Origin of the sequence: Nonomuraea sp. NPDC052265 (genome assembly GCF_044547985.1) — a bacterium.
In the GTDB taxonomy this organism is placed as follows: Bacteria; Actinomycetota; Actinomycetes; order Streptosporangiales; family Streptosporangiaceae; genus Nonomuraea.
This window is the reverse complement of record NZ_JBIUBJ010000013.1, coordinates 173015-228255: the sequence shown is the minus strand read 5'-3', so window position 1 is coordinate 228255 and position 55241 is coordinate 173015. Positions and strand designations below refer to the sequence as shown.

At 70.6% G+C, this 55241-nt stretch carries 57 protein-coding genes and 3 pseudogenes (2 of these 60 running past the window's edge); 33 read left to right on the top strand and 27 right to left on the bottom strand.

Annotated features, from left to right (window positions below; genetic code table 11):
- Positions 1-956: pseudogene (locus ACIHAD_RS32515) on the top strand (IS30 family transposase); it begins 236 nt to the left of the window's first position.
- Positions 957-1056: 100 nt separating this feature from the next.
- Positions 1057-1272, top strand: a complete 216-nt coding sequence (locus ACIHAD_RS32510; RefSeq protein ID WP_397358541.1) for an integrase core domain-containing protein — start codon at positions 1057-1059, stop codon at positions 1270-1272.
- Between the two features lie 35 nt (positions 1273-1307).
- Here the strand turns inward: ACIHAD_RS32510 and ACIHAD_RS32505 are convergent, their stop codons facing one another.
- Positions 1308-1892 carry a TetR/AcrR family transcriptional regulator gene (locus tag ACIHAD_RS32505; RefSeq protein WP_397358515.1) on the bottom strand — a complete coding sequence of 195 codons (585 nt, stop codon included), beginning with the start codon at positions 1890-1892 and terminating at the stop codon, positions 1308-1310.
- A gap of 140 nt (positions 1893-2032) precedes the next feature.
- Here ACIHAD_RS32505 and ACIHAD_RS32500 point away from each other — a divergent pair, with 140 nt between their 5' ends.
- Both ACIHAD_RS32500 and ACIHAD_RS32495 read left to right on the top strand, forming a co-directional pair.
- Positions 2033-2857 carry an SDR family NAD(P)-dependent oxidoreductase gene (locus ACIHAD_RS32500; protein WP_397358514.1) on the top strand — a complete coding sequence of 275 codons (825 nt, stop codon included), beginning with the start codon at positions 2033-2035 and terminating at the stop codon, positions 2855-2857.
- Positions 2854-3246: a hypothetical protein gene (locus tag ACIHAD_RS32495; RefSeq protein WP_397358513.1), complete on the top strand. Its 393-nt coding sequence runs from the start codon at positions 2854-2856 to the stop codon at positions 3244-3246. Before ACIHAD_RS32500 ends, ACIHAD_RS32495 begins: the two co-directional genes overlap by 4 nt.
- On the opposite strand, the pseudogene ACIHAD_RS32490 reads toward ACIHAD_RS32495, so the two are convergent.
- A pseudogene (locus tag ACIHAD_RS32490) lies at positions 3238-3558 on the bottom strand (AAA family ATPase); the annotation flags it as partial. The gene ACIHAD_RS32495 and the pseudogene ACIHAD_RS32490 sit on opposite strands and share 9 nt — an antisense overlap.
- Positions 3559-3937: 379 nt before the next feature.
- Positions 3938-4555, bottom strand: a complete 618-nt coding sequence (locus ACIHAD_RS32485) for a hypothetical protein (protein WP_397358512.1) — start codon at positions 4553-4555, stop codon at positions 3938-3940.
- A gap of 55 nt (positions 4556-4610) precedes the next feature.
- Here ACIHAD_RS32485 and ACIHAD_RS32480 point away from each other — a divergent pair, with 55 nt between their 5' ends.
- The 4 genes and pseudogenes from ACIHAD_RS32480 (at position 4611) to ACIHAD_RS32465 (ending at position 7313) form a co-directional block, all read left to right on the top strand.
- Positions 4611-4991 carry an ArsR/SmtB family transcription factor gene (locus ACIHAD_RS32480; RefSeq protein WP_397358511.1) on the top strand — a complete coding sequence of 127 codons (381 nt, stop codon included), beginning with the start codon at positions 4611-4613 and terminating at the stop codon, positions 4989-4991.
- Positions 4992-5493: 502 nt separating this feature from the next.
- Positions 5494-5679 carry a hypothetical protein gene (locus tag ACIHAD_RS32475; protein WP_397358510.1) on the top strand — a complete coding sequence of 62 codons (186 nt, stop codon included), beginning with the start codon at positions 5494-5496 and terminating at the stop codon, positions 5677-5679.
- 856 nt (positions 5680-6535) lie between these two features.
- Positions 6536-6907, top strand: a pseudogene (locus ACIHAD_RS32470) (response regulator transcription factor); the annotation flags it as partial.
- Positions 6908-7118: 211 nt separating this feature from the next.
- Positions 7119-7313 carry a hypothetical protein gene (locus ACIHAD_RS32465; RefSeq protein WP_397358509.1) on the top strand — a complete coding sequence of 65 codons (195 nt, stop codon included), beginning with the start codon at positions 7119-7121 and terminating at the stop codon, positions 7311-7313.
- A gap of 330 nt (positions 7314-7643) precedes the next feature.
- Here ACIHAD_RS32465 and ACIHAD_RS32460 read toward each other — a convergent pair whose 3' ends face one another.
- The 12 genes from ACIHAD_RS32460 to ACIHAD_RS32405 all read right to left on the bottom strand — a co-directional run bounded on the left by ACIHAD_RS32460 (position 7644) and on the right by ACIHAD_RS32405 (position 19347).
- Positions 7644-8435, bottom strand: coding sequence for an enoyl-CoA hydratase/isomerase family protein (locus ACIHAD_RS32460; RefSeq protein ID WP_397358508.1), 792 nt, complete (start codon positions 8433-8435; stop codon positions 7644-7646).
- The gene (locus ACIHAD_RS32455) at positions 8432-9607 is read right to left on the bottom strand and encodes a CaiB/BaiF CoA transferase family protein (RefSeq protein ID WP_397358507.1); all 1176 of its coding nucleotides are present in this window, start codon (positions 9605-9607) and stop codon (positions 8432-8434) included. The genes ACIHAD_RS32460 and ACIHAD_RS32455 overlap by 4 nt, the downstream gene beginning before the upstream one ends.
- Positions 9608-9627: 20 nt before the next feature.
- Positions 9628-10953, bottom strand: coding sequence for an MFS transporter (locus ACIHAD_RS32450; protein ID WP_397358506.1), 1326 nt, complete (start codon positions 10951-10953; stop codon positions 9628-9630).
- A complete protein-coding gene (locus ACIHAD_RS32445) occupies positions 10940-12427 on the bottom strand; it encodes a class I adenylate-forming enzyme family protein (RefSeq protein WP_397358505.1) in 1488 nt (495 codons plus the stop codon). The genes ACIHAD_RS32450 and ACIHAD_RS32445 overlap by 14 nt, the downstream gene beginning before the upstream one ends.
- Positions 12424-13539, bottom strand: a complete 1116-nt coding sequence (locus ACIHAD_RS32440) for an extracellular solute-binding protein (protein WP_397358504.1) — start codon at positions 13537-13539, stop codon at positions 12424-12426. The genes ACIHAD_RS32445 and ACIHAD_RS32440 overlap by 4 nt, the downstream gene beginning before the upstream one ends.
- 36 nt (positions 13540-13575) lie before the next feature.
- The gene (locus ACIHAD_RS32435) at positions 13576-14592 is read right to left on the bottom strand and encodes a LacI family DNA-binding transcriptional regulator (RefSeq protein WP_397358502.1); all 1017 of its coding nucleotides are present in this window, start codon (positions 14590-14592) and stop codon (positions 13576-13578) included.
- Positions 14589-15065 (bottom strand): MaoC family dehydratase, encoded by a 477-nt coding sequence (locus tag ACIHAD_RS32430; protein WP_397358501.1) that lies wholly within the window; start codon positions 15063-15065, stop codon positions 14589-14591. Before ACIHAD_RS32430 ends, ACIHAD_RS32435 begins: the two co-directional genes overlap by 4 nt.
- A 72-nt stretch (positions 15066-15137) precedes the next feature.
- Positions 15138-15395, bottom strand: coding sequence for a hypothetical protein (locus tag ACIHAD_RS32425; RefSeq protein WP_397358500.1), 258 nt, complete (start codon positions 15393-15395; stop codon positions 15138-15140).
- 207 nt (positions 15396-15602) lie between these two features.
- Complete coding sequence (locus ACIHAD_RS32420) at positions 15603-16049, bottom strand: sensor histidine kinase (RefSeq protein WP_397358499.1); 447 nt, start codon at positions 16047-16049, stop codon at positions 15603-15605.
- Between the two features lie 317 nt (positions 16050-16366).
- Positions 16367-17398: a hypothetical protein gene (locus tag ACIHAD_RS32415; RefSeq protein WP_397358498.1), complete on the bottom strand. Its 1032-nt coding sequence runs from the start codon at positions 17396-17398 to the stop codon at positions 16367-16369.
- A gap of 204 nt (positions 17399-17602) precedes the next feature.
- Positions 17603-17863, bottom strand: a complete 261-nt coding sequence (locus ACIHAD_RS32410) for a transposase (RefSeq protein WP_397358497.1) — start codon at positions 17861-17863, stop codon at positions 17603-17605.
- A 236-nt stretch (positions 17864-18099) separates the two neighbouring features.
- Complete coding sequence (locus ACIHAD_RS32405; protein ID WP_397358496.1) at positions 18100-19347, bottom strand: esterase/lipase family protein; 1248 nt, start codon at positions 19345-19347, stop codon at positions 18100-18102.
- A 609-nt stretch (positions 19348-19956) separates the two neighbouring features.
- On the opposite strand from ACIHAD_RS32405, the gene ACIHAD_RS32400 reads away from it, so the two are divergent.
- The 4 genes from ACIHAD_RS32400 to ACIHAD_RS32385 are packed head-to-tail and all read left to right on the top strand — an operon-like array spanning position 19957 to position 23360.
- A complete protein-coding gene (locus ACIHAD_RS32400; protein WP_397358495.1) occupies positions 19957-20862 on the top strand; it encodes an ABC transporter ATP-binding protein in 906 nt (301 codons plus the stop codon).
- 12 nt (positions 20863-20874) lie between these two features.
- The gene (locus ACIHAD_RS32395; RefSeq protein ID WP_397358494.1) at positions 20875-21570 is read left to right on the top strand and encodes an ABC transporter permease; all 696 of its coding nucleotides are present in this window, start codon (positions 20875-20877) and stop codon (positions 21568-21570) included.
- Position 21571: 1 nt separating this feature from the next.
- Entirely contained in the window at positions 21572-22723 is a 1152-nt protein-coding gene (locus ACIHAD_RS32390) for a sensor histidine kinase (RefSeq protein WP_397358493.1), read from the top strand.
- Positions 22716-23360, top strand: coding sequence for a response regulator (locus tag ACIHAD_RS32385; RefSeq protein WP_397358492.1), 645 nt, complete (start codon positions 22716-22718; stop codon positions 23358-23360). Before ACIHAD_RS32390 ends, ACIHAD_RS32385 begins: the two co-directional genes overlap by 8 nt.
- 588 nt (positions 23361-23948) lie before the next feature.
- Here ACIHAD_RS32385 and ACIHAD_RS32380 read toward each other — a convergent pair.
- Positions 23949-25523 carry a ricin-type beta-trefoil lectin domain protein gene (locus tag ACIHAD_RS32380; RefSeq protein ID WP_397358491.1) on the bottom strand — a complete coding sequence of 525 codons (1575 nt, stop codon included), beginning with the start codon at positions 25521-25523 and terminating at the stop codon, positions 23949-23951.
- Positions 25524-25661: 138 nt separating this feature from the next.
- Here ACIHAD_RS32380 and ACIHAD_RS32375 point away from each other — a divergent pair, with 138 nt between their 5' ends.
- Entirely contained in the window at positions 25662-25940 is a 279-nt protein-coding gene (locus tag ACIHAD_RS32375; RefSeq protein WP_357706071.1) for a WXG100 family type VII secretion target, read from the top strand.
- 54 nt (positions 25941-25994) lie between these two features.
- On the opposite strand, the gene ACIHAD_RS32370 is transcribed toward ACIHAD_RS32375, so the two are convergent.
- A complete protein-coding gene (locus tag ACIHAD_RS32370; protein ID WP_397358490.1) occupies positions 25995-30389 on the bottom strand; it encodes an FtsK/SpoIIIE domain-containing protein in 4395 nt (1464 codons plus the stop codon).
- A 171-nt stretch (positions 30390-30560) separates the two neighbouring features.
- Here ACIHAD_RS32370 and ACIHAD_RS32365 point away from each other — a divergent pair, with 171 nt between their 5' ends.
- Entirely contained in the window at positions 30561-30863 is a 303-nt protein-coding gene (locus ACIHAD_RS32365) for a hypothetical protein (RefSeq protein WP_397358488.1), read from the top strand.
- Positions 30864-30931: 68 nt separating this feature from the next.
- The gene (locus tag ACIHAD_RS32360) at positions 30932-31693 is read left to right on the top strand and encodes a hypothetical protein (protein WP_397358487.1); all 762 of its coding nucleotides are present in this window, start codon (positions 30932-30934) and stop codon (positions 31691-31693) included.
- Between the two features lie 215 nt (positions 31694-31908).
- Here ACIHAD_RS32360 and ACIHAD_RS32355 read toward each other — a convergent pair whose 3' ends face one another.
- A complete protein-coding gene (locus tag ACIHAD_RS32355; protein WP_397358486.1) occupies positions 31909-32595 on the bottom strand; it encodes a TetR/AcrR family transcriptional regulator in 687 nt (228 codons plus the stop codon).
- A gap of 55 nt (positions 32596-32650) precedes the next feature.
- Between ACIHAD_RS32355 and ACIHAD_RS32350 the strand changes: the two genes are divergently transcribed.
- Positions 32651-33670: an aldo/keto reductase gene (locus tag ACIHAD_RS32350; RefSeq protein WP_397358485.1), complete on the top strand. Its 1020-nt coding sequence runs from the start codon at positions 32651-32653 to the stop codon at positions 33668-33670.
- A 59-nt stretch (positions 33671-33729) separates the two neighbouring features.
- On the opposite strand, the gene ACIHAD_RS32345 is transcribed toward ACIHAD_RS32350, so the two are convergent.
- A complete protein-coding gene (locus ACIHAD_RS32345) occupies positions 33730-34299 on the bottom strand; it encodes a hypothetical protein (protein WP_397358484.1) in 570 nt (189 codons plus the stop codon).
- A 253-nt stretch (positions 34300-34552) separates the two neighbouring features.
- Here ACIHAD_RS32345 and ACIHAD_RS32340 point away from each other — a divergent pair, with 253 nt between their 5' ends.
- Complete coding sequence (locus ACIHAD_RS32340; RefSeq protein WP_397358483.1) at positions 34553-35614, top strand: hypothetical protein; 1062 nt, start codon at positions 34553-34555, stop codon at positions 35612-35614.
- A 77-nt stretch (positions 35615-35691) separates the two neighbouring features.
- On the opposite strand, the gene ACIHAD_RS32335 is transcribed toward ACIHAD_RS32340, so the two are convergent.
- Together ACIHAD_RS32335 and ACIHAD_RS32330 are read right to left on the bottom strand one after the other, a co-directional pair.
- A complete protein-coding gene (locus ACIHAD_RS32335) occupies positions 35692-36135 on the bottom strand; it encodes a hypothetical protein (RefSeq protein WP_397358482.1) in 444 nt (147 codons plus the stop codon).
- Between the two features lie 262 nt (positions 36136-36397).
- Positions 36398-36673 (bottom strand): hypothetical protein, encoded by a 276-nt coding sequence (locus ACIHAD_RS32330; RefSeq protein ID WP_397358481.1) that lies wholly within the window; start codon positions 36671-36673, stop codon positions 36398-36400.
- A 246-nt stretch (positions 36674-36919) separates the two neighbouring features.
- Between ACIHAD_RS32330 and ACIHAD_RS32325 the strand changes: the two genes are divergently transcribed.
- The gene (locus ACIHAD_RS32325) at positions 36920-37528 is read left to right on the top strand and encodes an O-methyltransferase (RefSeq protein WP_397358480.1); all 609 of its coding nucleotides are present in this window, start codon (positions 36920-36922) and stop codon (positions 37526-37528) included.
- A gap of 174 nt (positions 37529-37702) precedes the next feature.
- The gene (locus tag ACIHAD_RS32320; protein WP_397358479.1) at positions 37703-38464 is read left to right on the top strand and encodes an SDR family NAD(P)-dependent oxidoreductase; all 762 of its coding nucleotides are present in this window, start codon (positions 37703-37705) and stop codon (positions 38462-38464) included.
- A 108-nt stretch (positions 38465-38572) separates the two neighbouring features.
- On the opposite strand, the gene ACIHAD_RS32315 is transcribed toward ACIHAD_RS32320, so the two are convergent.
- Entirely contained in the window at positions 38573-39412 is an 840-nt protein-coding gene (locus ACIHAD_RS32315; protein ID WP_397358478.1) for an alpha/beta fold hydrolase, read from the bottom strand.
- Between the two features lie 68 nt (positions 39413-39480).
- On the opposite strand from ACIHAD_RS32315, the gene ACIHAD_RS32310 reads away from it, so the two are divergent.
- Together ACIHAD_RS32310 and ACIHAD_RS32305 are read left to right on the top strand one after the other, a co-directional pair.
- A complete protein-coding gene (locus ACIHAD_RS32310; protein ID WP_397358476.1) occupies positions 39481-40473 on the top strand; it encodes a DUF5937 family protein in 993 nt (330 codons plus the stop codon).
- 70 nt (positions 40474-40543) lie between these two features.
- Positions 40544-41737 carry an alpha/beta hydrolase family protein gene (locus tag ACIHAD_RS32305; RefSeq protein WP_397358474.1) on the top strand — a complete coding sequence of 398 codons (1194 nt, stop codon included), beginning with the start codon at positions 40544-40546 and terminating at the stop codon, positions 41735-41737.
- A gap of 45 nt (positions 41738-41782) precedes the next feature.
- Here ACIHAD_RS32305 and ACIHAD_RS32300 read toward each other — a convergent pair whose 3' ends face one another.
- The 3 genes from ACIHAD_RS32300 to ACIHAD_RS32290 are packed head-to-tail and all read right to left on the bottom strand — an operon-like array spanning position 41783 to position 44464.
- Positions 41783-42415 (bottom strand): DUF47 domain-containing protein, encoded by a 633-nt coding sequence (locus ACIHAD_RS32300; RefSeq protein ID WP_397358473.1) that lies wholly within the window; start codon positions 42413-42415, stop codon positions 41783-41785.
- On the bottom strand, positions 42412-43341 hold the full coding sequence (locus tag ACIHAD_RS32295; protein WP_397358472.1) for an anion permease: 930 nt from the start codon (positions 43339-43341) through the stop codon (positions 42412-42414). Before ACIHAD_RS32295 ends, ACIHAD_RS32300 begins: the two co-directional genes overlap by 4 nt.
- Positions 43342-43360: 19 nt before the next feature.
- A complete protein-coding gene (locus tag ACIHAD_RS32290) occupies positions 43361-44464 on the bottom strand; it encodes an ROK family protein (RefSeq protein ID WP_397358471.1) in 1104 nt (367 codons plus the stop codon).
- Between the two features lie 72 nt (positions 44465-44536).
- Between ACIHAD_RS32290 and ACIHAD_RS32285 the strand changes: the two genes are divergently transcribed.
- From ACIHAD_RS32285 to ACIHAD_RS32260, 6 genes are read left to right on the top strand one after another with little or no spacing between them, the layout of a single operon-like run.
- Positions 44537-45769, top strand: a complete 1233-nt coding sequence (locus tag ACIHAD_RS32285) for a Gfo/Idh/MocA family protein (RefSeq protein ID WP_397358470.1) — start codon at positions 44537-44539, stop codon at positions 45767-45769.
- A complete protein-coding gene (locus ACIHAD_RS32280; RefSeq protein ID WP_397358469.1) occupies positions 45766-47007 on the top strand; it encodes an ABC transporter substrate-binding protein in 1242 nt (413 codons plus the stop codon). Before ACIHAD_RS32285 ends, ACIHAD_RS32280 begins: the two co-directional genes overlap by 4 nt.
- Positions 47004-47897: a carbohydrate ABC transporter permease gene (locus ACIHAD_RS32275; protein WP_397358467.1), complete on the top strand. Its 894-nt coding sequence runs from the start codon at positions 47004-47006 to the stop codon at positions 47895-47897. Before ACIHAD_RS32280 ends, ACIHAD_RS32275 begins: the two co-directional genes overlap by 4 nt.
- Positions 47894-48700 (top strand): carbohydrate ABC transporter permease, encoded by an 807-nt coding sequence (locus ACIHAD_RS32270; RefSeq protein WP_397358466.1) that lies wholly within the window; start codon positions 47894-47896, stop codon positions 48698-48700. The genes ACIHAD_RS32275 and ACIHAD_RS32270 overlap by 4 nt, the downstream gene beginning before the upstream one ends.
- 24 nt (positions 48701-48724) lie before the next feature.
- The gene (locus ACIHAD_RS32265) at positions 48725-49552 is read left to right on the top strand and encodes an endonuclease/exonuclease/phosphatase family protein (protein WP_397358465.1); all 828 of its coding nucleotides are present in this window, start codon (positions 48725-48727) and stop codon (positions 49550-49552) included.
- Positions 49553-49563: 11 nt separating this feature from the next.
- On the top strand, positions 49564-50751 hold the full coding sequence (locus tag ACIHAD_RS32260) for a GDSL-type esterase/lipase family protein (protein ID WP_397358464.1): 1188 nt from the start codon (positions 49564-49566) through the stop codon (positions 50749-50751).
- A 49-nt stretch (positions 50752-50800) separates the two neighbouring features.
- Here the strand turns inward: ACIHAD_RS32260 and ACIHAD_RS32255 are convergent, their stop codons facing one another.
- The gene (locus tag ACIHAD_RS32255) at positions 50801-51433 is read right to left on the bottom strand and encodes a TetR/AcrR family transcriptional regulator (protein ID WP_397358463.1); all 633 of its coding nucleotides are present in this window, start codon (positions 51431-51433) and stop codon (positions 50801-50803) included.
- A gap of 60 nt (positions 51434-51493) precedes the next feature.
- Between ACIHAD_RS32255 and ACIHAD_RS32250 the strand changes: the two genes are divergently transcribed.
- Genes ACIHAD_RS32250 through ACIHAD_RS32235 form a run of 4 tightly spaced genes read left to right on the top strand, consistent with a single transcriptional unit; the run spans position 51494 to position 54304 of the window.
- Positions 51494-51784: an antibiotic biosynthesis monooxygenase gene (locus ACIHAD_RS32250; RefSeq protein ID WP_397358462.1), complete on the top strand. Its 291-nt coding sequence runs from the start codon at positions 51494-51496 to the stop codon at positions 51782-51784.
- A 54-nt stretch (positions 51785-51838) separates the two neighbouring features.
- Positions 51839-52753 (top strand): ATP-binding cassette domain-containing protein, encoded by a 915-nt coding sequence (locus tag ACIHAD_RS32245; protein WP_397358461.1) that lies wholly within the window; start codon positions 51839-51841, stop codon positions 52751-52753.
- Positions 52746-53510 carry an ABC transporter permease gene (locus ACIHAD_RS32240; protein ID WP_397358460.1) on the top strand — a complete coding sequence of 255 codons (765 nt, stop codon included), beginning with the start codon at positions 52746-52748 and terminating at the stop codon, positions 53508-53510. The genes ACIHAD_RS32245 and ACIHAD_RS32240 overlap by 8 nt, the downstream gene beginning before the upstream one ends.
- Positions 53507-54304 carry an ABC transporter permease gene (locus ACIHAD_RS32235; RefSeq protein ID WP_397358459.1) on the top strand — a complete coding sequence of 266 codons (798 nt, stop codon included), beginning with the start codon at positions 53507-53509 and terminating at the stop codon, positions 54302-54304. The genes ACIHAD_RS32240 and ACIHAD_RS32235 overlap by 4 nt, the downstream gene beginning before the upstream one ends.
- Before the next feature lie 63 nt (positions 54305-54367).
- On the opposite strand, the gene ACIHAD_RS32230 is transcribed toward ACIHAD_RS32235, so the two are convergent.
- Complete coding sequence (locus tag ACIHAD_RS32230) at positions 54368-54895, bottom strand: EF-hand domain-containing protein (RefSeq protein ID WP_397358458.1); 528 nt, start codon at positions 54893-54895, stop codon at positions 54368-54370.
- 106 nt (positions 54896-55001) lie between these two features.
- Between ACIHAD_RS32230 and ACIHAD_RS32225 the strand changes: the two genes are divergently transcribed.
- Positions 55002-55187: a hypothetical protein gene (locus ACIHAD_RS32225; RefSeq protein ID WP_397358457.1), complete on the top strand. Its 186-nt coding sequence runs from the start codon at positions 55002-55004 to the stop codon at positions 55185-55187.
- A gap of 16 nt (positions 55188-55203) precedes the next feature.
- Positions 55204-55241 carry the start of an SGNH/GDSL hydrolase family protein gene (locus ACIHAD_RS32220; RefSeq protein WP_397358456.1) on the top strand. 535 nt of this gene lie beyond the right edge of the window, so only the first 38 of its 573 coding nucleotides appear in the window; it begins with the start codon at positions 55204-55206; its stop codon lies off the right edge, out of view.

The window sequence follows — 55241 nt, the reverse complement described above, 5'->3', positions numbered from 1 at the left end:
CAAACCAAGCAAGCTCGCCACGAACCCCCGGCTTCAGCAATACGTTCAAGCAAGACTCTCCGCCGAGGTCACCTCGGCGGACGGCACTGCGACACCCGGCCCGCAAACCCGGTGGATCGGACGGCGTCACGGGCGTCGTCAGGACCGGCGCTGGGCGACATCATGGAGCCCGGAGCAGATCGCGAACCGGCTCAAGGTCGACTTCCCCGAGGACGAGACGATGCGAATCTCGCACGAGGCCATCTATCAGGCCCTGTATATCCAGGGCCGGGGCGGGCTGAAGCGTGAGCTGACGGCCTGCCTGCGCACGGGCCGCGCGCTACGGGCGCCCCGGGCCCGGACCCGCCACCGGGGCAAGAAATTCGTCACCGAGGAAGTGCTGATCAGCCAGCGGCCTGCCGACGTTGCCGACCGGGCCGTCCCCGGGCACTGGGAAGGCGATCTCATCATCGGCCTGAACAGATCCGCGATCGGCACGCTGGTGGAGCGGAGCACCCGCTTCACCATGCTGCTGCACCTGCCCCCGATGGAGGGCCACGGTGATGCCCCGCGGCTGAAGAACGGACCGCCACTGGCCGGCCACGGCGCCAAGGCAGTTCGCGATGCCATCGCCGCCACCATCACCACGCTGCCCGCGCAACTACGCAGGTCATTGACCTGGGAGCAGGGTTCTGAGATGGCCCAGCATGCGCAGCTGCGCATCGACACCGGCCTGGAGATCTACTTCTGCGATCCACACAACCCCTGGCAGCGCGGCACCAATGAAAACACCAACGGCCTGCTGCGCCAGTACTTCCCCAAGGACACCGACTTGAGCCGGCACGCTCGACTTGGAAGCCATCGCGGCCACACTCAACGCCCGCCCTCGAAAGACCCTCGGCTGGAGAACCCCCACCGAGGCCTTCAACGATCATCTAAAATCACTTCTGAGCAGCAGTGTTGCGACGACTCCTTGAACCCAAGCAATACACATCTTTCCGGTTCACCACCCATCTGCTGGCGGCCGGCATCGACGCCTCCATCGGCACGGTCGGCGACGCGCTCGACAACGCCCTGATGGAATCGCAGATCGGCCTCTACAAGACCGAGCTGATCAAGCCCCGAGGCCCGTGGCGCAGCCTGGCCGAGGTGGAACTGGCCACTGCCGAATGGGTGGCCTGGTTCAACAGCACCCGCCTGCACTCAGCCGTCGGACACCTCCCGCCCGAGGAGTTCGAGGCGATCTACTACGCTCAACACCACCCCAACGAAGCCCTAGCAATCAACCGCTGAGATCTCCATCAAAGCCGGGGCGGTTCACTGGAGTACTAGGGGGCAGAACGGGACGGTCGCGGCCCGGCACCGTGGAGGAGGGTGTCGATGATGCGCGCCGCGAGCGTGTCGGGGTCGGCGCCTTCCGCGTTGCCGTGGAGCGATTCGCCGATGAGCGCGTAGTAGACCCTGCGCACCCAGTCGAGGTCGGCCTTTTCGTCGATGAGCCCGTCGTTCTGGGCCCTGCGCAGGGCGAGGGCGCAACGGTCGTTGATGTCGCGCTGCAACAGCGAGGCCTCGCTGCCCGGCTCCGAGGGCAGGGCCAGGGCGAAGGCCCAGGCGCTCTTCACCTCCAGCACGTTCGCGGTGATCCTGTGCATCGCGACGAGGGGCGGCGCGGTGTCGGGCCTGCCGTCGTCGATGGCCCTGACGAGCTGACGGGCCGCTGAGGTGGCGAGCGCGTCGGTGAGCGCCTGCCGGTTGGCGAAGCGCCGGTGGATCGTCGTGCGCGCCACGCCCGCCGCGGCGGCGATCTGTTCCATCGACGCGCCCGGGTCTACGGCGAGCACGCGTTCTGCCGCCTCCAGGATCGCGCGGACGCTGCGTTCCGCGTCCGCGCGCAGTGCTTTCTCACTCATCATGCCTCCGGTATAGCGCGCCTATCCTGCAGAATCCTACAACACTGATGCAACAAAACGACTAACTGCATCATCGCTGTTGCAGATTCACTAGCTTTTGGTACATACTCCTCTCAGTTGCTCCACCGAACTAAGGGGAAGACATGAACCGCACCGCTCTCGTCACCGGCGCCTCGTCCGGTCTCGGCGCCGAGTTCGCCACCCAGCTCGCCGCCCAGGGACACGACGTGATCCTCGTGGCCCGCTCGGGCGACCGACTGGCCGCGCTCGCCGAGCGCCTCGTCGCCGACCACGGCGTGCGTGCCCACGTGCTGGTCCAGGACCTCGCGAGGCCCGACGCCGCCCGGCGCGTGGCCGAGCAGGTGACAGGCCGCGGTCTGCACGTCGACCTGCTGGTCAACAACGCGGGTTTCGGCACGTGCGGCCGCTTCGAGGAGATCTCGACCGAGCGTGACCACGAGCAGTTGATGGTCAACGTGGTCGCCCTCGTGGACCTCACCCACGAACTCCTGCCCGGCATGCTGGCGCGCGGCGGCGGCTCGGTCATCAACGTGGCCTCGAACGCCGGGTTCCAGCCTTCGCCGTACTTCGCGGTGTACGGAGCGTCCAAGGCGTTCGTCCTGAACTTCGGTCTCGCGCTCCGTCAGGAGTACCGCAAGCGCGGCATCCGCGTGCTCACCCTGTGCCCCGGCCCGGTCGAGACCGGCTTCTTCGAGGCCATCGGCACCCGCAACGCCGCCGTCACCGGCTCGTTCACCACGCCGGAGCCGGTCGTGCGCGCCACGCTGCGGGCGCTGGAGCGCGGGCGCGGATACGTCGTCCCCGGGTTCGGCAACGCGCTGGGCGCGCACCTGACGCCGCGCCGTCCCCGCACGCTAGTCGCGGCGATCGCCGAGCGCGTCACCCGCAAGGTCCTGGTCGCCGAGGGCAAGGCTCCGGTCGCCTCCGCCGAGCGGAGCGCGGCGTGAAGCTCTCCGCTCCCCTCGCCGCGGGCTCGGCGATGCTGCTCGTCGGCACCTCGACCGGGGTGTCGGCCACCGTCGCCGCCTACCCCGTCTTCACCGGCCAGGCCCTCCGATACGCGCTCGCCGCGGTGATCCTCCTGCTCGTCGTCCGTCGTCAGCGGCTCCCCCGCGTCCGGCTGAACGCGCGTGACGTGCTGCTGCTGTTCGCGCTGGCCGGCACCGGCCTCGCCGGGTTCGAAGGCGTCACCGAGCAGTGCCGGCCGACACCCGTCGTCTTCGCCGGCTACGACCTGGACGACAGCCTGGCGCCCGGCAGCACCTGGTCCTTGGCCGGCGGAGCGCGGAACGTCCACTCGGTGTCGTGCTGGGCGTTCTTCGCGGTCAGCCGGTAGGTACCGGAGCCCTCGGGCAGAGTGAACACCCAGGTCCGCGGCCCTGGTCCGCAGCGCCTCGACGACCGGCCCCAGCGGGAACGGCTCCCGGATCTGGCCACACCATGCGTGCAGGATCCGCCGTCCGGAGAGCTCCGGGCGGCTCAGCAGCTCAGCCACCAGGCGGGACTTGCCGATCCCTGCCTCACCCTCGACCACGACCACCGAGGGCGGCACCGTCACGGCGGTGATCAGCCGCCGCAACTCCGCGTCGCGCGCCACCAGAATCGGAGAGACCACCCGGCCCAGAGTCTTGCGCCCATCCGTGCTCATCCGCCTCGCATCCGGTCACCGACCTCAGCCGGTCGGCCCCCGGTCATGGTGACGACATTCAATCCCCTTGCTTGACGAATGTCACCTATCGCACCGAACGCGACCTCTGCCTACGACGTCACGGTCCCGGCCAGTACGGGCTGAATAGGTGGAACTGGTTCGGCAGGCCCGGCAGGTAACGCGCGTTGTCGGTGTTGTAGAGCGGCTTTGTCACTCCCCCGAAGCGTGGAGACGGTTCTATGCCACAGCGGTCCACAGCAGGGCCGTTGACGCTTACCTCTTGGGGATCATCCGCTGCTCGAATGTGACGGGCGGCAGTCCGCAGGGACAGCATCACTACCGACTTGTCCCCGCCGATGGTCCACGTTTCCGCCGTCAACTACGCGACCGTTTCTGCCGGCCGCACAAGGTGGCCAACCGGACGCCGACCGCCATGGAGGAACAGGTCGCGGCCTGCCGGCAGGCCCAGCGACGCGGACCAGCGCACATCGCCGCGGCGACCGGCGTGCCCGAGCGGACAGACCCGCTCCTCGCCGCCGGCCTCGGACAGGCGGGTGGCCTGCTCGGGTGCCAGGTCCAGCAGGCCGCGCACCGAGTCGGCGGTGCGCTTGGTGGCCACCGCCTCCAGCGCGCCGGAGGTGGCGAAGATGACGATCAGCAGCGCGCCGTCGAAGACCTGCCCGATCGCCGCCGCGCCGATCGCGGCGACGACCATGAGCAGGTCGACGTCCAGGGTCTTGTCCCGCAACGCCTTGAGCCCGGACAGTCCAGGCTCCCAGCCGCCGGCGGCGTAGCAGATCAGGTACAGGCCCCACCACAGCCACGAGGGCGCGCCGGACAGCTGGCAGATCCCGCCGGCGGCGAACAGCAGGGTGGCGGCCGTGGCCCAGCGCACCTCGGGCAGCGACCACATGCCCGCCCGCCAGGCTGACCTTGCCGGCGCCGGGGCGGCGTCACCCGCCTCTGGCACGGGGAAGGTTCTCACGTGGACAGTCACCCTGGCAGCATATATGCGCAGTCACGCAGGTACGCAATCAGCAGGATAGCGGGATATGCTGACCACCATGCACACGTCGCTGCCCGACTTCGACATGCCGAACGAGGAACAGGTGCACCTGGCCGCCGAGTCGTTCCGGCTGCTGTCCGACCCCACCCGGATCAAGATCCTGTGGGCGTTGCTGCAGGGCGAGTCCAACGTCGCCTGCCTGGCCGAGCTCGCCGACGCCGCGCCCACCGCGGTCAGCCAGCACCTGGCCAAGCTACGCCTGGCCGGCCTGGTCAAGGGCCGGCGCGAAGGCACCTACGTCTACTACAGCGCCGCCGACGAGCACGTGCGCCGGCTGCTGGCCCAGGGCCTGTTCCACGCCGACCACATCGACCGCGGCGAAGACTCCCTCGCCGCCACCGGGCGCCCCGCCGGTGCCGCCTCGTGAATACCCGATCCCCGACGCCGAGTAGAACTGGCGCGGACTAGGCCGAAACCGTCGAACACCTGGCGAACGGCGTGGCATCCCCACATCAACCTAGGCTCGCCCGCATACTGGGGACACTCCCCTCCATCGTCAATCGCTTCACTTGCCCGTCAAGAGGGAGATCATGAGGGTTGTAGCGACATTCGGCCTACTCGCAGCCCTTGTCGCAAATCCCTGCACGATCGCGGCGGCCGCGCCCGTCCTGCCGATACCCGACCCTCCGATAGAGGAGGGCGACAGTGCCGATGACCAGACCAACCCGGAGGGAGCGGCAGGCCAGCCCGCAGCGCCGGCCGGGATCGGCAATTGGACGGGAGTCCAGATCAGGCCACGCCGCCCACGTCAGGACAGTTACGTTCGCGTGCAAGTACGCTGCCCCGCCAAGGCCACCGACGCAATCGTGGCCGCCAAACCCTTCAACCCGCCAGGCTCGAGGACGTTCCGCACACAGCTGGGCGTCGGGATGAGGAACAACCGGGGCTTCGACAAGATGTACCTCGCCTACGACGCGCTCCTCGGCTGGCGCAGGGTCACGCTGAAATGCGTGAAGGTCACCATGCTGGAGCACCCTCGCAGGAGAGTGATCGAGGTGGTCAGCCGATCCGACACCTACGTCTTCGTCCGAAGGTTCGAGCCGGGCAAATTCTGACCGGATCATCACCGTGTTCAGATAGGTGACGGCCCGGAACTTCTACAGCTCCGGCTGGCCGCCAGTCAGTTGATCGGTGGGTACGGCGGCGAGCGCAGTTCACCAGGGGCGGGGGCCGAGCACAGGATGCCGGCCCGACTCATGGGTCCTTGCCGTCCTGCTCGTAGCACCGTATACCCCTACTCGGCAATGCTTGGAGGTCCCGAAGTGTCGCCCCTGTGTCGAAGTGTCAGACAGGCTTCAATAACTTGAACATCGATGTTCGAGTTATTGGAAGGGTGGCGCGTGGTACGCGAGAAGCACTGAGAGAGGGACGAGCATCGGCAACGGGCGATTCGCCCCGAGGCCTGCAAGGGGTGCCTCTGCGCCCGCATCAGACGATCCGCCCCAAGAGCAGGCTTGGCGTGGCACACCCGGCGCAGCGGTCAGCCAACAACCAGGATGGGCAGCGCTTCACCGACGCGCCCTTCCCTCTCCTGACCGAGAATCAGGACCGCCACCTGCCGGTCCGCCTCATCGAGCGGTACAGAGCACGGTCGGCCAGAGCAGTCGCACCGGTCGCCTCAGGCGACGGAATCGCCGCTTCTCACGATGGGCCAGGGCCGGCCTCGCTGTCGAACCCCTTCCCGGCGGCCCATCATGCGTGGCGCCATGCCCCTGGGGGACGGCACCATCGTCGTTCTGCTGCTGGCAGGACTGATCTTCATGGCGGCCCTGGTGCTGGGGGTATGGAAATACCTGCAGATGATCCACTCGGAGCACCACAGGGCTCACCTCTATGTGGACATAGCGCATCGTGCCGCCCTGCTGTATTCGTTCGCGACCTTACTGATCGCCGTCTTCGTCGAGCTGAGCGGCTGGCCGGCGCGGCTTCCTGCTCAGAGACGCCGGGCCGGCCGAGCTCTTGCATGCCATCCGGGTGGTCGCCGCCGGAGAGTCGCTCCTCGCGCCGCGGATCACTCGACGCCATATCGGCCAGTTCACCGCGCGACGAACAACTGCCCGGGCCGGGGAGGACCGGCTCGCGGTGCTGACCGAGCGCGAGCGCGAAGTGCTGGCCCTGGTGGGACGGGGCCTGAGCAACCACCAGATCGGTGCCGAGTTGTTTCTCAGCCCGGCCACCGCACGCACCCATGTCAGCCGCGCGATGACGAAACTGGGTGCGCGCGACCGTGCGCAACTGGTCGTCATCGCTTACCGAACAGGACTGGTCAGCCCTGCGATGTAAGGCACGGCCACGCCGCGTTCGCGCAGCGACTGCGCGTCGATGATCACGTCGTTGCCGAACACCTTGGGCTACCCGCCGTGGCGCATCGACTTGGACATTGCGCCTGCCGATAATCACATCCGCCCAGGTCATGGCCATCTGGAGGCTTCGCGTCGCGGCGCGAGCTCCAGCCACCGGGAGAGGGCGAACGCATACGGCATGATGATCGGCCGTGCTCCTTCGTCCGACCCATCTCACCGTCACGAACACGTTCGCCGCGCTGCGACTGCTGCCCATGAGCGATCGGGACAAGGACATCGAGATCCTCGCCCTGCGCACCAGATCACCGTCCTCGAACGCCAACTCGGCGCCGACACCGAACTCAGATTCGCTCCCGAGGACCGGGCCTTTCTCGCCGCTCTCCTGACCTCGCTACCCCGCGAGGTCCTGCGCCGGCTGCGGCTGCTCATCCAACCGGACACCGTCTTGCGCCGGCATCGCGATCTGATGAAAGTGCGTCATGCCCGTACCTGTCGGCCGAAGCGGCCTGGCCGCCCACTGAAGTTGCGCCGGAACTCTGGCGAATAGCCTCGTCGTCCCATGCCACTCTCCTCTCATCAAGTGGCACAAGAATCCAGTAACCCACCTCCACTCAACCCGGGACACACCAGTCCGTAGGTGTCCTGACTGTTGTGGCAGGACTGTCGCCGATCCAGCGCGTGGACGGTTCGCCGGCCCCGGAGAAACGGAGAACCGGTCAGCCCTTCAGATCTCCCGTGAAGCGCGGCTCCCGCTTGGCGACGAACGCCTCGATGCCCTCCATGGCGTCAGCGGTGGCAAAGAGACGGGAGAGCACGGCTTGCTCGGTGGTCAGCGCCGCGCCGAGCGCCTGCTGGACGCCGTCGTCGATGAGCCGTTTGGCCTCCCGAACGGCGATCGGCGCGGCCGAGGCCAGCCGTCCGGCGAGTTCCGTCGCGGCGGGCAGGAGCTCGTCCGCGGAGGTGACCTGGTGCAGCAGCCGGTGCCGGTCGGCTTCGTCGGCGCGCATGATCCGGCCCGTCATCACGAGTTCCTTGGTCGCGCGGATGCCGATGGCCCTGGACAGCCGCTGCGTTCCGCCGCCACCGGGCAGCAGGCCGAGCTTGACCTCGGGCAGGCCGAACCGGGCGGACTCGGAGGCGACGATCAGATCGCAGCACAGGGCCACCTCGAAGCCGCCGCCCAGCGCGTACCCGTTGACCGCGGCGATCGTCGGCTGGGGCAGCTGTTCCAGCTCGTCGAACACCGCCCTGGACATGCGCTGGTAGGCGTCGAACTCGGCCTGCGTGGCGCCGTGGTACTCGCCGATGTCGGCGCCCGCGATGAAGCCGCGCCCGGTGCCGGTCAGCACGAGCACGCGTACGTCCCGGCGGCCGCGCAGGTCGCGCAGGTAGTCGCCGAGGGCGGCGACCATCGACTTGGACAGCGCGCCGAGCGCGTCCTCCCGGTCGACGCGGAGGGTGGCGACGCCGCCCTCCGCGGTCTCGACCAGGTTCTCGTGGATTCTCACCTGGCCGCCGCCGCCTCGCGGAGCGCCGCGATCTCGGCGGCGGACAGGACCTCGCCCAGCACCTCGTCGGTGTGCTCGCCCACCAGCGGCGGCGCCTGGCGGAGCTGCCACGGCGTCTCCGACAACCGGATCGGGCAGCCGATCAGTTCGAGCTTACCCGCGCGCGGGTGCTCGACCTCCACGATCAGGTCGTGGCCCTGCTCCCTGAGCTCGTCCACGGCCTCGCGGGTGCTGCGTACCCGGGCGCACCACAGCCCCGCGCCGAGCAGCGTCTCGACCAGCTCGCCGGCGGTACGGCCCGCCGTGACCGCCTCCAGCCGGTCCTTGATCTCGTCCCGGTCGGCCCAGGCGTCGAGCTCGTCCAGTGCGCTGACGCCCAGCGTCCCGGCGACCTCGGCGACCGGGGCCATGGCGATGGCGATCCAGCCGTCCGCGGCCCGGTAGACACCGAACGGCGCGGACAGCCACGCCTGCCCGATCCCGGCCCGCGAGCGTTCCCAGTTCTGACCCTGGTTGACCATGGCGGAGATCTCCTGGCACTGCAGGGCGATCGCGGTGGAGTAGAGGTCCACCTCGACCCGCTGGCCGAGGCCGTGCCTGGCCTTGGCGAGCAGCGCGGCGAGGATGCCGTTGGCCAGGCAGAGCGCGGTGGAGGCGTCCACGATGGAGGTGCCCGCGGGGGTGGGCGGGTCATCCGCCCGCCCGCCTGCCGCGGCGAGCCCCGACATGGCCTGGATCAGCAGGTCCTGGCCCGGTCGCTTCTCCTTGGCGAAGACCGTGTCCTGCCCCCAGCCGGACCCCGAGCAGTAGATGATGTCGGGCTTGACCGCCTTGAGGTCGTCGTAGCCGAGCCCCAGCTTGTCGAGGATCCCGGGACGGAAGTTCTCGACGACGACGTCGCAGGTGGCCGCCAGTTTCAAGAGCGCGTCCCGTACGGCGGGCGCCTTGAGGTCCACCGCGACGGACCGTTTGTTGCGGTTCATCGCGAGGAAGGCGGCCGACTCCCCGGCGACCAGGTCGCCCATCATCTCCAGGCCGCGTTCCCACTCCCCGTCGAGCCGTTCGACCTTGATGACGTCGGCGCCGAGATCGGCCAGCAGTTGCGTGCCGTACGGGCCGAGCATCATCTGGGTGAAGTCGAGGATGCGGATTCCTTCGAGTGCTCCTGGCATGGTTGCCCCCTAGTGCTGAGTTATGCCGGGTTGACGGAGGTCTGAGAACGGCCGAAGACCGCGAGAAGGACGGCGGGGACGGCGGCGATCAGCGCTGAGACGCCGAAGGCGAGGATCCACGACTGGGTGTCCTCCACGAGGTAGCCCACGAGGATCGGCGCGAAGATGCCGGAAAGATTGGCGATGAAGTGCACGAAGCCGGAGACGGATCCGTACCGCGCCTTGGGGATGACCGGCCCGATCAGCGCAAAGAACTGCGCGCCGACGATGTAGAGGACGAACACCACCAGGCCCATCAGGGCGACCGCCGCGCCGGTGGAGGTGACGATGCCCACCGGGGTGAACGCGAGCGCCACCACGATCAGCCCGATGACCACGGTCCACTTGCGCGCGGCGAACAGGCCGACCCTGCGGCCGAGCGCGTCGGTGAAGATCCCGCCCAGCGCCAGTCCGACGAAGCCGGCCACCCAGGGCAGCGCGCCGGCCACGGCCAAACCCTTGAGGTCGACGCCGTGCGCCTCCGTCAGGAAGATCGGGAACCAGGTGAGGAAGGTGTACAGCACCCACGAGTAGCCGAAGTAGCTCAGGGCGGTGGTGAGCACGAGCGGCTTGCGGAGGTAGCTGAGCAGGGAGGCGTTCTCGCCGCCCGCTCCCCCGTTCCGGCCGGCGGCGAAGTCCTGGGCGGCGGCGAGTTCGCGCTCGTCCGCGGCCATTTCCTCGACCTCGGCCGCAGAGACCCTGGGGTGTTCCGCGGGACGGTCGCGGACGACCGTCCACCAGCCGATCAGGAAGCAGATGCCGAGCGCGCCCAAGATGATGAACGGCGCCCGCCAGCTTCCGCCGAACGCCTCCATGAGCGCCACGACGAGCGGGGTGCCGACCGCGCCGCCGAGCGGGGTCGAGGCCTGGGACAGGCCGAGCGCGGTGCCGAGCCGACGCTGCGGGAACCAGTTCGACATGGTCTTCGCGGTGACGGAGGCCTGCGGCCCCTCACCGAAGCCGAACAGAAAGCGGATGACCATGAAACTGGCCGTGCTGAACCCGGCCGCGGTCAGCGCCGTGAACAGCGACCACCAGCCGATCGCCCAGGCCATGACCTTGCGCGGGCCGAACTTGTCCGCGGTGAAACCGCCGACGAAACAAAACGGCGCGTACCCGACGAAGAAGATCGCCGAGATCCAGCCCCAGGTCGCCTTCGAGAAGCCGAACTCCGCGATGATCAGCGGCGCGGCCACGCCGATCGCCGCCCGGTCCGCGTAGTTGAGCCCGAGGACGAGGAAGTTCGTGGTCAGCACGTACCAGCGGTAGCGCAGACCCTCCTTCGTCCTCACGTCAGTCGCCGACATTCCTGCTCCTCACCGACCAGTAGCGGTCGCGTACCTCGCGCCTGTTGATCTTTCCTGTGCTCGACATGGGCAGTTCGCCGACCAGGTCGACCTTCACGGGTTTCTTGTAACCGGCCAGCCGATCGCGGCAGGCCTGGACGACGTCGTCGCCGGTGAGCCGGCTGCCCGGCGCGACAACCACGGCGGCGGCCACGGCCTCGCCCCAGCGCTCGTGCGGGATGCCGAACACGACAACCTCTCTCACGTCGGGAAGCTCGGAGATGGCCCGCTCGACCTCGCCCGGATAGACGTTGAACCCGCCGGAGACAATCACGTCGCGGCGCCGGTCGACCAGGTGGAGGTAGCCGTCCTCGTCGAGCCGGCCGATGTCGCCGGTGCGGAACCACCTCTCCTGGTCGAGCACCTCGGCCGACTGTTCCGGCCGGTTCCAGTAACCGGGCATGACGGACGCGCCCCGGACCGCGACCTCGCCGATCCCGCCCACCGCGTCGATGATCTTGATCTCGACGCCGGGCACCGGCCGGCCCGCCGAGGTCAGCCGCGGGTCGCCGGCCCTCATGTGGGCCTCAGGTGGCAGCACGGTCAGCGGGGCTAGCGCCTCGCTCAGGCCGTAGCACTGGTAGAGGACCTTGCCGAACGCTCCGGCCGCCCGTACCGCCGAGGGCGCCGAGATCGCCGCCCCGCCGTACGGCACGGCGCTCAAGCTGCCGAGCCGGTATCTGCCCAGCTCGACCGCGGTGGTCAGCTCCTTGAGCATGGTCGGTACGAGCGGCAGCACCGTGGCGCCGAACTCCTCGACCGCGCCGAGCACCACGTCGGTCCCGTACATCGGCAGCGGAACCGCGGCGGCGCCCGAGAAGGTGTACGCCGAACCGATCGAACCGCCGAAATGGCTCATCGGCGCCACATGCACCACGACGTCGCCAGGCCCGCGCACCGGCAGCCGCGCCCTGATCGCCCCGACCATCGCCAGCCACTGCCGGTGGGTGACGATCGCCCCCTTGGGCTCGCCGGTCGTTCCCGACGTGTACATGAGCGCGGCGACATCGCCGGGATCGGGCTCTGGCACCTCGGGCAGCTCCGGTCCCGGCGCGGTCAGCTCGCCGAGCTCCGCGGCGGAGATGTGCGGCCGGTCCAGCGCGTCCGCGTGCTCCGGCTCGCAGACCACCAGGGCCGCCGCGCAGTCCCGCGCGATCCCGGCGATCTCCCTGCCGTGCAGCCGGTTGCTCACCGCCACCCTGACCAGTCCGGACAGGAACAGCGCATGCTCGATCTGCAGGATCTCCGCGCGGTTGCGCAGCGCGATGACGACCCGGTCGCCCGGGTTCATGCCCCGCCGACGCAGCCTGGCCGCGACCGCCGTGGCCCGCGCGCCGAGGTCGGCGAAGGTCAGCCAGGCCGAGCCGTCGTACACCGCCCGGTGGCCGGCGTACCGTTCGTGCGCGTTCCTGGTCAGCGCGGCGAGCGTGTTCACGACGCCCTCCACAGATCCTCGATCGCGGAGAGGATCTCCTTGTCCCCGGCTCCTGAGGTGATCAGCCGGTGCAGCGTCTCGCCGGCACGCTGCTGGAAGAGCGGGTATCCGGGGGTTCGGCCGCGGACGAAGGCCCGGTCGAGCGTGGTGAGCGTGTCGGCGAAGAAGCCGTGCGTCAGACGGTTGAGCTCGTCGTCGGTCCAGGCGGCCCGGTGGCCCGGCTGCCCGCCCGCGGTGGTGAACACTCCGGTCTGGCACTGCCTGGACACGACCCAGCCGGCCAGTTCCGCGGCCGCCGCCGGGTCCGCGCAGCGGGCGGAGACGGCCAGCCCTACGCCGCCGAGCATGGTGCCGTGCCGTACCGGTGAGTCCGTGAACCTGATCAGGTGCGGCCGGTAACCGGTGCGGGCGTAGTTGGAGTAGCCGAAGACGAACGGCACGTACGCGATCGGCTCGCCGCCGGCCATCGCGTCGAGCGTCTGGATCGGATCCCGGGCGAGCGAGACCGGATCGGCGACGGCCAGGAGCGTGCGCAGCAGGGCGAGCGCGCCGGCGGCGACACCGGCATCGATCCCGCTGTCGGGCCACCAGGCCGGCCTGCCGCTCGCACCGGAGGAGACGTCGCCGGCGACGTGCTGGCACAGCGAGAGCAACGTCGACCACAGATGCGTCGGATTCGCCGGCACCTGGGCCCTGACCTCACCCATCAACGAGATCGCCGCGTCGAGGTCGCGGGGCGGCTCGATCGGCAACAGATCAGGGCGGTGGGCGGCGACCTGCGCCGCCGCGTCCATCGGCAGCGCCCACAGCGCGCCGTCCAGCTCGTAGCTGCGCAGGCTCGGTCCCACGCTGTTGGCCCGCTGCTCGTCGATCACGCCGGCGGGCAGCAGGGTGTGGAGATCGACGAGCGCTCCCGTGGCCGCCGCCACCCCGACGTGCGGATGGTCGATCGCCACCAGGTCGTACCGGGCGGCCAGCTCCGTGATCGAGGTGTCCTCGAACTCCTGGAGCGACCTCGCCTCCCACTCGACCGTCAGATCGTCGCGATCCTTGAGGAAGGCCGCGGTGGCCGCCTCGATCGAGTCGACTCCACGGGTGTGGTTCCAGGTCATCCCGCGTAGATGTGGCATCCAGCTGTCCAATCGAGGTTACGGTCGTCCGGTCGAGGCGCGTACGACCAGCTCGGGGGGCGGTTCTGTGAGGAGGAAGCCGTCGTCGGGTCCGCCGAGGTCGCCGGCGATGATGAGCTCCGCCGCCTGCCTGCCGAGGTCGCGCAGCGGCAGCCGTACCGTGGTCAGCGGCGGCGCGCCGTGCTCGACGAACCAGGTGTCGTGCAGCGCGACGAGCGACAGGTCGCCGGGCACGGCGAGCCCGTTCTCCCTGGCGGCGGCCAGTGCGCCGACGCAGACGACGACGTTGGCCACGAACACCGCCGTGGGCCGCTTCGGTACGGCGAGCAGCTCGGACATCGCGGCGTGCCCGGCGGCCGCGTCCCACTCCTTGAAGACCGTCCACTCGGGCCTGACTGGCAGGTCGTGCGCCCGCATGGTCCTGGTGAAGCCCTCGAAGCGGCGTATCGAGATGTCGGTGGCGCCGGAACCGCCGACGAATCCGATGTCACGATGCCCCAGCTCGATCAGATGCCGTACGGCGAGCGCGGCCGCCTCCTCGTCGGCCAGCCTGATCCCCTGGACCCCCGCCCGCGGCCGGTTGTTGACCAGGATCGTCGGCAGGAGCTTCGCGGCCCGGCTCGACAGCTCCTCCTCGGAGGCGAATCCACTGCTCTGCCACAGGAGCCCGTCGACCCGGCCCTCGCCGATCAGCCGGTCGAACGCCTCCGGCCGCGAGGACAGCTCGGTCGAGTCGGCCAGCAGCAGCACCTGACCATGCGCGGCGGTGGCCAGCTGCGCACCGCGGATGATCTCCGCGTGGATCGGATTGCTCACGTCCTGCACGACCAGCCCGATCGCGCCCGACCTGGCCAGCCGGAGGGCGCGGCCGGACACCTGCGGCACGTACTTCAGCTCGGCCGCCGCCCTGAGCACCCGCTGCCTGGTCTCCTCACGGACACGGAGGTTCGCGTCCCCGGTGAGAATGCGCGACACCAGCGACACCGACACGCCCGCCCGCTCGGCGACCGCGGACAGTCCGGGACGCCGCTTCACCGGCGCGTCACCAGATAGAGGTGGACCAGTGTGAGCACGACCTCGCCGCGCTGGTTGGTCACGGTCAGCTTCTCGTCGAGGAGACCGGCGTCTTCTCGCCGGGGGTTCGGCCGCATCCCTGTGATCTCCGCGGTGACCGTGATCGTGTCCCCGATGAAGACCGGTTTGACGAACCGGATGCGGTCGTAGCCGTAGCTCATCGACGCCGGGTTGATGTCACCGGCCATCATTCCGACGGCGATCGAGATGATCAGCGTCCCGTGCGCGATCCGGGCGCCGAACGGCTGGGTCGCGCACCACTCGGCGTCGACGTGGTGGGGGAACCAGTCGCCGGTCTGGCCGGCGTGCAGCACGATGTCCGACTCGGTGACGGTACGGCCCATGCTCTGCCGCCGCTCGCCGATCCCGTAGTCCTCGAAGCGCCGTTCGGTCACCTGCACGAGGTCGCCTTCCTTGGTATAACGTTTGCGCACTTACGCTAAAACGTTATACCAACGCGAACACGCCAACACAAGAGGTTCGCTGCTGCAATGCACGCCGCTTGATCATGGCAGGCGAACGGCCGGTTCCGGCCCGTCCCCGCCTCGTGGAGGGTTCAGCATGCGCGCACTCCGCAGATCGACGGTCGTCGCGGCCGTCCTGGCCCTGCTCCTGGCCGTCGCCAGCACCGCCTCGGCCGACCAGATCTCCAACGGCGGCACCGTGTACCGATCCACCGCCCTCTGCGTCAACGTGGGGTCCACCATCAGCAACCCCGGCGGGGCCATCGAGTCCAGCACCACGGTCGACAGCCTGACCCGCATGTACGTCCCGGTCTGGAAGCAGTGGGTGGACGACGGCGCTGCCCGACAGGCTGCCGCTCATCGGCGCCGACGGGCATCCCACCCGGACGGATTCCGGCGCCGTCGCCACCGTCGACAGCGCGACCCTGTTCGGCCCGCCGCCCACCCGCCCGGCGGGTTAGGCCGGACGGCCGAGCCGCCCCGCGACGGGCAGCGTGAGGGTCATGGTCAGCCCTCCCCCGGGGTCTCCTCGGGGAGGAGGGTGCCGCCCATGGCCTCGGCCAGCCCGCGCGAGAGGGCGAGCCCGAGCCCGACGCCGGAGTGGTTGTCGCGGTCGCCGAGCCGCTGGAAGTGCTGGAAGACCCGGTCGTGCGCCTCGGGCGGGAGGCCGGGACCGCGGTCGATCACCCGGATCTCCACCTGGTCGCCGTGGCGGCTGGCGGTGATCAGGACCGGCTGCTCTGGCGGGCTGTGGCGGACGGCGTTCGCCATGAGGTTGACCAGCACCCGTTCCAGCAGGGCGGGGTCGGCGAGGATGTCGGGCAGCCCGGCTGGCACGTCGCCCTCGACGCGCTCGCGGGCCGGGCCGAGGTCGTCGACGGCCCGCGGCACGACCTCCTCCAGGGCCTTGGGCGCGAGGCTCGCGCCGAGCACACCCGCTTGCAGGCGGCTCATGTCCAGCAGGTTCGCCACCAGCGGCCCAGCCTGTCCAGCGACTTGGCGGCGGTGGCCGGCAGTTCGGCGCGGTCGTGCTCGCTCCACTCGACATCGGTGCTGCCCAGGCTCTCGACGGCGGCCCCGGCGGAGGCGCTCCGTGCAGGGGCGGGAGAACGGGTTCGGCCCGGCCTTCGAGGTGGGAAGGCCAGGCCGAGGGAGGTTGAGAAGCGGGGGACTACCACCTACCGAGGCCGCGCTGCGGGAGGGCGGCGGTGGGGGTGCACAGGCAGAAGCGGTCAGTGCGGTGGCGGCGGCCAGGAAGCGGCGTCGTCCGATCATCGGAACACTCCGGTGTGGCCTAGGGAGTAGCGTCCTGGCTGGGGGTAGACGCACAGGCCGTGCGGCCCGGCGCCCACCCTGACCTCGCGAATCAGCTTGCCGGTCGAGGTGTCGATCACGTAGACGGCCCTGTGGTAGCGGCCGCTCAGCCACAGCTGCCTGCCGTCGGCCGAGACGCCGCCCATGTCGGGTGACCCGCCGCCGGGGAGTCGCCACTTGGCGATCTTCTTGCGGGTGGCGAAGGAGACCACGGAGACCGATCCCTCGCCCCGGTTGGACACGTACAGGACGCGGGAGTCGCGGCTGACGTACAGGCCGTGCGCGCCCTTGCCCGTGCGCAGGAAGCCGGCCTTGGCGAAGGTGTGGGCGTCCACGAGCCACAGCCCGCCCGCGGCCATGTCCGCGCAATAGAACAGGGTGCCGTCAGGGGAGAGCTTCACGTCCTGCGGCATGTTCGCCGCTCCCACGTCGATGATCTTGACAACTTTCGCGGCTCGCCAGTCGATGGCCAGCAGTCGGCCGGAGAATTCGCAGCTGACCAGGAAGACGCTGCCGTCGGCGGTGAAGTCGCCGTGGTTGACGCCTTTGCAGGGCAACTCCAGGGAGTGGTCGAGTCTCATCGTGTGCGGGTCACGGAAGTCCAGCCGGTTGAGTCGTTCGGCCATCACCAGCGCGTACGAGCCGTCGGGGCTGAAGTACAGGTTATACGGGTCCTCGACGCGAACCGGCTTGCCGGGTATGCCGGTGAGCGGGTTGATCGGGATCAGTGTGTTGCCGTCGTTGTTGTTGACCCACAAGGTCTCAAGGTCCCAGGAGGGCACGACGTGCTGGGGGCGCCTGCCGACCCGAAACGTGTTGATGATCTTGTAGGTGGCCGGGTCGATCACGTCTACGGTGTTGTCCTGGCTGTTGGGCACGTACACCCGCACGGGAAAGTGCGCCACCACCGGGCTCAGCAGACCGGGACGGTCGTGGGCGTAGACGTCCAGCGCCGCGGCGGAGGACGCCGGAGAGTCGTGCGCCGTCAAGGGAGGCTTCGCGGGGATAGTCGGCACCGCCGAGGGGCCCGACGTCGTGCTGCAGGAGGCCACACCCGCGAGCACAATGGCCATCACAACAAGCAGCCGCATCGGCTCAGATTAGGGAGCCGATGACGACCGGAGGGATAAGGCACGGTGAGCGGAACGCTGACCCTTTGCCTGGTTACCATCCGCGCATGAATGTGCCGGCGACTACGACCGGCCTGCATCGCCTCGTCGCAGGTCAGGCACGCCGCCGCGTCCATGTTGTTGGCGGAAACGGCGACGGGCGATCTTCGGTCCACTCAGTGGACCGGCGGAAGCAGCCGCTCCCGCGGAGACAGAGCGGCCGACACCCGGATCGGTCAACTCCAAGCCGAGTGCATGCATCCAGTCGATCTGGGCACGCACCGCCTCGACCGCCTTCCGATCGGACAGATTCTCGGTGAACGGCAGGACCGACAGCAGCGCCAACCACGGCGGCTACAGTCCGAGAACGCCTCACGAAATCATCATCTGCGAACCACCCTCCCAATTCGTCGTCGATCCCGGCGCACACGATGACACCGAAGACGTCGTTCCCACTCAAAACATGACAAAGAGCGGCCCCGTGATCCCACTGGTGATCACGGGGCCGCCTCGCCCTTGCTCAGTTCGCCGACAGTGTCGCCATCGAGGATGCGGGGCTGTCGTGAGGTTGGTGGCGCGTTCTAGTCGGGCAGGCGGTCCAGGAGCCAGGTGGCGCCCTCTTCGGTGATCTCGGTGTGGCCGCGGTTGTCGCTGGCGCACAGGAAGTCGTCGAAGTCGCTTTCGTCCGGGGACAGCGCGTCGATGTCGGTGTACAGCTCGGCGTCGGTGACGTCGCGGACGGAGACGGCGCTGATGGACGGGACGAAGCAGTGCCCGGCGATCGGATTGTCGACGTCCAGGCCGAGACCGGCGGCTTCGGCGATCGCGTTGAGCGCGTCGGCGAGGATCTTGAACCCGGTCAGGATGCCGCCGGGCGCGCCGTCCACGCACGGGACGCCGGGCGCCTGCACCTCGATGACGTCGGGCGTCAGCAGGCGAAGCATGCCGGCCAGGGTCTCGGGCGCCTTGGGCTGGGTGCGCAGGTCGGTGCCGGTGATGAGGTCGCCGGTGCCCAGCAGCGCGCTCTCGCCGGCGCCGGTGCCGTTGCCCGCGCCGTTGCCCGCGCCGTCGGCGACGGCGAGCAGGCGCGGGATGCGCGGCCAGCCACCGACGGATTCCAGTTCGCGCAGGAACTGGGTGCGCAGCGGGTCGACGCCGGGCACGCCGTCGGTGCCGGGCAGGTGCCAGGCCAGCAACTGGCGGGCGGCCGGGCTGTTGAACAGGTCGGAGAAGCGCGAGTCGTAGGCGTTGATGTGGTGCGCGAACGCCTGGAGCGAGATCGGCACGTAGGCGCCGCGGTGCGGGGTGTCCCAGGAGAAGTACACGCCGACCTGGTGGTCGATGCGCTGCATCTCCATCCGGGCCAGGGCGTAGCGGGTGACCAGACCACCCATGCTGAACCCACCGGCCAGCAGGCGGCTGCCGCCGACCCGCTCGGCGGCGGCGCGGTGGATCGCCGCGGTGGCGGTCTGCGCGTTGTCGAGGATGGAGGCGCCGCGGTCGTCGTAGCCGATGATGACGACGTCCCGGCCGCGCCGGCGCAGCTCACTGATCAGCGGGAAGGCGCGCCGCTCCAAGCCGTCGTAGAGCTCGTCGATGTCGCTGGCCCCGGATCCGAAGCCGTCGGCCAGGAGCACCGGCCGGGTCAGGGCCTGGTTGCGTTCGCCGTAGTACACCCACGCGGTGCCGCCGGGCAGCTGCCAGCGGTCGCTCCACTCCGCGGCGGGCGGGGCGCTGGTGGTGGCGCCCGCCCTGGAGCTGGCGCTGGAGGACAGGACGACCGGCGGCGCGGCACTCAGGGCGCTCGCGATCTGCTGTTTGTTGATCACCCCAGAGTTATCACCATTAGTGGTCGCACGAACACCTAAAGCTATGATCTCGGCCGGCTCTTCGTTTGGTCCGCACAGGGCCGCAGTAGGGAGTCCACCGCTCCCACCTCGCCGGACGAGGACACCTCGGCCACGTAGCGATCCGGCTTGACCAGGACGAAGCGCCCTCGTGCCGCACCGCGGGCCGCCTCCAGACGCTCGCCGGCGTCCGCGATCGCCTGCCGCCCGGCTACGACAGGAGGCAGCCGTTCACCGAGCACGACGTCGATGCGCCGTACGGGCGCGAGGCCGCTGACCCATGACCAGTCGGACGCCGCACGTCTACCCCGGGCAGTGCGGCAGGTGGGCGGTGCCGCTGTCCCAGTACACCCACTCGGCGGCACCGCCCCTGGAGCGGACGTGGGTGCGGCGGTCTCGTAGAGCATCCGCCACAGCCTCTTCTCGCGCAGCGGGATACCACATCGGCTCTGCGCTGCTCGTCTCCCTCACCCCCGCTTCGGCTGCCGGCCGGTATCCACCGTTCGGCTGGTTTTCCGGTCAGCACGATGCACCGGGGAGCATGGCCGGCGGGACGATTCGGCGCGGGAGGCGCCGAACCATGCTTGAGCCATGGCAGTCATCGAGGTAACAGACCTCCGCAAGAAGTACGGCGACCTGACCGTTCTGGACGGTGTGTCGTTCTCCGTCGAGGAGGGCGAGGTGTTCGGCATCCTTGGCCCGAACGGCGCCGGCAAGACCACGACCGTGGAGTGCATGGAGGGCCTGCGGCGGGCTGACAGCGGATCGATCCGAGTGCTGGGACACGACCCCGTCAAGGACATGAGCGGGCTGCGTGAGGTGATCGGGGTGCAGCTGCAGCAGACGCAGCTCCCGGAGAATCTGAAGGTGTGGGAGGCGCTCGACCTGTACGCCTCCTTCTACGCCGCGCCCCGTGACTGGCGCGAGTTGCTGGCGGAGTGGGGGCTGGCCGACAAGCGCGACGCCCGGTTCGGGAAGCTGTCCGGCGGGCAGCGGCAGCGGCTGTTCATCGCGCTCGCGCTGGTGGGCAACCCCCGGGTGGCGTTCCTGGACGAGCTGACCACCGGGCTGGATCCGCAGGCGCGCCGTACGACATGGGAGCTCGTCAAGCGCATCCGGGCGAGCGGCGTGACGGTGGTGCTGGTCAGTCACTACATGGACGAGGTCGAGGAGCTGTGCGACCGCGTCGCGGTCATCAGCCAGGGCCGGGTCGTGGCCGTCGACACGCCCTCGGGACTGGTCGGCGGGAAGCAGCGGATGCGCTTCACGCTGATGGGCGGCGACCACACCGCGCTGGCCGACCTGGACGGCGTCCCCGGTGTGACCGGGGTGTCCAGGAACGGCGACGCGATGGTCGTCACCGGGTGGGGCGACTTCGCCGCCGCCGTGACCGCCTATCTGGCCCGCCACCACGTCGTGGTCGGCGAGCTGCGCATCGACCGGCGCACGTTGGAAGACGCCTTCACCGCCCTGACCGGCCGCTCCTTCGACTCCTGAGGAAAGAACGCCATGAAGAAGCTCGCCTTCGTCGAGACCAAGCTGCTCGTCCGGGAGCCCGGGGCGCTGTTCTCGTTGCTCATCCCGCTGTTCATCCTGGTGGTCTTCGGCAGCTCCATCGAGCCGGGCGACACGGTGCTGCTGCCGATGGCGCTGGCCATCGCGGTCGGGCTGGTCGGCCTGTACCTGCTGCCGACCACGCTGGCCACCTACCGCGAGCGCGGCATCCTGCGCCGGCTGTCGATCACGCCGGTGCATCCGGGCACTCTGCTGGCGGTGCAACTGCTGCTGCAGCTCGTCCTCGCGCTACTGGCCTGCGCGCTGCTGACGGCCGTCGCGGGCACCGTGCTCGGCGCTCACCTGCCCACCGCCGTCCTCTCCGTCGCCGCGGCCTTCCTGCTCGGTACGGCGAGCCTGTTCGCGATCGGCCTGCTGATCGCCGCCCTGGCCCCCAACGGCCGCTCCGCCAACGGCATCGGAGTCCTGCTCTACTTCCCGATGGCCTATCTCGCGGGGCTCATTCAGCCCGCCGACCAGATGCCCGCTATCGTGGCCCGCATCGGGGAGTTCACCCCGCTCGGCGCGTTCGGGGCGAGCCTGCGCGAGATCTGGGCGGGCAACGCTCCCAGCCTCCTGCTGTTGGGTGTGCTGGCCGCCTACGCCCTGGTCATCAGCATCGCGGCGGCCAAGTTCTTCCGCTGGGAGTGACGTGACCGGCCGGCTCGACCGTTGGGAACATCTGCTGGAGCGGCAGCTCGCCGTCCTGCCGTACCTGCTGCTCGTGATCCCCGCGGTGCTCACCCTGCTGACCGGCGGCCCGCTGTGGACCACCCTCGGTCTGAGCGCGGTCGCCGCCGCCTGGATCCGGTTCATGCCGCGCGGCGCCGTCTACGTGGCGGGGCTGGTCGTGCTGATCGGCGCGCTGTGCACGCAGGGGATGTGGTTCGCGAGCTTCTTCGGCTTCATCGGGTTCGTCCACTGCTGGCAGTACCTGAAGGGCAGATGGCGGTTCGCCGGTGTCACCGCCGTCGCGGCGATCACCGTCACCACGTACGGCGGCGGGCTGCCCGAGCGCACTCCCACGGCGATCCTCGCCTACCTGTTCTTCATCGCCGTCATCGTTGTCGCGGTCGCCCTGTTCAGCTTCGTCGGCGATGTCACCGCCGAGCGCAGCGCCGAACACAAGCGGATGGTGACCGAGCTTGAGGCCGCCATGAGCGAGAACGCCGGCCTGCAGGCCCAGCTCCTGGTCCAAGCCCGCGAGGCGGGCGTGCTGGATGAACGCCAGCGGATGGCGGCCGAGATCCACGACACCCTCGCGCAGGGCCTGACCGGCATCATCACCCAGCTCCAGGCCGCGCAGCGCGGCCAGGACTGGCGTCCGCACGTCGACCGGGCCGTACGGCTGGCCCGTGAGAGCCTGGCCGAGGCCCGCCGCTCCCTCCACGCGATCGGCCCCGGCCAGCTGGAGGCGGCGCCGTTGCCCGAGGCGCTCGCCCAGGTCGTCGCCCGGTGGAACGAGCTCACCGGCATCCGGGCCGACCTCACGCTCACTGGTACGGTCCGTCCCATGCACCCCGAAGTGGAGGAGACGCTGCTGCGCACCGCGCAGGAGGCGCTGGCCAACGTCGCCAAGCACGCGCACGCCTCCAGAGTCGGCATGACCCTGTCCTACATGGAAGACGTGATCACCCTGGACGTCCGTGACGACGGCATCGGCTTCGACCCCAAGCTCACCGCCTTCGGCTTGACCGCGATGCGCAAGCGCGTCGACCGGCTGGCGGGCGTCCTGGAGATCGAGTCCGAGGACGGCACCGGCACCGCGATCTCGGCGAGCCTCCCGGCGGTGCCCCGTGACTGAGCGCCCGATCCGGCTGATCATCGCCGACGACCACCCCGTCGTCCGCGACGGCATCCGCGGTATGTTCGCCGCCGACCCCGGCTTCGAGGTGCTGGGCGAGGCCGGCGACGGCGCACAGGCCGTCGACCTGGCCCGGGTCCTGGAACCGGACGTGATCCTCATGGATCTGCGCATGCCGACGATGGACGGTGTCACCGCCATCAAGAAGCTGGCCGAGCTGGGCCTGGCCGCTCGGGTGCTGGTCCTGACGACCTACGACACCGACCGCGACGTCATTCCCGCCATCGAGGCCGGCGCCACCGGCTACGTCCTCAAGGACACCGCCCCCGACGAACTCATCCGCGCGGTCCGTACGGCGGCGCGCGGTGAAGCCGTGCTGTCGCCCTCGGTGGCCACCCGCCTCCTCGGCCAGGTCCGTACCCCCGCCGACCCGCTGAGCGCTCGCGAGCTGGAGATCCTGCGGTTGATCGCCGACGGTCACACCAACCGCGAGGCCGCCGCGCACCTGTTCATCAGCGAGGCGACGGTCAAGAGCCATGTGCTGCACATCTACGCCAAGCTCGGCGTCAACGACCGTGCCGCCGCCGTCGCCACCGCCTTCCGCCGCGGCCTGCTCACCACCGACGACAGCCGCTGATGACGGTGACTCCGCCCTCGCCGGCTCCCCGACACCGCGTCCGACCTGGGGTTTCTCGGCTCTCGCCGGCCCCGGATCCCATGGTTGACCACGCTTGGTTGCTCTTGTGTGCGGATCGTGTACGGCAGTAGATCATTCAGACCGCCATCGCCAGTTCAGACCCCGGTGACGACCATCAGAAGATCAAGCCAGAAGGCCTGCGTGGTTCGGCGGTTCAGGTGGTGGGCGCGCCGGTCCGACTCGGCTGGCTGATGGGCCGTGTCTTCTGGGCGCCGGCCGCCTGAAGACCCTTGTATAAGTCAATGCTGATGAAGCGGACGATGGTCGGAGATGACCTGGTTCCAGCAGGCGATCGACTGCCGTGGTTGTGCTGGGTGTGCTTCAGCGCGGACTCGTCGTCCTCGCCCGGCAGCCCGAGCCCCACCGTGAGTGAGCCGCTTTGCGACGCCGTCCCGGCGCTCTGCGCACCACCGGGCCCGGCGCGGCCGGCTCGGCGCCGCGCCCGGCGACGGGAGCCACGCAAGAGCGTCATCGACGGCCGTCGGGCAGGTGGAGCGCGAGCGGTTCAGCCGCCGTGACGAACGGCTCCTATTGGATGGCCCACTGCTGGTCACGGTAGCTGCTGTTGCAGGTCCACAGGGTCGCCTTCTTGCCGGGCGTCGCCTCGCTGTGCGAGATGACCAGGCACAGGCCCGTCGCGGCGTTGACCAGCCGGCCGCCCTGATGGCTCCAGTACTGGACGGAGTCGCCGTTGCACGGGTTCTGGACGGCGGGCTTGCCCGGCTTGCCCTCGCCCTTGCCCAGGCACATCCCGGACGACTGGTTGACGAGCTGGCCGCCCTTGCGGATCCACTGCTGCTCGGGGCCGTTCGTGCAGGCCCACTGGATCACCGCCTTGCCCGCGACGGCTTCGCCGTGGGGGACGGCCAGGCACAGTCCGGTCGCCTGGTTCCTTACGGTCGAGGCACGCTGGGCAAGCGTGGGAGTGGGTGTGGGCCGTACGGTCGGCTCCTTGGGCTGTGGCGATTCCACGGGACGCGTGGGGGTGGGGGTGGGGGTGGAGGTGACGGTCCTGGTCACCGTGGGCGTCGGCGCGGGCCTGCGCTTCTTCCCGGTCGAGGTCGGGACCGGCTGCGGATAGACCGGGACCTGCACCGTCACCGTGGGGTTCGGGGCGGGCCGCTTGCGCTTCTTCCTCGCCGGAGCGGGCGTGGGCGTGGGGGTCGGTGTGGGGGTCGGCGTAGCGGCCGGGCGCGCGTTGTTCGCGAGCAGCGTGGTCTTGGGCGGCTCGTCCCGGCCGCCCAGCAGCAGCCATCCGGCGACCACGCCGATCACCGTCACCACCGCGATCCCGGAGATGACGGGCACCCGCAGGTCGCGCTTCTTCCTGGGCGCGGGCGGCCGCACCTGCGGTTGCTTCCGGGCAACCTCGGCGGGAGCGGACGGGGTGCCGCTGATCAGCAGCTGCTGCGCGTACTGCGCGGGCGGGCGGGCGGCCGAGTCCTTGGCCAGGCAGGCGGCAACGACGTCGCGTAACGCGCCCGACATCGTCCCCAGGTCGGGCTGGCCGCGCAGGATCCGGTCGAAGACGGCGGCGGGCTCGCCGTCGCCGAACGGCGGGCGTCCCGTCGCGGCGTGGACGATGGTGCAGGCCCAGGCGAACATGTCGCCCGCCGGGGTGAACTCGTCCGCGGCGATCTGCTCGGGGGCCGTGTAGGCCGGGGCGCCGCCGCGCGAGAGGCCGAACCCGGTCACGGTGGCGCCTTCCGGGCCCTGGATCACGTTGCCGGGGTGCAGGTCACCGTGGACGATCCCGGCGCCGTGCAGCGCGCCGAGCGCGGTGAGCGTCCTGACCGCGGCCTGGTCGAGCTCGTGGCCGCCCCGCGGTCCTTCGACCGACACCAGCTCGGCGAGGGACGGTCCGGGCACGAACTCGCCGGCCACGTACGCCCATTCGCCCACGCTGCCCACCTCGACCACGCGGGCGGTGCAGAAGGGCGGCAACTGGGCCAGCAGGTCGTACCCGCCGGGCGGCAGGAACGCGTGGATCGCCACGGCTAGGCCATCTGCCCGCCGCCCGCAGAAGACGCGCTCGCCCAGCCGTCCTTCGAGCCGGTACCCGCCGATCGCGACGGGGTCGTTGCCGCGTAGTGCCTGGATCATCGCCAAACCTCCGGAGGCCCAAAGCTAGCAACAAATGAGGCGGATGTGGCTAATGTTGACAATCTCCGTCAAACATGACCCGGGTGCCTTTATTGTTGTGCGCTGCGATCACCACGAATGGTTCGGAAGGGACAACAAATGCCCCCCAGGCTTGGCGCGACCCCCGAGGCACTTGAGACGATGGGCAAGACGTTCGCCCAGCAGGGCGAGGCGGCGCAGTCGATGAAGGCGGCGCTCGACGCCCAGGTCCAGCAGATCCCCGACGTCTGGTCCGGCGGCAACGCGGAGAAGTTCAAGGCGGCGTGGGAAACGTACAAGAAGACGTTCGACAATCTCCAGCGTGACCTGCAGGAAGCCCAGCAGGGCATCCAGAAGCAGAAGGCGGCGCTCATCGCCACCATGGGCGGGGGCGGCTGACCGGCGGGTCCCGCCGGACGAAGGAGCGGCGGCCTTCCCGCCGCTCCTCGCTCCTCAGGGCACGGCCACCTGCACGCGTTCCCACGTGCCGCCCCTGAACAGCAGGGCCCGGCCGGGCGGTCCGATCCCGGTGGCGACGCTGCGCGGGAGCTGGACGCCGAACAGGTCGCCCTGGCCTGGCTGGTTGGGCCGCAGCAGGAGTCCCGACCGGGTCCGCTTCATGGCCACAATGGGGCCCGAGTACATGTTGTCCAGGTCGTCGACGTTCCCGGCGCCGATCACGAGGTTCCCGCTGTCCCGCGACTCGCCGACGTGATCGGTGATCCAGTCCGCGAGCGGGCCGGAGTTCCCCAGCAGCTCCAGGTCGTCGATCAGCAGCGCGCAGCGGCCCGGTCCGGAGACGGCCTCGCGTACCCGCTCGGCGTCGGCGTCGCCGCCGAAGCAGGCCCGGACGCCCGGACGGCCGCCGAACTCGCGCAGGGGGCTGAGCCGCGGGGTGACGAGCACCGCCTGCCAGCCCCTGTCCAGCAGGCACGTCAGCATCGTGCACAGGGCCGTGCTCCTGCCCGACTTCGGCGTCCCGGCCACCACCAGCGCCGGGCCGTCCTCGCCGGTACGGAAGAACCGCTCGCCCAGCGTGTCGCCGCCCACCCCGACGACGACCGCGTCCAGGGGCGGCGCCTGGACGGCCAGCGCGAGCGTCTCGGCCAGCGTGATGCCGGACGGCAGCGCGTCCACGCGGAACGGCCGCCGCCCCGGCGGCAGGCTCCCGTGCCGGCCTTTCGCAGTACGCGCCACCTGGTGCAGGGCCGCGACCTGCGCCGTGCCGGCCGGATCGCGGTCGAGGAGCGCGACCTGCACCTCCCGCAGCTCGGACGTCGCGCGGAAGGCGCGGCCGGCGGGCATGTGCTCGGGGACGTCCCTGGTCTTCATCCCGACGTAGGTGTAGTCGGTCGGGTCGGTGAGCCTGAGCACCAGCCGGTCGTCGAAGAGCGTGGCGATCCGCCCGACCAGTGTGCTGCGGTCCCCCGTCAGCACCACCTTCACCCCGGCGCCCGGTCCCTCCTGGAAGATCTGCATCCACTGGTCGATCAGCACGCCGTGGTCGACGGACTCGAAGGCCGCGTGGAAGCCCTCCCAGCGGTCGAAGAGCACGAGGACGTAGGGCAGCCGCTCCTCCGGCCGCACCGCGGCCCGCTGCTCGGTGACGTCGGCGAAGCCCTGCGCCGACAGCACCTGCTGGCGCTCGACGATGGTCTCCAGGAGGCGCTTGGTGAGCCGTGCCAGCCGGTCGGGCGAGTCGCGGCCGACGACCGCGCCGCAGTGCGGCATCCCGGCCAGGGGCAGCAGGGCGTTGTTGCCGCAGTCCACGCCGTACAGGTGCACGTCGGACGGGCCGCACAGCAGGCCGGCCGACGCGGCGATCGCGCGCAGCACGGTCGAGCGCCCGGTACGCCCGCCGCCCACCACGAGCAGGTGCCCGGCCGCGGCGAGGTCGTAGTACTCGGTCCGCCGCGACTGCTGGGACGGCAGGTCGGCCAGGGCGAACGGCAGCCGCAGCGCCCGCCCGTCGGAGGGCGGCAGCTCGGACATGGTGACGAGCTCGGGCAGCGGAGGCAGCCACGGGCTGCGCGCACGTTCGAGCCCGAGCTGCGCGGCCGCCGCGCCCACCGCCTCCACCAGCACCGACAGGTCGGTCAGCATGGTGGCGTCGTCCTCGTCGCCGCCCGCCGGGGCCGCGGGCAGCGCGACGCCGAGGTCCTGCCAGGCGACCGGATCGACGCGCACCTCCCGCGCCGCGGCCCGCCCCTGGCCCGGACGCCTGCCGCCGATCCGGGCCGACTGCACCGCGTGCAGCGAGGAGGCTCCTGACCTGATGAAACACCGTCCCGGAGTGGTCTTCGAGATCGCGGCGGCGTTGCGGGAGTCGATGACGTCCATGGACTCCTCGTTGCTCGTCACGCGCAGCGCGATCCGCAGGTTGGTGTTGGCCGCGATGTCCGGCGTGACCACGCCGCCGGGGCGCTGCGTGGCCAGGATCAGATGGACGCCGAGCGACCGGCCGCGGCGGGCGATGTCCACCAGGCCGAGGATGAAGTCCGGCAGCTCGGTCACCATCGCCGCGAACTCGTCGATGACCAGGAGGAGCCGGGGCATCGCCGCCAGCGGCCGGCCCGCGTCGCGGTAGTCGTTGTAGTCCTCGATGTCCTTGGCGTCCGCCCTGAGCAGCAGGTGCTCGCGCCGCCTGAGCTCGGCGGCCAGGGACTCCAGCGCCCGCTCGGTGAGGTGGCCGTCCAGATCGGAGACCATGCCGACGGTGTGCGGCAGCTTGGCGCAGTCCTTGAACGCGCTGCCGCCCTTGTAGTCGATGAGCACGAAGTTCATCTCGTCGGGCCGGTTGTGCACCGCGAGCGAGGCGATCAGCGACTGCAGCAGCTCCGACTTGCCCGCTCCCGTCGTTCCCGCGATCAGCCCGTGGGGGCCGTCAAGGCGCAGGTCCACGCTGTGGAGCCCCTCCGCGCCGACGCCGATCGGCACCCGGGTCGTCCGGCCCCCTTGCCACAGGAGGTGGATCTGCTCGGGGCGGGGGTCGGGCATGCCGAGCAGGTCCAGGAGCCGGGCGGCGGACGGGATGACGGAGTCGGCGTCCTCCCGGCCGATGTCCCGCAGGGGCGCGATCGCCCGGGCCAGCCGGTCGCACCACTCCACGCCGACCTGGTCGCCGACGGCCTCGGGCGGCACGTCGTGCTGGGCGCCGCCGCGCAGCCGTACCAGGCCGGGGCGCTCGTGCTCGCAGACGGCCACGAGCGTGCACTCCTCGGGCAGAAGCCGCTGGTCGTCGTCCACGCAGAGGGCGTAGATCCCCACCGTCGGCCCGAGCTGCAGGATCTGCGGAACTCCGGGCAGCCCGCGCAACGCGCGGGCGCCGTCCAGCACCACCAGCACGTTGTACGGCTGCGCGCTGGCGTACCCGCCGGACGGCCCCTGCCCGAAGGAGAAGAGCGCACCGGCGTCGGGCGACCGGTGGCGTTCCCTGCGCGCGTTGATCTTACCGATCAGCTCGCCGATCCGCCGTGCGGCCGAGTCGGGGTCGTTGCCGACCAGGGCCACGCACTCCTCGCCCTCCCGGGGCACGCAGTGCGGCAGCCACCGGACCCAGTCCCAGTTCGCCACGCCCTGCGGGTCGGCGCTGAGGACGACGACCGCCAGGTCGCGCGGGCTGTGCAGGGCCGCCGCCTGCGCGACCAGCCACCGCGCCAGCGACCGGGAGCCGGCCGGCCGGCCGGTCAGGCCCACGACCCCGGCCTCGGGCAGCGGCAGCACGACGGGCACCGCGTGCGACACCGGAACCGGCGGCTGCTCCTTCACCGCGGACATGACGCCCTGCTCCGGGACAAGCTCGATCTTGGACGGCAGGTCGGCCAGCCCGACCCGCAGGTGCAGGGTGTCCGGATCGTGCAGGCGGCGCTCCCAAAGGCGCTGACGCGGGCCGACGGCGTTCAGGAACACCTCGGCGGGGTCGGGGAACTCGGCCCGGCGATCCCGCTGGTCGGCCCGGCGCAGCTCCTCCAGCCGCTGCCCGAAGGCGGCCATGCGGGCCTGGTACTCCTTCATGGCCTGGCGGTACTGTCTGCGCCCGTACCGCCGGTCGCTCCACCACTGCGCGACCATGGTGATCGGCGTCAGGAGCGCCATGAGCAGGAACCAGGGGGTGGACAGGGCGACGGCCATGACCACGCCGCCCACCCCGAAGATCACGCTCGCCAGCAGTTGGAGGCGGTGGTAGTCCTGGCGTGCCGGATGGCCGGGCACCTCGACGGTGTGCACGACGGCCGGCTTGTTGAGGCGCGGCGGGCGGTTGTAGGCCAGGTTGCCCTCCGGCATGACGCTCACGTGCGCGTCCGAGGGAGTGGGCACGGCCAGTGTGAGGAGGGTCATGCCGGCCTTGAGCACCCCGCCGACCGGCCACGGGACCGGCTCGTAGAGCCGCTCGCCGTCCAGCGTGACGCCGTCGGCCATGGGCGCCACCATGACGCCGCCCGCCTCCACCCGTAAGTCGGCGACGCAGTCGGGGGCGGCGGGGTCGTCGACCGTGATCGTGCACCACCGGCCCGATCCGACGGTGGCCGTCCCGTAGGCCAGGCGGTGCACGCCGCCCGCGGACGGCCCGCCGCTGACCCGCACCTCCGCCACGCCGGCGGGCTGGTCGCCCTTCCTGGTGGCGGTGGCGGCGGTGGCGCTGAAGGCGACCACGTCGCCGTCGCGCAGCGACGCGGCCACCGGCGCGTCAGGACGCAGCGGCACTCCGTCCGCCCAGAGCCCCTGGACGGGGATCCGCAGGCTGCGCTGGAGGGCGAGGACGAGCCGGCCCACGGTGGTGCCCTCGTCACCGCTGACCACGATGTTCTGCAGCCCCCGGCCGGTGAGCACGCTGAGGGAGAGGCGCATCAGGAACACCGTCCATTGTTCGCTTTCGCCACTCTGGCAGCATAGCGACCCGCTTTCTCAGGATTTGTCATGATCATTCAGCTATCATGACGCTCCGGAGTGAGGATGATCATTCGGAGAGGCGGCTGGGCGTGGGCTTTCCCGGCGGGGTGCCCGCCAACATGGATGCGGGTGCGGAGGGCATGGCCCGCCGAGAACGCCGAGCGGCAATTTCGCCTGGAAGACTCGAAGAAGGCCACCGCCGCCCTGTACGCATTGGCCCAGCTCAGACTGGAGAAAAAGGCCGATCCCGATCCGAAGGGCCTGCTGGACCGTTTCGAAGATTCCGCCCAGTACAAGGGTTACGCCGCCTTCAAAAAGGCCAGCGACCCCGTTCTCGCCTTCTTCGGGCTCATGGACGCGGGTCGCACGACCAGCTCAAGGCCCAGGCCCGTCAGCTCGCCGCCGACATCGAGGCCGCCAGCCAGCGGGTGACCACCGACAAGGTCGCCGACGGCTGGCGCAAGCTCACCTGGTCCCTGACACACCCTGCGAGATGATCCATGGATGCCCTGCTCGACCGCGCGCGCACCGCGTACGTGCCCGTCATCGCCCTGACCGACGAAGAGCTCACCGTGCTCGACGGCCCTGACGCCGACCAGCTCGCCCCCCGCCCCTGGTACGACTCCCAGGATCCGGCGGCCAGGGAGACCGCCTGCATGGTGGCCCTGCGTGGCCTGGTCGCGCGCGGCATCGCCCGTCCCGAGCCGGTCGGGGAGGGCGGTGACGACGACCTCGCGCTGCTGCTCCCCGACGATGTGCAGGACCTGCTCGCCGCCCGCCGCACGCCCCGGCACGTGGTGATGGCCGAACGGATCCTGGCGGAGAGCAGGCAGGCATGCCTCTTCTACGTCGGCCCCGGGCCCGTGGCGGTGGAGGAGAACGTCAACGAGAGCGGGCTGCACAGCCTCGCCATCGGCCCGATCGAGCGGCTGGCGGACCGGTTCGCCCAGTTCTGCGACCCACACGCGGGCGCGGGACAGCGGCCGGGCGGTGGCCGCAGGCGGGTTCCCCTCGCCGACGTCGCCCGTGGCGTGGGCCAGGAGATCTTCGCCGAGGCCCTGGCCATCACCCAGATCGGCCACCACCGTCTCGGCCCCGCCGGTGAAGTCGAGGAGACCCGCTGGACGGTCTACGCACCCCGGGGCCGGGTGGTCCTTGCCGAACCTGAGGCGGACGGCGAGGACGGCGTGCTCGTCCTGACCGATCTCGGGCCGCGCGAGCTCCGCGAACACCTCCTGGACCTGCTCCGCCCGCCTGCCTGAGCCTCGCGGCCCCACCCTGAACGGCTTGCCACCCGCCGGCATCTCCGGGCGACGGGTGCTTCTGAATGCGGCCGCGCGACTTTCGTCTCTTCGGGTCCACATTTCCCCTTCCGACAGAAGGGAATGGGAGCCGCACAGCTCAGCGCGTCGAGGTCAGGAGGATTCGGCTGCTCAAACCCGCACCAAAGTCGGCAGCATACTTCGAATCTCGGCGCCTATGAGCCCGGCTCGCTGTAGAGGGAGGTCATCCAGATGTGGGTGAGGACCTCGACGAGGGTTTCCTCGTCGGCGAAGGGGGCCACGTCGAGGGCCGCGAGGTAGTACAGGCGCTCCCCGAGCCAGGTCAGCGCCGCGCCCAGGGCGGCCGGATCCACGTCCGGCGTGGCGGCGCCGTCAGTGGTGACGCGTTCGGTGGTGACGCGCTCGGTGGTGACGCGCTCGCTGGTGACGCGCTCGCTGGTGATGCGTTCGGTGGTGGCGGCCGTGAAGCCCGCCATCTGGTCGTGCCACAGTGCGGTGAGCTGCGGGTCGGTGCGCCAGTTCTCCACGATGGCCCGCAGCACGGGCGCCTCCTCGCGCCACAGGCGGGCGCCCTGGCTGATGCCGTGCCGTACGGCGGCCCGCCGCTGGTCGGGTTCGTCGTGCGTGAGCCAGGGCTGCGCGACCTCGTGACCGCGGGCGATGGCGCGACGGACGAGCTCGGCCAGGACCTCGTGCTTGCTCGCGAAGTAGAAGTAGAAGCTGCCGCGGGCCACCTGGGCGGCGGCCAGGATGTCGGCCACGCTCAGCTCGTCGAAGCGCCGCTCGTCCAGGAGCCTGCGCGTGGCGGCCAGGATGACCTCGCGCAGGTCACGGTCGTCGTCCTTCGGCCGTGGGGCGCGACGGCCCGCTCTCGCCTCCATGCTCGGGATTCTAGCCTCTAGACAGCTTGTCTAGACGCTATGTACAGTCCTCGCCATGAGATACACGACGTTCGGGACGAGCGGGTTGCGGGTCTCCGAGATGATCCTCGGGACGATGGGCTTCGGCGAGGACTGGGGCTGGGGCGCGGCGCCCGAGGAATGCCGCAGGATGTTCACCGCGTACGCCGAGGCGGGCGGGAACATGATCGACACGGCGAACAGTTACACCGAGGGCTCCAGCGAGCGCATCGTCGGTGAACTGATCGGCAAGGAGCGGGACCGCTACGTCCTCAGCACCAAGTACACGCTGTCGATGGACGGCGACGACCCCAACGCCTCGGGCAACCACCGCAAGAACCTGAGGCGATCGGTGGAGGACAGCCTGCGGCGCCTGGGCACCGACTACCTGGACATGCTGTGGGTGCACATCTGGGATCCCGCCACCCCGATCGAGGAGACGTTACGCGCCCTCGATGACCTGGTACGCGCCGGCAAGGTGCTCTATCTGGGCTTCTCCGACGTGCCCGCCTGGGTGATCGCGCGCGCCAACACCATCGCCGAGCTGCGCGGCTGGACGCCGTTCATCGGCCTGCAGCTGTCCTACAGCCTGCTGGAGCGCGACATCGAGCGCGAGCTGCTGCCCATGGCCGAAACGCTGGGCCTGTCAGTGGCCGCGTGGGCGCCGCTGGCTCGCGGCGTCCTGTCAGGGAAGTTCACCCGCACCGACGCCGCCGCCGGGTCCAGGATCCGCCGCGACGCCGTACCCGACCATCACCTGGCGATCGCCGCCGAGGTCGACGCCGTCGCCGACGAGCTCGGCGTCTCCTCCTCCCAGGTGGCCCTCGCCTGGACCCGGGCGCACCGAACCTGGATCCATCCGATCTCCGGCGCCAGAACTCTCGACCAGCTCACCGACAACCTCGCCGCCTGCGAACTGCGGCTGCCGTCGGAGGTGGTGGACCGGCTCGACGAGGCCAGCGCCTTCCCGCTCGGGTTCCCGCAGAACTTCATCCAGATGTCACGCGAGTTCGTCTACGGCCCCTCGGTCGGCCTCTTCGACCGCCGAGTGCCATAGGCGGAGAGTCGTTCGCGGTTGCGAGGGCTGCGGACAGGCTCGACGACCGGATTCCGTGTTCACAGTGAGCCGATGCTCAGCGTGAGCGGACCGGAGACGGCGGCAAGACCTCGCTCGGTGAGACAGGCTTGTGGCTTCGCGCTGAACATGACGAACGTGGCGGTCCACCGCGCTCCCTTGAACTCGCCGTCGACGACCACGCCCTTGATCGACACAAGGCTCTCGGCGCCGTTGACGGAGACGGCGGAAGTGGAGGACAGCGTGCTGGTGCTGCCGTTGTTCCAGGTGATCCGCCGGCTCCCGGCCCTCGTGCCGGAGGTGCAGGAGAACGTCCCTGTGGCGGAGAAGGTCGACGTGGCCCGGGAAAGGGTGGGATCACTGCTGGAGACGCATTCGAGCAAGGGAGCCTTGCCGTCGACCGTGACCTCCCGGGCCCGGTCGGTGAGGCCGGGGGTGTAGGTCACCGTCTGGGAACCGGTGCACTCGGTGACCCCGATCGCGGCACGCGCGCCGGCCGTGGCCGGGACGAGCGCGGTGACGAGCAGCGCAAGGCCGCCGATGACGATCCCGGCGGACCGAAGCCCGCGCGAGGTGAATGCGACCGGGGGAACGGCCCTGAGAATTGACATTGCTTCTCCTGACGACGGCGCTGTCGCCGCGATTGTCGGACCTCGCTTGTCCAGGGCCGGGAAGCCCACACACCAGCTACCTACCGTTACATTACGCATACATTAAGTCAACGTCCGGCCCGGGGCAGCCTGGGCCGGAGCGGGAGCAGCGGCGTGACGGACGGCTCGGCCGAGCGGGGAGGCGCACGCAGGAGGGTCGCCCTGCTGGCCCTGCCGCGTGAGGTACGACGGCTTTCGAGAGGCAGGTCAGACAGTGGTCACACGCAGGACATTCCTCGGCACCGCCACCGCAGCCGGTGCCACGACGCTGTTCGGCGGCGACGTCCTGCCCGTCGCGCGGGCCGGCACGCCTCCGTCGGACATGGCCGGTCCATCGGCGGCACGCGACGCGATCCGTGCGGTCAACGCCGACACGCGGCGGAACTACGCCGCGTTGAAAGCCGACCTCGTCAACCATCTGAGCCCGGTCATCGTCGTCCAGAACGACCATCGGGGTGGTCTGTACAGCCTCGTCTCGAACGGGCGGACACTGGAGTCGCTGCACCCGGTCGACGAGATCTTCGAACTGGCGAAGTCGATCGCCCACCTCCCGCTGGGCATCTTCACGATCATTGCCCCGTACCTGCCCAAGCAGGTCCCGGTGTCCCAGAGCGCCAGAATCGATCCGCACGACCTGGACATGGTCGCGTCCAAGGGGCCGGGGGACGGCTGGATCCAGCCCCTCCAGGACGCCTCCGCCACGATCAACACGGCCCGGCGGCAACTCGACGAGGCGAAACTTCCGGACGGCCTTCAGCGGTCGTGCGCAGACATTCTCGACAGATCCCGCGAGTTCATCGCGGACGCAACGCGACGCCACTCCGTAGACATGAAGTCCTTCGAGGACTACTCGGGCAGCGTGTACCCGAACGTCCGGACCAACATGTACTGGGCGTCCAAAGTGCAGCTCGAAGGCGTCGCGGACATCATGACCCGCTGGCGCGAACACCTCGGCGAGGCCGCCTGGAAGGGCCTGTACGTCGTCGTCTTCACGATCTGGACCACATCCACCCTGAACCAGAACTCCATCATCATCAAGAGGTTCATGGACCCGGCGCAGGCCGACAGCCACCTGATCGACATATCCACGGCCGAGATCCCCTCCGAGCCGATCCTCGTCGCCCTGGACAACATCGCCCGGATCGTGCAGGACAACATCGCCGCGGAGATGATCTTCTGCACCGACACGAAACTCGCCGACGCCCTCAAGGGCCCGGAGGAGCTCCTGTCCGAGGAGATCCTGCGACTGTGCAGGGCTTCGAGGCGATTCCCCTGACGGCCCTCCGGCCGACGTGCATCCGGTGTGCCCCGGTCCGCCGATCGCCCCCCTCACCGAGGGCCATCTGCCCTGGGTCAGCCACGTTTGGTGCGCCAGCGGGAGGTGCGGAAACCGTCGGAGCGCTCCAGGAGGAAGGTCAGCCGGGCCGCCGTCTGGCGTACGCCGTCGTCGTGCCGGTGCCGCTTGTCGGGAGCGAGGCGGGAGCGCAGGTCGAGGATGTGGGCCAGCTGCCCGGCGACCTCCGAGACCACCCGGTAGCGGATCCCGAAGGAGTGCAGGTCGCCGTGCACGTCGTCGACCAGGTCCTCGTCCACGTGCCGCTGCAGCGGCCTGAGCTTGACGAGGAGTTGGGCGTCCATTCCGGCCACGGGCGCCCTGCGGCGGCTGTCGTCGGCCGGCATGGCGACCAGGGCGCGAACCCGCGCGAACGCCAGCGCCCGCTCGGCATCCGGAGTGGCAGGGTGTTCGGCGAGGTCCAGCAGGCGGCGCAGGGTCTCCTGCGTTTTGTCGTCGAACATGACGACAAGTCTATTCACTCCAGCTCAGGCACTCCTCCGTAGAGGACACCTTGATCCGTAGGTTCCGGGTTCGAGCCTCGGGCACTCCACCAGAAGACCACCGCCGAAGAATCGGCGGCCCTGCCGGGTTTCGCATCCGGGGAACCGCCAGTGGCAGAGGGCCGGAGAAACGGCCACTGCGGACGAGATCGGCCGGGGCGTAAGGGAGGACGGCCGTGGAACGAGCCTTCCTCCGGCCGAAGGTCCGCAGTGCGCGGGCGATTCATGCCTCGTAGGCGAGCGCCCTCTGTAGATGGAAGTCGGCGACGTCCAGCATCCACTCCCGGTTCGGGAAGTCGCCCTCGGCGATGCGGAGCGGGCCGCCGACCAGGTCCAGGCGCATGACGTACTGGTAGTACTTCATGCGCCGCGGGTCGAGGGCCGGGTTGCCGAGCGCTTCGTGGTGCGGGCCGAAGCGCATGCGCATCCAGCAGTGCTCCACTTCGATGTCGGCGTACATCAGGCCCTCGATCGGTGTCCAACGGCGGATCAGCAGCATTCGGACAGGACTGAGGCCGTGGAATTACGTCCCGACTGCGAGCGATGCTTCGGACTGTGCTGCGTGGCCCCGGCCATGCGCGCCTCCCCCGACTTCGCGATCGAGAAGGACGCCGGGGAGCCCTGCCCCAACCTCGCAAGGTGCGATTCTGCACATCGTCGGCCGAGAACTGCTGGCGTGAACGCCTGCGCCGCCTCGGGGGGACCGTTCCGTAGGTCGGTAAGTCGAGTGGCTTAGCCTGGAGCGATGTCACTTGAGGGCACGGCGGCGTACGCCGATCTGGTGCAATTACCGCCTTTGGTCGAGCGGGCGGTGGAGGTCGCGCGGCGGGCGGGATTCGGGACGTCCTGTCGTCCTGAGCAAGGCCGGTTGCTGCATGCGCTGGCGGCCGGCGCCGAAGTGATCGGGGAGACCGGGACCGGCTGTGGGGTGGGGCTCGCCTGGCTGGTGTCGGGAGCTCGACCTGGGACCCGGTTGTTCAGCGTCGAAGCGGACGCGGATCGGGCGGCTCTGGCCGCCGAAGTGTTCCTCGATCATCCGCAGGTGTCGGTGATCCACGGCGACTGGCGGGAGATCTGCCGGGACGGGCCGTACGACCTGCTCGTACTCGATGGAGGCGGGCAGGGCAAGGGCGGTGAGCAGCCGATCGACCCCCACCGGCTGCTCAGGCCCGGCGGGACGGTGGTCATCGACGACCTGACCCCGGCGCGGCACTGGCCACCCCGGTTCGGCGGAAGTGTCGATCGGGTCCGGATGCACTGGCTCGACCACCCCGGTCTGGACGCGGCGGAACTGCGGCTCGCGCCCGATCTCGCCGCGCTGGTGGCCACCCGCCGCTTCGCCGGGATGACCTGACGTTCGTCGGCGCGCGAGGCGACGGCGGGCGCTCCGCGGCCGGGGCCACGGCCCCGGCCCGCACGGTGTCCGTCCGGCCGCCGGCGTGGACGCGGCCGTGGCCCCGGCGGTCTCGTTCCTGATCGGGTACGCCCTGCTCCACACCACCTTTCACCAACCTCGGAGGACGCACACGTGAACGACTCAAGCCTGGCCGGTCAGGTCGCACTGATCACCGGCGGCTCGTCAGGTCTCGGGCTGGCCGTCGCGCAGGCGCTGGCCGGCGCCGGCGCCCATGTCGTGGTGTCCGGCAGGCGCCGCGAGGCGTGCGAGGAGGCGGCCGCGCGCATCACCCGCGCGACCGGCCGCCCCGCATCGGGGCTGGCCTGCGACGTCACCGACGAGCACGCCGTCCGGCGGCTCGTGGAGGAGATCGTGTCCGGTCACGGACGCCTGGACGTGCTGGTGACCAGCGCCGGCGTCCAGGCCCGCGGCGAGATCACGGACCTGGACGTGACCGTCCTGCGGCGCTGTCTGGAGACGAACGTCGTCGGCACCTTCCTGGCCTGCCAGGCGGTCGTGCCGGTGATGCGCGCCGCGGGGTACGGCCGCATCGTGACCCTGGCCAGCGCACTCGGCCTCGTCGGCGCGGCCGCCCGTTCCGCCTACGCGGCGAGCAAGGGGGCGGTCGTCCAGCTCACCCGCAGCCTGGCCGTGGAGCTAGCCCCGTACGGGATCAACGTCAACGCCCTGGCCCCCGGCCCCTTCCGCACGCCGCTCAACACGAACGCCGACGACGACCCGCAGGTGCAGGAGTTCCTGCGCCACCAAGTGCCCCTCCGGCGCTGGGCCGAGCCGGACGAGCTCACCGCGGCGGCCTTGTTGCTGGCCAGTCCCGCCGCGTCGTACCTGACGGGCGCGGTCCTGCCGGTGGACGGCGGCTGGAGCGCCCATTAAGCCTGGCCGGAGTCCCGAACAGGCTGGAGGCGGCTCTGGCGGCGGCTCTGGAGGCGGCTCTGGAATGCAGCCGACCTCGCGCGTGCGGTGAAGACGGGCCGGGCTCGCCTACTGCAGGAACGCCGAGGTGGTGGCCACGAACCGGTCGGCGTCGTCGAGCCACGGGAAGTGTCCGGCCCGCGCCTGAACGACCAGTTCGGCCCGCGGGAACAGCTCGGCGAGCTCGATCACCGCCGGAGGCGGGGAGTTCAGGTCCACCTCACCCGCGAGCACCTGCACCGGCGACGTGCAGCGGGTGAGCGCGGCGCGGGTGGCTTCGGCGTCGAAGGCTCCTCCGGAGCCGAAGACCGCCGCCGCCGCGTTGTTCCGCTGCTCGTCCTCGGCGGCCCTGTGCGCCTGAGCCGTCTCGTCCCAGCGGCCGTACCAGAACGGCGCGATGGCCTGGAAGGCGTCGCCGGTGCCCTGTCCGGCCATGATGTTCTCCAGGGCCGCGTACGCCACCGCGAACCAGGGCTCGTCCTCGCGCAGCCGGGCGGTCTCCCTCCGGACGTCCTCGCTGACCGTGATGCCGACGGCGGCGACGCTCGGGGCGATCAGGGCGAGCTTCCCGACGCGTTCCGGGAAGCGGTTCGCGTAGAGGAGCGCCAGGTTCGTGCCCGCTGAATGGGCGAGCAGGTCCATCCGGTCGAGTGCAAGGTGCCCGCGCAGGGCTTCGACGTCATCGACGAGGCGGTCACAACGGTAGGTGGCGGTGTCCTGCGGCTCGGCGGATTGCCCGGTGCCCCGCAGATCCAGCATGATCAACTGCCGGTGCGCCGAGAGACCTCCAAGGTCGCCGAGGTAGGCGGAAGCCTGCATCGGCCCGCCGGGCAGGCAGACCACAGGGGGGCCGTCGCCGAACACGTGGTAGGCGAGCTTGGTGCCGTCGTAGGAGGTGAAGAAGTCCATGCCCGGCAGCCTGCGGGAAGGCGGCGCTCCTCGGCTATCGTTCAGCCACAGCTACATGATGAGGACGGATGGCGGTCGAGATCAGGTTCACCGCGGCGTCGGTCGCGAAGGTGCGATTCGCCGTCTCGCCGCTGGGCGAGACGGTGCTGGCGCTGCGGATCCTGCTGGGTACGGGCGGGCACACCGTCCACCGGCCCTGGGTGCGTCAGGCGCGCCCGCTGCTGGCCGGCGAGCGCGAGCTGCCGCTGCTGCGGGCGCTGATCGCCGGATCGCTGCCGTCGTTCCTGTTCCCGACGCCGACACAGCGCCTGCCCTCCATGGCGGCGGAACTGGACCTGGTACGGGCCACGCAGGAGGACTTCTTCCGGCAGGAGTACGGCGCGGTCCTGGGCATACCGGCCGAGGACGCCCCCGAACCCGCGACCGTGCTGCCGCGGCTGGCCGAGGCGCTGCGTCGCTGCCACGAGTCGCTGATCGCGCCGCAGTGGGGGCGGATGTGCGCCGTGCTGGAGGCCGACATCGGCCGGCGCGCGCTGACGCTGGTGGAGGGCGGGGTGCAGGCGCTGTTCGCCGAGCTGCACCGGGACATCGCCTGGGACGACGGCCAGCTGGTGGTGCACGGCCGCCGCACCCCGCACTCCGTCCACACGGTGGACACCGGCGGGCATGGCCTGGTCCTGCAGCCCAGCGTCTTCAACTGGCCGGACGTGGGCGTCGACAAGGCCCCGGTCACCGCCGCGTCGATCCGCTACCCGGCGACGGGCGTCGGCCTGCTGTGGGAGTCGCCCCCACCGGCGCTGACGGGCCTGGCCCCCGTGCTCGGCCACACCAGAACGCAGATCCTCGCCGCCCTGACCGAACCCCTGACGACCGCGGCCCTGGCAACCCGCCTGAGCATCACGCCGAGCGCGGTCTCACAACACCTGGGCGCCCTGCGCGGGGCCGGCCTGGTGTCGACACAACGCAAGGGCCGCACAGCCCTCCACCTCCTCACGGACCGCGCAACCCACCTGCTGGGCACCCCACCCCCGCGGTCACCGTCCTCGGACACGGTGACCTGACGAAAGTAGGGGTGGAGGGTGGTCTTTCGGGCATGTCGGGTGTGTTGGCGTTCTTCCTAGAGTCCTGCTCATGCTCAGAACTCCTCGCACCGCCGCGACCGCCCTGCTCACCCTCGCCCTGGCCCTGCCTGTGACCGCCGCGACCGCCGCCTCGGCGGCGGCGTCCTCCACGAACCCCTCCGACGTGCGGGTCGCGATCCCTCGCCCCACCGGCCGGTACGAGGTCGGGCGCGACACCCTGCACCTCGTCGACCGCGACCGCCGTGACCCGTGGATGCCCACAGCCGGTGCCCGCGAGCTGATGGTGTCGATGTACTACCCGGCCCGCGCCGGCGGGAGCGCCGCGCCGTACATGACCGTCGACGAGGCCCAGCTGCTCCTCGACGGGCAGCGGCTCGGCGCCGCGTTCAAGCCCGAACAGCTCGCCGGTGTCCGGACGAACGCGCACATCGGTGCCCGCCCCGTCGGCGGCAGGCACCCCCTGGTGGTGCTCTCCCCCGGGTTCACCCTGAACCGCGCCACCCTGACCATGCTCGCCGAAGAGCTCGCCTCCAAGGGCAACGTCGTCGCCCTGGTGGACCACGCCTACGAGTCGTTCGGCACGACCTTTCCCGGCGGCCGCACCCTGACCTGCGTCGCCTGCGAGACGGTGGAGAAGGCGCCCACCGACGAGGAGGAGAAGGCGCTGATGGCCAAGGCCGCCGCCAACCGGGCGACGGACCTCTCCTTCGTCATCGACCGGCTGACCCTGCCCGCCGGGCCCGCGCCCGCCTGGAAGCGCTGGAGGATGATCGACCCGCGCCGGATCGGCGCCGCCGGCCACTCGCTCGGGGGCAACGCCGTGGCGAGCGTCATGGCCGCCGACCGCCGGGTACGTGCCGGGGTGAACCTGGACGGCACGTTCTTCGCCCCGGTCCCCGCCTCCGGCCTCGGCGGACGGCCGTTCCTCATGCTCGGCACCAAGGCCCAGCACTCGCCCGACTCCATCGACACCACCTGGCTCCGGGACTGGCGGCGGATGGACGGCTGGAAGCGCTGGCTGACCGTGACCGGCTCCGGCCACTTCACCTTCATCGACCTTCCCGTCCTGGGCGGGCAGGTCGGGATCACCGACCCCACCGCGCCCCTGCCGGGAAAGCGGTCGGGCGAGATAACCACGGCGTACGTGGGCGCCTTCTTCGACCGGCACCTGCACGGCGAACCCCGGCCCCTGCTGGACGGCCCGTCCCCCGCCGACCCCGAGGTCACCTTCCAGAACCCCTAGGCGGTACCGTCAGGCGGCCGGGCGGCCGGGCGGCGGGCAGAGCGTTCAGCGCTTCATCGCGCCCTCGGCCGCCGCGTCGGCCGCGGCGGCGATGGCCGTGCCGGCGAGCTCAAGGCGGCGGGCGAGCTCCCGTTCCTTCATCTTGTCCGCCGTCAGTTCGCCGGTGAAGATCCGGGCGATCTCGTACTGGTACATCCTGCGCACCGCCCCGCCCGCCTTCTTGGCCGCCAGGGCGTCCCCCACGGCCGCCGACGGTTTCGACGCCAGCGCGCGTACCGCTTCGTCCAGCGCCTCGATGCCCGTGAGCACCTGGTCGAGCAGCGGGGTGAAGCCGGTCCGGCCGGGCAGCCGGTACAGGTGGGCGCCCCTGACGAAGTCGCGCAGCGCGTCGAGCACGTCGTCGATGGCGCGCGAGAGCCGGAACAGGTCCTCCCGGTCGATCGGGGTGATCAGGACGGACTCCAGCTCCACCAGCAGCCGGGCCCGCTGGGTGTCGCCGACGTGCTCGATCGTCCGCATGCGCTCGTGCGCCTCCGCGTGATCGACCTGGCCCGCCGCCATGGCCAGCGCCAGCCGGGCGCCTTCCCTGGTCGCCCGGAGCTGTCCGGTCAGGGCCTCCGTCAGCGCGGTGTCCATGCGCCCGGCCAGCAGATCACGGACCCGGCTCAGCCGCCTCATACGGCCATCCTCAGCCCGGCCGACGCCAGCCCCGCGAGCAGGGCGCTCGTCGGCAACGTCAGCAGCCAGGCCAGCACGATCTTGACGGCCGCGTGCCAGCGCACCCTGCCGCCGCCCTCCGCCATCGCCGATCCGATCAGCCCGCCCGCGACCGCCTGGGTCATGCTCACCGGCATCCCGGCCGCGGCACAGCCGATCACGGTGAGGCCGGAGCCGGCCTGGGCGGCGACGCCGTACAGGGGGCGGACCGAGATGATCTCGATGCTCAGCGTGCGGCCCGCCTTCGGCAGGCCGTACAGGGCTCCGACGCCGAACAGGGCCGCGGTCGTCAGCGTGAGCGGAAGCGGCGCGTCCGGGACGCCCAGCGCGAGGATGAAGAGGGCCGTCATCTTCTGGCCGTCGTTGGCGGCGTAGGCGAGGCTCTGGACGGCGAACCCGGCCCAGTTCCAGCGTGCCAGCCCCCGGCTCGCGGTCACGGCGCCCAGCAGCCGCGCCACCAGCGGCGCCGCCAGCGCCCCGGCGAACGGCGCGGCCAGCCCCACCACCAGCACGAGCGCCACCGGCCCGGCCGCCACGGGCATGCCCCAGCCGATCCCGGCCCCGGTGAGCCCGCCGACGATGGCCAGGGTGAGGCTGGTGGGCTTGCCGAGATGACTGAGGGTGAGGACGACGACCAGCGCCGCGATCACCGCGACCGCCAGGGCGTGCCGGGCGTGCGGGCCCTGCGGCGTGGCCAGGCGTCGCGTGAAGGTCTGCGCCACCTCCTGGGTCAGCAGGGGGACCAGCGCGTTCATCGCGACGAGCACGGCGATGCCGGTCCGTGGGCGTACCGTGGGCAGCTTGTGGCCGGGGGCCAGCAGGGCGCCGCCGTCGTTGACGCCCGTGACCAGGGCGAAGACGGCCGCGAGCAGGACTTCTAAGGGCATGGCGGGCCGCCTCGTCCTGTCACAGCCCGAGCCGTTCCCGCTCGACGTGGTCGAGTGCCATCCGGACCGCGCCGAGCGCGATGCTCTCCTCGCCGAACGTGGACAGCGCGACCTCAGGAGGGTTGAGGCACATCCGGGCCAGATGCGCCCGCATGCGTACGAGCAGCAACTCGCCCGCGCGCGAGAACCCACCGCCCACGACGACCAGTTCGGGGTCCACCACGAGCACGAGCGCCGACGCGCCACGCGCGAGCCCGTGAGCCAGCCGGTCCACCACCGCGAGCGCCTGCTCCTCGCCCGCGTGCGCCGCCTGGAAGATCTCCTCGGCGTCCCGTCCCGCCTTGGCGAGCACGACGGAGGAGTCCTCCCAGCCGGTGAGCGGCAGTCTGCCCAGCTCGCCGGCGCTGCCGGTGCGTCCGGTACGCAACCGGCCGTCGAGCAGCAGGCCGTGCCCGGCCCGGTATCCGGACAACACGTAGACCAGGTCCTCGACGTGCCGCGCGCTGCCCCGCCAGTGCTCGGCGACGGCCGCGAGATTGGCGTCGTTGGCCGCGAACCCGGGGCAGCCGAACCATCGCCCGACCTGGCCGCCGAGGTCGAGCCCGGTCCAGCCGGGGATGAGGTGCGAGACCGACACCCGGCCGGACCGGTCCACGACGCCCGAGGTGCCCACCGTGGCCGCCCACACGCCTCCGCGCGCCAGCCCGGCCGCCTCCACGCACGCGGTGGCGGCCCGCTCGGCCAGCGCGAGGCGTTCGGCGGCGGGCATGTGCTCGTCCGCGTCGAGCCGGCGTTCCTCGATCACGTCGCCGTTGAGGTCGGCCAGCATGGCGAGAATCCGCCGCGGCCCCACGTCCAGGCCGACGACGTGACCGGCTTCGGACCTGAACCTGAAGCGCCGGGCGGGCCGCCCCGCCCCGCCCTCGGTCGGCGCGGCCTCCTGCGCGAGCCCCCGCTCGGTCAGGTCGGACAGGGCCACCTCGGCGGTCTGCCGCGAGAGGCCGGCGGCACGTGCGAGCTGGGTCAGCGTCTGCGGCCCGCCCTGGCGCAGGGCGTGCAGGGTGGCGCGCGTGTTGAGGCGGCGCAGCAGGGCGGTGTCGTTAGTAACACCAAGAGTTCTCATAAGGCCCCTTGACGGTAGGACTGGGCAAACTCTAGCTTTACGTCGCGTCTTCTCATAATTGGAGTTGGGAACATGCGACAGGTTGGTCTGGCCTTGGTCGGTGCTGGCGACCGAGGGACGAGATACACGCGGTACGCGACGGCGGACGGTCGCGCCAGGCTCGCCGCCGTGGCCGAGCCCGATCCACGGCGCCGGGAGGGACTGCTCGCCGAGCACCCGGACGCCGTCGGCTTCGGCGACTGGCGGGAGCTCGCCGAGCAGCCGCGACTCGCGGACGCGGTGGTGATCGCGACGCTGGACGCCAACCACGTGGAACCGGCGGTGCGCTTCGCCGAGCTCGGCTACCACATCCTGCTGGAGAAGCCGATGGCGATCCGGCTGGAGGACTGCCGGAGAATCGTCGCGGCCGCCGAACGGGCGGGCGTGTTGTTCGCCGTCTGCCACGTGATGCGCTACACGTCCTACACCCGCGGGGTGAAGGACGTGCTCGACAGCGGGCGGCTCGGCGAGATCGTGAACATCGAGCACCTGGAGCCCGTCGGCTGGTGGCATCACGCCCACTCCTATGTGCGCGGCAACTGGCGTCGTACCGATCAGGCCACGTTCATGCTGCTGGCCAAATCGTGTCACGATCTTGACTGGCTGACGTACGTGATGGGCCGCCGGGTGACGCGGGTGTCGTCGTTCGGGGGGTTGAAGCACTTCACGGCCGACAACCAGCCGGCGGGCGCGGCGGAACGCTGCCTGGACTGCGCCGTCGCGGCCGACTGCCCCTACGACGCCCGGCGCATCTACCTGCCCTTCGTGGGCAGCCAGGACCGCTGGCCGCTCGCCGTGCTGAGCGAGGACACCACCGAGGCGGGCGTGCTGCGCGCGCTGCGCGAGGGCCCCTACGGCAGATGCGTGTACGCCTGCGACAACGACGTGGTCGACCACCAGGTGGTCAATCTCGACTTCGACGGCGGGGCGACCGCCTCGTTCACCATGACCGCCTTCTCCCCCAAGACCCCGCGCCAGACCCGCATCTTCGGCACGCGCGGGTCACTCGAAGGGGACGGCGCCCGGCTCACCGTGACCGACTTCGTGACCGGGGACGTCGAGGTCATCGACACGAACCCGCCCGCCGACGGGCACAGCGGCGGCGACCAGGGCCTGGTCACGGCGTTCCTGGACGCCCTCAGCCGGAACGACCCCTCCCCCATCCTCTCCGACCCCCGCGAGAGCCTGCACAGCCACGAGATCGCGTGGGCGGCAGAGGAAGCCCGCCTCACCGGAACCGTCGTCACCCTGAAGGAACCACGATGAAGAAGACCCTCTTGCTCGCCTGCGCGCTGACACTCGCCACGACCACCGCGTGCGCCGCCGACGAGGAGGAATCGCCCGCCGACGGACGCGGCCCGATCACCATCGTCGACACCCAGAGCCACGAGGCCGCCACCAGAAAGGTCATCGACGCCTGGAACGCGGCCCACCCCGACCAGCAGGTGACCCTGGACATCCAGCCCAAGGACGCCGACAGCCAGCGGCAGCGCCTCATCAACAACGCGCAGACCAAGTCGGACGCCATGGACGTCATCATGCTGGACGCCGTCTGGACGGCCGAGTTCGCCGCCAACCGCTGGGTGGCCCCCATCGCCGCCGGCACGTTCAAGGCCGAGGAGTTCCTCGCCCCCACCCTGCAGACCGCCACCTACCGGGGCACCCTGTACGCGATGCCCTGGCTCACCGGGACCGGCCTGCTCTACTACCGCAGCGACCTGGTCGACAAGGCCCCCACGACCTGGGCCGGGATGAAGGAGACCTGTGACGAGGTGCTGCCCGGGCACAAGGAGATGTCCTGCTACGCGGGCCTGCTCGACAAGTACGAGGGCCTGACCGTCTCCTTCTCCGAGGCCGTGCAGTCCGCGGGCGGCACCGTGGCCGACGAGTCCGGCGTGCCGCACCTGGACACCGACGCCGCCAAGGCGGGACTGACCTTCCTCGTCGACGGGCTCAAGAGCGGCATGATCCCCAAGGAGGGCATCACCTTCAAGGAGGACGAGGTCAAGAACGCCCTGCAGAGCGGCAAGGTGCTCTTCGCCCGCAGCTGGGCCTCGCTGTACGGCATCGCCAACGCCGCCGACAGCCCCGTGGCGGGCAAGGTCGGGGTCGCCCCCATTCCCGGCCTCGACGGTCCGGGCAGCGGCACCCTGGGCGGGGCGAACCTGGCGATCTCCGCGTTCTCCAAGCACAAGGAGACCGCGAAGGACTTCCTGGCCTTCCTCACCTCGCCCGAGCAGATGAAGGCCTGGGCCACGGTCAACAGCACACCCGTTTCCCGCACGGCGCTCTACGACGACCCGGAGCTCGTCAAGCAGTACCCGTACCTGCCCTCCCTGAAGGACGGCATCGTCGCGGCCAAACCCCGGCCGGTCGCCGTCAAGTACGGCGACGTGACCGCGGCGATCCAGAACGCCGTCTACCCGGCGCTGTCCGGCGAGGTGGCCGTCGACCAGGCGCTGTCCGGGCTGCAGCGGCAACTGTCGGGGCTGCTCAAGCAATGAGGCGCGGCTCGCGGTGGTTCACCGCACTGATGATCTCCCCGACGCTGCTCGCCCTCGCCCTGGTGGTCCTGTACCCGCTGGTCGCGGCCGCGCGGGAGTCGATGTACGTCCGGGGCGAGGGCCTGGACGCCGACGGTTTCGTCGTCGAGGGCGAACGGTTCGTCGGCCTGGCGCACTACGCCGAGCTGGTCGGCGAGCGCTTCCTCAACGCCCTGGCCAACACCACGATCTTCACCGTCGTCACCGTCACGCTGGAGACCGTGCTCGGCGTCGCGATGGCGCTGGTCATGCACAACGTCCTGCGCGGCCGCGGCCTGGTGCGGGCCAGCATCCTCATCCCCTGGGCGGTGCCGACCGCCATCTCCGGCCTGATGTGGCGGTGGGTGTTCCAGGCCGACGGCGTGGCCAACGCCGTCATCGGCGAGAAGATCCTGTGGACCACCGAGGGCGTCCAGGCCAAGCTCGCCGTCGTCGTCGCCGACACGTGGAAGACCGCGCCGTTCGTCGGGCTGCTGGTGCTCGCCGGGCTGCAGATCATCCCCACGATGGTCTACGAGGCCGCGAAAGTGGACGGCGCCTCGGCCTGGCAGACGTTCTGGCGCATCACGTTGCCGCTGGTCAGGCCCGCGCTGGTGGTGGCGGTCCTGTTCCGCATCCTCGACGCGCTGGCCATGTTCGACCTGCCGTTCGTGATGATCGGCCGGGGCAAGCTCTCCGTGGAGACCCTGTCGGCCCTGGTCTGGGACGAGGCCACCCAGCTCAGATACGGGTCGGCCGCCGCCTACGGGATCGTGCTCATCTCGTACGTGGCCGTCGTGGTGTTCGTCTTCGTCCGCCTGCTCGGCGCCGACCTGCTCGCCGACGCACGATCAAGGAAGAGGACGGCATGAAGAGGGCCTTGGGGGCCGGGCTCGTCGTGGTGTACTGCCTGGCGCCGTTCTACTGGATGGTCGTCTCCAGCCTGCGGCGCACCGGCGACATCTTCTCCACCACGCCCTGGCCGTCGCCACCGTCACTGGAGAACTACGCCGCGGTGTTCTCCGGGCACAGCGACTTCGGCCGGGCGCTGCTCAACAGCCTGGTCGTGTCGGCCGGCACCACCGCGCTGACGCTGATCCTCGGCATCTGCTGCGCCTACGCGCTGGCCCGGCTCAGCTTCCGCGGCAAGAACCTCGTGCTCGGCCTGATCATGGGCACCTCGATGTTCCCCGGCGCGCTGCTGATCGTGCCGCTGCTCAAGCTCTTCACGGAGCTGGGCTGGATCAACACCTACCACGCGATGATCGTGCCCAGCATGTCGTTCGCGCTGCCGCTGGCCGTCTGGACGCTCACCGCGTTCTTCCGCCAGATGCCGCACGAGCTGGAGCAGGCCGCCACGATCGACGGCTGCACCCGCTGGGGCGCGTTCCGGCGGGTGATCCTGCCGATCGCCGCGCCGGGCGTGTTCACCACGGCCATCCTCGCGTTCTTCGCCACCTGGAACGAGTTCATGATCGCGCTGACCATGATCAGCAAGGCGGACATGCAGACCGCCACCGTGCGGGTGGCCCAGTTCGGCGGAGCCTCCGACTTCGACACCCCGTTCGGCACCCAGATGGCCGCGGGGGTCGTCGTCACGATCCCCCTCGTGATCCTCGTCCTGGTCTTCCAGAAGAGGATCGTCGCCGGGCTCACGTCCGGCGCGCTCAAGTAAATCCCGGAAAGGAAACCCCCCATCATGAGCATCAGCAGGAGAGGTCTGCTCGGCGCGGGCGCCGTGGCGGCGGCCGGTGTCGGACTGGCCGCGATGCCCGCCTCCGCGACCGTGGAGAAGCGCAGGATCAGGCGCGGCGTCATCCGCGTGGCCTCCTTCAACATCCACTACGGCGCCGGACCCGACAACGTCTTCGACCTCCGGCACACCGCCGAGATGATCGAGGCCGTCGACGCCGACGTCATCGGTCTCCAAGAGGTCGACAAGCACTTCCGCGCGCGCAGCGAGTGGCTCGACACCGCCGGCGAGCTGGCCGGCATGCTCGGCATGCACCAGGCCTACGGCGCCAACTACGACCTGGACCCGCTGGAGCCGGGTCAGCCGCGCAGGCAGTACGGCACCGCGTTCCTGTCCCGTTGGCCGATCCTCGAATCGCAGAACACCCGCCTCCCGCAGTACACCGGCAGCGAGCCGCGCGGCCTGCTGGAGGTCGTCGTCGACATCCAGGGCAAGCAGGTACGGCTGGGCAACTCGCACATGCAGCACACCAGCGACTCCGAGTGGCAGGAGCAGGCCGACGCCATCACGGCCCGGCTCGCCCAGTCGGCCCAGCCGGTCATCTTCCTCGGCGACACCAACGCCGTGCCGACCTTCCCCGGCATCAGGACCTTCACCGACCGGTACGACGACGCGTGGGCACGGGTCGGCGTGGGCCCCGGCCTGTCGGCGGCGAACACGTGGCGCTTCGACTACGTCTTCGTGCCCAAGGGCTCCGACGTGCGCTCGGCCTGGCTGGTGAGCACCGACGCCTCGGACCACCTGCCGCTGGTCACCGACCTTCTGCTCCCGTGAAGGACGCCTCCGTGACCTCCCGGCGCCTGCTCACCGCCTTGCTCGGCGTCGCGCTGGCCACGCCGATCGCGCTTCCCGCGCAGGCCGGCGGGCACTGGGCCGACGCCTGGGCCACCTCCCTGCACTCCTCGGCCGCCGCCGCCGTGCCGCCCGCGTACGAGAACCAGAGCATCCGCATGGTCGTACGGATGCGCGGCGACGGCGACGAGGTGCGCGTCCGGCTCTCCAACCTCCATGGCGACCGGCCGGTGACCTTCGGCAGCGCCACCGTGGCACTGCGGAGCTCCGGCCCGGCGCTGGCCGGGGGCACACTGAGGCGGCTCGCCTTCGGCGGCGCGCCCTCGGTGACGGTCCCCGCCGGTCAGGACGTCTACAGCGACCCGGTCGAGCTGAAGGTCAGGAGCGGCCAGGACCTGGCCGTCAGCGTCTACCTCCCGGACGCCACCGGCCCGGCCACCTGGCACCGCTCCGCCGTGCAGACCAACTACCTCACGACCGGCGACCACACCGCCGACGAGGACGGCGGCTCGTTCACCACCACGGTGAGAAGCTGGATCTTCCTCAACGCGGTCGCCGTCACCCACGGGCCCACCCACGAGACGCTGGTCGCGCTCGGCGACTCCATCACCGACGGCTCCGGCACGGCCGTCGACGGTTTCGAGCGCTGGCCGGACCTTCTGGCGGCCCGGCTCGCCGCCGCCCCCGGACGCGACCCCGCCGTCGTGAACGTGGGCATCGGCGGCAACCGCGTGCTGGCCGACACCGCACAGGACGGCCTGAGCGTGCTGAACCGGCTGGAGCACGACGTGCTCACCCGCGACGGCCTGAGGTACGTGCTCCTCCTCGAAGGCACGAACGACCTGCGCAACCGCGCCACCGCCGACCAGCTCGTCACCGCCTACCGCCAGATCGTCGACCGGGTGCACGCGGCGGGCGCGCGGATCGTCGGCGGGACGCTCCCACCGCTCAAGGGCAGCGCCGGGTACGACGAGGGGTTGGAGGCCGAACGCCAGGCCGTCAACACCTGGATCACCACCGGCGGCGCGTTCGACGGCGTCGTGGACTTCGCGACCGCGCTGGCCGACCCCGAGGACCCGCTGCGCTACCTGCCCGCCTACGACCGGGGCGACCACATCCACCCCAACGCCGCGGGCTTCGCGGCCATGGCCGACGCCGTGGACCTCGGCCTGCTGCGCTGAACACGGCCGGGCGGAACGCGGACACCGCGTCCGCCCGGCCCGGCGGCCCTCAGTCCGAGCAGAGCTGGGCGTGCAGGGTCCGGAAGGCCCATCGCTCCCAGCGCTCGCGCGGCCAGCCGCGCGCATGGACGAACAGCAGGTACAGCTCGGGGCTGAGCAGGCCGTACAGCAGGTCGGCGGCCTCCTCCGCGGACACCCCGGCAGCCGCTCCGGGCTTGCCGACCAGGGCCTTGGCCGCCTCCCGCTGGACGACGTACCGGGGATCGACGTCGTTCGGCCACAGCGCGGCCACCTCGGGGTCGCTCGCGACCGCCGCCTCCAGGACCTTGCCGATCGGCGCGACGCGCTCCAGGACCGCGGTCACGCCGGCGACGTAGGCGCGCAGCAGGTCCTGGGCGGTGTCGGCGGCCAGCGCCGTCGCGTACCACGGGCGGTCCATCGTGGCCACCGGTTCGTCGTCGCCCGCGATCGTGACGTCGACCAGTTCCTTGAGCAGGGCGCGCTTGTTGCCGAAGACGAAATAGATCGTCTGCACCGCGACCCCGGCCTTCTCGGCGACGTCCTGGAGGTTGGTCGCGCCGTATCCGTCCTGGACGAACAGCTCCAGCGCCGCCGCGAGGATGCGCCCGCGGGTCTCCTTCGCCTTCTGGGCCCGCTTGTTCGTCCGCTTGACATCGCTCATGGCTAGAGTCTATCTCTAGATTCGTTCACTAGAAGTCAACTCTAGAGAGAAGGTCCAGCCATGGCCGTCATCAGCGTCACCCGTTTCCAGGCCGATCCCGCGGACGCCGAGCAGGTCCAGGCCCGGCACGCCGCCCTGGTCGCCGCCCTCAGGTCCACTCACCCCGGCCTCACCGAGGCGCGCCTCGGCCGGCTGGACGACGGCACGTGGGTCGGCGTCTGGCGCTGGGATTCGGCCGCCGGCCTGCGAGCCGCCCGCCAGGCCGCGCCCGGCACCCCCGCGGCCGTCGCGGCGTTCGAGGTCGCCCGCGACGTGACGGCGGAGGACATCGAGGTCCTGGCCGAGCTCTGACGGCCCGCCCGGCCCCGGCAGCGGGGCCGGGATCCCCCGAATCAAGGAGACGACATGATCGAAATCGACGCGCTGACCAAGGTGTACGGCTCGGCGCAGGTCCGGGCGGTCGACGAGGTGTCCCTGCACATCCCCGCCGGCTCGGTCTTCGGCTTCCTGGGGCCCAACGGCGCCGGCAAGACCACCACCATCAAGATGCTGGCCGGCCTGCTGACCCCCACCTCCGGCCGGGTCCGGCTGGGCGGGTTCGACGTGACCCGGCAGCGGTCGGCCGCGATGGCGCAGTTCGGCGCCGTGCTGGAAGGCTCGCGCAACGTCTACTGGACCCTGTCGGCCTGGCAGAACCTGATGTACTTCGGCCGCCTCAAGGGCATGCGGAAGGCCGGGGTCGCCGAACGCGCCCAGGACCTGCTGACGGACCTGGGCCTGTGGGAACGCCGCCACGACAAGGTGGGCGGCTTCTCCCGGGGCATGCAGCAGAAGGTCGCGATCGCCGTGGCGCTGATCGCCGGACCGCCGATCGTCCTGCTGGACGAGCCGACCCTCGGCCTGGACGTCGAGGCCACCCGCACCGTCAAGGGCTGGATCGCCGAGCAGGCCCGCGAGCTCGGCACCACCGTCCTGCTCACCACCCACCAACTGGACGTGGCCGAGGAACTGTGCGACCGGGTGGCCGTCATGCGCCAGGGCAGGCTCGTGGCCGACCTGCCCACCCGGGAACTGCTGGCCCGCTTCCGCGAGCGTGACCGGTACGAGATCCGCGTCGAGGGAGCGGCGCCGCCCGGCTTCGACGCCGTCACCCGGGAGGACGTCACCACGATCAGCGTGCGGGTGAACGATCCGGGCGAGGTGTACGAGGTCGTCGAGCGGCTGCGCGCGCAGGGTGCCGTCCTGGAGTCGCTGACGCAGGTGCAGCCCGACCTCGAGGACGTGTTCCTGGCTCTGGTGAGCGAGCCGTCCCATGGGTGAGGTCCTGCGGGCGGAGATCGGCAAGGGCCTGCGCGTCCAGCTCGCCCACCCGGCCGGACATGTGATCACCCTGTTGATCAGCACCATGATGTACCTCGGCCTGCAGTTCGTCCTGGGCCAGGGCGAACTGCGCCAGGACCTGCTGCCGCGCACCCTGGTCGCGATCGGCGGCTACTGGTTCCTCCAGTACGCCGGCCTGGTGATGGTGGCCGACCTCATCGAGGAGAAGCGCGCCGGCACCTTCACCCATTCGCAGATGAGCCCGGCGCCCCCGTGGCTGCCGATGCTCGGCCGGCTGGTCACCGCCTCGGTGTTCGGGCTGGCCGTGGCCGTCGCCGCCGCTCTCGTCCCCATGCTCCTGGCCCAGATCGCCGTCCCGTTGCGCTGGGCCGCGCTCCTGCCCGCCGCGCTTCTTCTGGTCAACGCGCTGGCCTTCACCTTCCTGCTGGCGTCCCTCGCCCTGGTCTCCCCGATGGTCGGCGCCCTGCAGTCGCTGTTCACCTCGCTGGTGCTCCTGCTCAACGGCTCGTTCCTGCCGCTGGAGCTGTATCCGGACTGGCTGGCCGCGGTGGCGCGGCTGCTGCCCACCACGCTGGGGATCGAGGCGCTCAACCAGACGCTGTTCGAGGGCCGCCCCTTGGCCGGGGTCTGGACCGGCGGAGCGCTGCCCTGGCTGCTGGCCCACACCCTCGTCCTCGCCGCCGTCGCCGGCCTGCTGTTCGCCCGCAACCACCGACGATCCCTGGAGTCGTCATGACCTTCGTCCGCGGATTCGCCGCCGAAGTCGGCAAGGGCCTGCTCAACCTGCTCGCCGGATGGCGCGAGGTGCTGCTGGAGATGATCACTTTCCCGCTGTTCTACCTGCTCGTCGTGCTGTTCATGGGACGCGGGCAGCTGCGCGCGGACCTGCTGCTGCCGGTGCTGCTCGGCATGGTGGCGCTGACCTTCATCCACGAGCAGGTCAACCGGGTGTTCTGGAGCTATCTCGGCGACATCCAGTCCGGCGTGCTGGAACAGACCTACCTGACCCCGCTGCCCTCGGCCGCGCGCGTCCTCGGCCGCCAGGTCGCCGCGGTGATCGCGGCCGTGCCCACCGCGCTGGCCGTCCTGGCCACCGGCGCGGTGGCCGTCACCCTCCAGGGCGGGCGCCTGCCCGTGGACGCGCAGGTGCTCGTGCCGCTGGCCGCCATCGTGCTGGGGACCTGCGGGCTCGCGCTCATCCTGTGCGGGCTGACCCTGGTGTTCAGACGCATCGAGATCATCACCCAGCTGTCCGTGGCCGTCTACGCCATCGCGGGCGGCACGCTGGTCCCGCTCGCCGCCATGCCCGACCCGATCGCCTTCCTCAGCCGGCTGGTCGTGCCCATCGCGCCCGGCATCGAGGCGATGCGCGACATCCTGCTCGGCGGGCATTCGCTGGCCGCGCTCCCGACCGGCTGGGGTCTCGGCTGGCTGCTGGCCCAGCCGCTGCTCATCACGGCGGCCGGAGTGGTCCTGTTCCACCGGCTGGAAAACCTCGCCCGGCACCGCGGCACCCTCGGCCGGCCCTAGCCGGCCGCCGTCCCGGGCCTGTTCTGTGCGCTGCGCGGCCTCGACGGCGAGGCCGCGTTCCGGCTATTCCGCCAGGGCGCCGAACACGTAGGAGCCGGGGGCGTCGGGGTCGTCGCCGGCCCAGAACTCCGTCCAGTGGACGCGGAACTCGTCGCGGGTGAGGTGGCCGTCGCCGTCCAGGTCGAGGCGGGGGAAGATCTCGTCGGCCGCCGAGGGCGCGCCGTTCCACGTCTCGATGAGCGCACCGTACTCCGAACGGGAGATGAGGCCGTCGCCGTTGAGGTCGATGGCCTCGAACATCGCGTCGGCGGTGCCGGTGACGGCGTCGGCCAGGTCGCCGAGCCCGTCCACGACGTGCAGCACCTGGTCGAGGGAGACGGTGTCGTCGCCGTCGGAGCCGGCGGCGGCCCGGAGCACCGGCCACCAACCGGTCATGACGGAGACCAGTCGCTCCGGGGGCACGGACCCCGCGACGGCCGTCCAGCGGTGGGCGAGCGCCTGGAAGTCGGCCTGGGTCAGCCGGCCGTCGCCGTCCAGGTCCATCGCCCGGAAGACTCCGCCGACCTTCTTACGCTGGAACTCACTGGCCACTTCTGCCTCCACTCGTCGGGAAGACTCAATGCTGTCGAGTCATCACCAACCGTGACCATAATCATTTGAGTGACGAAATCCTTACGTACCGTGGCCCAGCGGCTACGTGCTGTGGCCCGGGCAACCCGCTCGACTCGGCGCGCGTCGACGGGCCGGCGGGTTTCAGGCGCTGCGCCGGGTGGTGCGGACGCTGTCGCAGCAGGCCCTGCGGGTGGCCGTGCTGGTCATCTCACTGGTGCCGATCCTGATCGTCTACCCTTTCCTGCAACGTCATTTCGCCAAGGCACTCTGATCGGGGCGGTCAAGGGATGAGCACGGTCTGGCTGTTCACGGGCGACAGCGTGAC

Coding starts and splice junctions, on each gene's coding strand:
- ACIHAD_RS32510 (WP_397358541.1), top strand. CDS start 1,057: ATGGAATCGCAGATCGGCCTCTACAAGACCGAGCTGATCAAGCCCCGA.
- ACIHAD_RS32505 (WP_397358515.1), bottom strand. CDS start 1,892: ATGATGAGTGAGAAAGCACTGCGCGCGGACGCGGAACGCAGCGTCCGC.
- ACIHAD_RS32500 (WP_397358514.1), top strand. CDS start 2,033: ATGAACCGCACCGCTCTCGTCACCGGCGCCTCGTCCGGTCTCGGCGCC.
- ACIHAD_RS32480 (WP_397358511.1), top strand. CDS start 4,611: ATGCTGACCACCATGCACACGTCGCTGCCCGACTTCGACATGCCGAAC.
- ACIHAD_RS32475 (WP_397358510.1), top strand. CDS start 5,494: ATGAGGAACAACCGGGGCTTCGACAAGATGTACCTCGCCTACGACGCG.
- ACIHAD_RS32455 (WP_397358507.1), bottom strand. CDS start 9,607: ATGCCAGGAGCACTCGAAGGAATCCGCATCCTCGACTTCACCCAGATG.
- ACIHAD_RS32450 (WP_397358506.1), bottom strand. CDS start 10,953: ATGTCGGCGACTGACGTGAGGACGAAGGAGGGTCTGCGCTACCGCTGG.
- ACIHAD_RS32440 (WP_397358504.1), bottom strand. CDS start 13,539: ATGACCTGGAACCACACCCGTGGAGTCGACTCGATCGAGGCGGCCACC.
- ACIHAD_RS32425 (WP_397358500.1), bottom strand. CDS start 15,395: ATGCGGGTCAGGCTGTCGACCGTGGTGCTGGACTCGATGGCCCCGCCG.
- ACIHAD_RS32420 (WP_397358499.1), bottom strand. CDS start 16,049: ATGAGCCGCCTGCAAGCGGGTGTGCTCGGCGCGAGCCTCGCGCCCAAG.
- ACIHAD_RS32400 (WP_397358495.1), top strand. CDS start 19,957: ATGGCAGTCATCGAGGTAACAGACCTCCGCAAGAAGTACGGCGACCTG.
- ACIHAD_RS32395 (WP_397358494.1), top strand. CDS start 20,875: ATGAAGAAGCTCGCCTTCGTCGAGACCAAGCTGCTCGTCCGGGAGCCC.
- ACIHAD_RS32380 (WP_397358491.1), bottom strand. CDS start 25,523: ATGATCCAGGCACTACGCGGCAACGACCCCGTCGCGATCGGCGGGTAC.
- ACIHAD_RS32375 (WP_357706071.1), top strand. CDS start 25,662: ATGCCCCCCAGGCTTGGCGCGACCCCCGAGGCACTTGAGACGATGGGC.
- ACIHAD_RS32370 (WP_397358490.1), bottom strand. CDS start 30,389: ATGCGCCTCTCCCTCAGCGTGCTCACCGGCCGGGGGCTGCAGAACATC.
- ACIHAD_RS32360 (WP_397358487.1), top strand. CDS start 30,932: ATGGATGCCCTGCTCGACCGCGCGCGCACCGCGTACGTGCCCGTCATC.
- ACIHAD_RS32355 (WP_397358486.1), bottom strand. CDS start 32,595: ATGGAGGCGAGAGCGGGCCGTCGCGCCCCACGGCCGAAGGACGACGAC.
- ACIHAD_RS32350 (WP_397358485.1), top strand. CDS start 32,651: ATGAGATACACGACGTTCGGGACGAGCGGGTTGCGGGTCTCCGAGATG.
- ACIHAD_RS32345 (WP_397358484.1), bottom strand. CDS start 34,299: ATGTCAATTCTCAGGGCCGTTCCCCCGGTCGCATTCACCTCGCGCGGG.
- ACIHAD_RS32335 (WP_397358482.1), bottom strand. CDS start 36,135: ATGTTCGACGACAAAACGCAGGAGACCCTGCGCCGCCTGCTGGACCTC.
- ACIHAD_RS32330 (WP_397358481.1), bottom strand. CDS start 36,673: ATGCTGCTGATCCGCCGTTGGACACCGATCGAGGGCCTGATGTACGCC.
- ACIHAD_RS32325 (WP_397358480.1), top strand. CDS start 36,920: ATGTCACTTGAGGGCACGGCGGCGTACGCCGATCTGGTGCAATTACCG.
- ACIHAD_RS32315 (WP_397358478.1), bottom strand. CDS start 39,412: ATGGACTTCTTCACCTCCTACGACGGCACCAAGCTCGCCTACCACGTG.
- ACIHAD_RS32310 (WP_397358476.1), top strand. CDS start 39,481: ATGGCGGTCGAGATCAGGTTCACCGCGGCGTCGGTCGCGAAGGTGCGA.
- ACIHAD_RS32305 (WP_397358474.1), top strand. CDS start 40,544: ATGCTCAGAACTCCTCGCACCGCCGCGACCGCCCTGCTCACCCTCGCC.
- ACIHAD_RS32300 (WP_397358473.1), bottom strand. CDS start 42,415: ATGAGGCGGCTGAGCCGGGTCCGTGATCTGCTGGCCGGGCGCATGGAC.
- ACIHAD_RS32295 (WP_397358472.1), bottom strand. CDS start 43,341: ATGCCCTTAGAAGTCCTGCTCGCGGCCGTCTTCGCCCTGGTCACGGGC.
- ACIHAD_RS32290 (WP_397358471.1), bottom strand. CDS start 44,464: ATGAGAACTCTTGGTGTTACTAACGACACCGCCCTGCTGCGCCGCCTC.
- ACIHAD_RS32285 (WP_397358470.1), top strand. CDS start 44,537: ATGCGACAGGTTGGTCTGGCCTTGGTCGGTGCTGGCGACCGAGGGACG.
- ACIHAD_RS32280 (WP_397358469.1), top strand. CDS start 45,766: ATGAAGAAGACCCTCTTGCTCGCCTGCGCGCTGACACTCGCCACGACC.
- ACIHAD_RS32275 (WP_397358467.1), top strand. CDS start 47,004: ATGAGGCGCGGCTCGCGGTGGTTCACCGCACTGATGATCTCCCCGACG.
- ACIHAD_RS32270 (WP_397358466.1), top strand. CDS start 47,894: ATGAAGAGGGCCTTGGGGGCCGGGCTCGTCGTGGTGTACTGCCTGGCG.
- ACIHAD_RS32265 (WP_397358465.1), top strand. CDS start 48,725: ATGAGCATCAGCAGGAGAGGTCTGCTCGGCGCGGGCGCCGTGGCGGCG.
- ACIHAD_RS32255 (WP_397358463.1), bottom strand. CDS start 51,433: ATGAGCGATGTCAAGCGGACGAACAAGCGGGCCCAGAAGGCGAAGGAG.
- ACIHAD_RS32250 (WP_397358462.1), top strand. CDS start 51,494: ATGGCCGTCATCAGCGTCACCCGTTTCCAGGCCGATCCCGCGGACGCC.
- ACIHAD_RS32245 (WP_397358461.1), top strand. CDS start 51,839: ATGATCGAAATCGACGCGCTGACCAAGGTGTACGGCTCGGCGCAGGTC.
- ACIHAD_RS32240 (WP_397358460.1), top strand. CDS start 52,746: ATGGGTGAGGTCCTGCGGGCGGAGATCGGCAAGGGCCTGCGCGTCCAG.
- ACIHAD_RS32235 (WP_397358459.1), top strand. CDS start 53,507: ATGACCTTCGTCCGCGGATTCGCCGCCGAAGTCGGCAAGGGCCTGCTC.